The organism is Sphingomonas parapaucimobilis NBRC 15100, assembly GCF_000787715.1.
In the GTDB taxonomy this organism is placed as follows: Bacteria; Pseudomonadota; Alphaproteobacteria; order Sphingomonadales; family Sphingomonadaceae; genus Sphingomonas; species Sphingomonas parapaucimobilis.
Genome location: NZ_BBPI01000087.1, coordinates 1 through 57671, shown reverse-complemented (window position 1 = coordinate 57671; position 57671 = coordinate 1). Strand labels below are relative to the sequence as shown.

Sequence of the window (57671 nt, the reverse complement as noted above, 5' to 3'; positions counted from 1 at the left end):
GTCTGTACGATGTTGCCGCCCGCGCGGTTCATGCAGTTGATATAGGCGGGGGACAGGTTGGGCGATTCCTGCGCGATGGCGGGTGCGCCCGTTCCGATGACCATCACGGCGGTCATGGCGACAATCCACTTCATGATTCCCTCCTTTTGTGCGGCGTGACATTTTCATCGGCCGCAACGTCGCACAACCATTTGTCGTCGCGACGGTTGCAGGATGCATCCGTCGCGGCAGCCTGTCTTTCGTTCCGCTGCTGGTGGGCGCAGAGGGGGGATGGCGAGATCCTATCCGGCCCGCTTGTTCTGCACGATCGCCACGATGATCGCCGTCGCCATGCCCAGCGGAAACCATAGACCAAACTTGCCCGTCAGCAGGCCGATAAAGCCGGACAGGACCAGTATGGCGAAGGGTGACGGCGTTTTCATGATCGCAGTCTGGCGAACGGGGCGGCGCCCGGCAAGCTTGCCCCGCCAGCCTCCGCTTGGCACAACATTCCCAAACATAAGGGGAATGCCCGTCATGCGTCGTCTGGTCCTGTTGCCCCTCCTCCTGTCCGGCATTGCCGTCGCGCAGGACAAGCCCGCCATCTCGGTCGACACGCTGAAGACGGTCACGCAGACCCTGTCCTCCGACGCCTATGAAGGCCGCGCGCCGACCACCCCGGCGGAGGACAAGACGGTCGCGTACATCATCGAGCGCTTTCAGAAGGCGGGGCTGAAGCCCGGCAACAAGGGCCGCTGGACCCAGGACGTGCCGATGGTCGAGATCACCGCCACCGACGTCCAGCCCTTCACCGTCACGGGCAAGGGAGCGCCCATTCCGCTCGCCTATCGCACCGATATGGTCGTCGGCACCTATCGCGTGACCCCGCGCATCGACGTGAAGGACAGCGAGCTGGTATTCGTCGGCTATGGCATCACCGCGCCCGAAAAGGGCTGGGACGATTATGCCGGGGTCGATGTGCGCGGCAAGACGGTGGTGATCCTGATCAACGATGCCGACTGGCAGACCATGGGGCGCGAAGGACCGTTCGAGGGCCGTGCGATGACCTGGTATGGTCGCTGGCCCTATAAGTTCGAGAATGCCGCCAGGCACGGTGCTGCCGCCGCGCTGATCGTCCACCAGACCGAACCCGCCGCCTATCCCTGGGCGGTGGTGCAATCCTCCTGGACCGGGCCGCAGCTGGAACTGGACGAGCCGGGCGACCATCAGGACCAGAGCCAGGTCATCGGCTGGATTCAGGAGGCGGTGGCGAAGAATATCCTGAAGGCGGCGGGCAGGGACTTGTCCACGCTGACCAGGGCAGCGCAGCAAAAGGGGTTCAAGGCGGTGCCCCTTGGCCTGACCCTGTCGGGCGGCTTTACCAACACGATCCGGCGTCAGGCGTCGAAGAATGTCATCGGCGTCCTGCCGGGCACCACCGCGCCGGGCGATTACGTCCTCTATTCGGCGCATTGGGACCATCTGGGCCGCTGCGACGCGGTGGACGGTGACGATATCTGCAACGGCGCGCTCGACAATGCGACCGGCGTGGCGGGGCTGGTGGCGCTGGCCGAGGCGCAAGCGAAGGCGGGGCCGGCCAAACGCTCCATCGCCTTCCTGGCGGTGACGGCGGAGGAAAGCGGGCTGCTCGGCTCGGGCTATTATGCGCAGCATCCCGTCTTCCCGCTCGCCCGCACCGTGGGCGGCGTGAACATGGACGGGCTGAACGTCACCGGCCGGTCGAAGGACTTCGTGCTGGTCGGCAAGGGCAAGTCCGAGATCGAGGATATCGCCGCGAAGCTGGTCACCGCGCAGGGGCGCTATATCGGCGAGGAGGCCAATCCCGAACGTGGCGGCTATTACCGCTCCGACCATTTTTCCTTCGCCAAGCTGGGCGTGCCGATGCTCGACGGCGGATCGGGACAGGACAAGGTGACGGGCGGCGTCGCGGCGGGCAAGGCCGCGGCGGAGGACTATGTGGCCAACCGCTATCACAAGCCCGCCGACGAATATGATCCCCGCTGGGATTGGTCGGGCGCGGTCGAGGATTTGACGGTCTATTACCAATTGGGCAGGACGCTCGCCGACCGGCCGGGCCTGTGGCCCAACTGGTATCCCACCGCCGAATTTCGCACCATTCGCGATCAAAGCAGGAAGAACGTCCAGTGACCACGCCAACCGTGACCACGCCTCCGCCGCCCGAATGGGCCACGCATGATGCCGTATGGATCGGCTTTCCCAGCCATCCGGAGCTGTGGGAAGAGGATCTCGACCCTGCGCGCGAGGAGGTGCTGGCCTTTGCCCGCGCCGTCCATGCCGATGGTCGGGGCGAGCGGGTGATCCTGGTCGCCGCCGATGGAGAAGCGGCGAATGCCGCGCGCGCGATGGCGGGCGACATGGCGGACGTGGTCATCCAGCCCTTCGGCGACATCTGGCTGCGCGATACCGGCCCGATCATCACCGGCGACGGTTCGGCACGGCTGTTCCAGTTCAATGGCTGGGGCGGCAAATACGACCTGCCCGGCGACGACACGGTCGGCGCGCGGCTGGCCGAGGATCGCGGATTTTCCGCCACCCGCTGCGAATGGGTGCTGGAGGGCGGCGCGATCGACGGGGACGGTACCGGGCTGGTCGTGACGACGCGCCAGTGCCTGCTCAACCCCAACCGCAATCCCGACCTGACCGAAAGCGAGATCGCCGACCGACTGGCCAGCGACCTGGGGCTGACCCGGATCGTGTGGCTGGGCAATGGCTTGCTCAACGACCATACCGATGGCCATGTCGACAATCTGGCGCGCTTCGTCGGCCCCAACCGCGTCGCCATTCCCGAAGCTGCCGAGAACGACCCCAACTGGCAGGTCTATGCCGCCGCCAAGCGCGACGCGCTGGCCGCCGGTCTGGAGGTGGTCGGCATCCCGTCGCCGGGCCGTGTGCTGCGCGACGACGAGATCGTGCCCGCCAGCTATATGAACTTCTATATCGGCAATGCGTCGGTCGTGGTGCCGCTTTACGGCAGCGAGAATGACGATGCCGGGGTCGCCGCGATCCAGGCGATCTTTCCCGACCGCCAGGTCGTGGGCCTGCGCGCCGATGCCATCCTGACCGGCGGCGGCAGCTTCCACTGTATTTCGCAGCAGATTCCGGCATAATCGCTGAACGAGCCCGTGCCGTCATCCCAGGGCGCGGGCTCTTTTCCTCCGGGGTCGGGAGGCGAAGTGCGCAGGTCAGGTCGCGATACCCACTCGGATAGCGGCCTCCCGCTATCTGCCCTCCGCAAGCGACAGTCGGGGTTGGGCGATCGAGGCGAAGGGCGTGGTGATCGCCATTCGTCCGCGCTGACTCGCCCTGGTTCGATCATGGGTCACATCCGGCGCGTGTAGCGGGATGAGGCGATTATCACCGGTCTGGCCGCGGTGGGGGTGCTGTTCGGCCCGCTAGGGCTGCTTCACCGATAGGCCAGGTCGCCCGGGAATCCCTTGGCCTTCGACTTCGCTCAGGCTGCACGGCGTGCAGGATGCACCTGAGCGTTAAGGCATGATGGCATCAGCGTGATCCACCCCTCCCCTTCAGGGGAGGGGCAGGGGGTGGGGCGTTTCCGCAAACGCGGGGCCTGTGGCGATGCCCCACCCCAACCCCTCCCCTGAAGGGGAGGGGCTAGGCTCGGTTCGATCCCATGTCATCATGCTCTGAACTCCAAGGGGGGCGGGGACGCGATGTGCCCGGCAATGACGCGATCGGCACTCGTTTCCCCGTCTGCGCTGCCCGGTCGGCGCGCAGAATTTTTCCAGCCATTCTTGTCCTTTACCAGCCATAAAGGGAACAGCGCTATACGGAACGATCACCTGTCCGGGATCGGAGCCTACGCGTTGCAAGCCACGATCAATCTGCTCCGTGCCCAACATGAGGACATCATGCGCGCCGTCGGCGACCTCATGGCCCTGTTCGAGCTGCACTATGCCGAGGCCGCGCCGAGGGTGGGCCTGGCCCGCACGCGGATCGCGCAGGCCATCACCAAGCATCTGAAGACCGAGGACGAACTGCTGCTGACCCCGCTGCGCGAACGGCGGCTGTTGGCCACCATCCCCGGATGCGAGGCGATCATGGTCGAGACGCGCGAACTGCGCCTGACCTATTCCAAACATATCGGCACCTGGACCGCCCGCACCATCGAGGAACGGTGGAACGAATATGTCGGGGTGACGCGTGCGCTCAACCAGCGGCTGATGGCGCTGTGCGATCTGAAGATCAACAGCTTCTATCCCATAGTCCTGCGCTACATCCTGGCCGATCCCGACCCGGCATCCCGCATGACCGCGTGACGCGCGGGGCGGCAGGGTCTAGCATCGCGGCACCACCGATCAGGGGAGTCGCCATGACCGCCGTCCGATCCGCCAACGGGTTCGCTCGTCCGATTCTCCCCGCGATTGCGCCTGTCCTGGCCATCGTCGGTGCGGCGGCCTTGCTCCGTTTGCCGATAGCGCAGGCTTATCCCCGCGGCGCGGCGCTGCTGTTCCTCTGGATCGCCTCGGACGCGATGATGCTGGGGTTGTTGAGCCGAACGCGGCGGCCGGGCTGGCGGGCGGGAATCGCCGCGATGGCGTCCGCGGGCATGGCGGTTTTCAGCCTGTCGCCGCCGCCGATCCGGGCGGCGCTGTTCGCCATGCCCTGGGCGATGATCGTCCCGGCCGCCGCGATCGCTCTGCATGGCGGATGGGGCCTTTGGCGGGTGGCGGTGCGGCTTCGTGCGTGGAACCGAACCGAGCCGGATCGCTGGTCCGCACTGCTGGAGGAAATCCTGCCCCGGCCGCTGGTGCGACTGGCGCGGGCGGAGGTTCGGCTGCTGCATCTGGCGTTGTTCCGCTGGGGCGCGGCGCCGGAGATACCGGCGGGGGCGCAGGGTTTTGCCTATCATCGCCATCTGCAGCCGATGATGATCGCGCTGCTGGTCATTTCCTGCATCGAGATCACCGTCACCCATCTGCTGGTCGCGCATTGGAGCCGGACCGCAGCGCTGGTGATGTTCGTCATCAGCGATGTGTCGCTGCTCTACCTGATCGGCCTTATCAGGTCGCTGCGCCTGTCGCCGGTCCTGCTCACCGAAACGGGGGTAAGGCTGCGCGCCGGGCTGTTGGTCGACCGGACCATTCCCTATGCGGCGATCGCGGCGGTGACGGCCAATCCCGATGGCGAGACGGTGCGCGCGCCCGATAGCTGGAACATCGCGCTGCTGGCCTGGCCCAATATGCTGATCCGCCTGTCCGAACCCTTGCCGCCGCGCTCGCGGTGGCGGCGTGATCCGGTGCGGGCGGTGGCGTTGCGGCTGGACGAGCCGGGGCCGTTTCTCGATGCCTTGCGCAGGAAGCTGGATGCGGAAGCGGGGTGACGCCCGCGTGCGGAGCCATTAAAGGGCAGGGCCATGACCCAGATCACCGTCGCCGCGCTGCAACTGGCCTTTACCGCCGATATCGACCGCAACATCGCCGAGGTGTCGCGCCTCGTTCGCGAGGCGGCGTCCCAGGGTGCGCAGGTGATCCTGCCGCCCGAGCTGTTCGAAGGCGAATATTTCTGCCGCGTCGAGGACGAGGGGCTTTTCACCAACGCCAAGCCGACCGCCGAGCACCAGGCGGTGCGCGCGATGCAGGAGCTGGCGGCCGAGCTGAAGGTCCATATCCCGACCAGCTTCTTCGAGGCGGACGGGCCGCATCACTACAACTCGCTGGCGATGATCGACCCGGACGGCAAGGTCGCGGGCGTCTATCGCAAGAGCCATATCCCGGACGGTCCGGGTTATGAAGAGAAATTCTATTTCCGCCCCGGCAATACCGGGTTCAAGGTGTGGGACGGCCCCGCGACCAAGCTGGGCGTCGGCATCTGCTGGGACCAATGGTATCCCGAGACGGCGCGCGCGATGATGCTGATGGGGGCGGAGATCCTGTTCTACCCGACCGCGATCGGCAGCGAGCCGCATGACGACGGCCTTGACACCGCGCGGTTGTGGCGTCGCGCGATGGTCGGCCATGCCGTGTCCAACGTCGTGCCGATCGTCGCCGCCAACCGCGTCGGGTGCGAACATGGCCAGACCTTCTACGGCACCAGCTTCATCTGCGACGAGCGCGGCGACATCCTGGCCGAGCTGGACCGCGAGCAAGAGGGCGTGATCGTCGCCACGCTCGACATCGACCGGGTGAAGCGCCACCGCGCCGCCTTCGGTTTCTTCCGCGACCGGCGGCCGGAGCTGTACGGGCGGCTGGTCCAGGATATCTGAACTCAAATTCCTCCCCTTGCAGGGGAGGGGGACCAGCGAAGCTGGTGGAGGGGTGTCACCCCTCTCGAGAGCGCGACACCCCTCCGTCAGGGCTTCGCCCTGCCACCTCCCCTTGCAGGGGAGGAATAATGTTAGCCCCGCAATTCCATCGCCCGCGCGAACACGCCCTCGAACATCTCGGGCGTCAGGCGGCCAGTATTCTGGTTGTAGCGCGAGCAGTGATAGCTATCGAGGATCACCGGGCCGCCGCCGGGCAGGCGATGTTCGGCCAGATGCGCGAATCGCGCCTTGGGGAGGCGCCCGCCCAGCGCCTTGATGACCGAACGGTGCGCGATCTCGCCCAGTGCGATGACCACCGACAGCCGGGGCAGAGCCGCCAGTTCCTGTTCGAGGAAGGTCCGACAGGTACGGATCTCGTCCGGCGTCGGCTTGTTCTCCGGCGGCAGGCATTTGACCGCGTTCAGGATCACCGCGCCTTTCAGCGTCAGGCCGTCATCGACCTTGGCGGCGAACGCGCCTTCGGCCAGACCGAATTTGGCGAGCGTGCCATAGAGCAGCGGTCCTGCGCCATCGCCGGTAAAGGGGCGGCCGGTGCGGTGCGCGCCATGCTTGCCGGGGGCGAGGCCGACGACCGCCAGCCAGGCCTCGCCATCGCCGAATGGCGGCACGGGGGCGTTCCACCAGCCGGGATATTCGGTGGCGACCGTCTGGCGAACCTCGACCAGGCGGGGGCAGAGGGGGCAGTCGCGCGGTGGCTGGATCGGGGCCAGGGGCGCCGGGATCACGGGAAAGGATGCGTCAGGCATCACGCTCGGGTAGTCGCAGGACATGATGACGACAAGCTATGCCATTGCGCTGGGTTCCAACCGTCCGGGGCGGCATGGCAGCCCGCGTGACGAGATTCGCGCGGCGCTGGCGGCGTTGCCGGGTGTCTATGCCGTGTCGCCGATCCTGACCACGGCGCCCATCGGCCCCTCGATCCGCGCCTTCGCCAATGCCGCCGCGCTGGTCGAGAGTCCGCTGGATCCGCCCGCCATGCTTGGCATACTGAAAACCATCGAGCGCGATTTCGGGCGGCGGCGCGGGCAGCGCTGGGGGGCGCGGGTGATTGATCTGGACATCATATTGTGGTCGGGGGGGCAGTGGCGCTCGCCGGGGCTGGCCGTGCCGCATCTGGCCTATACCACCCGCGATTTCGTGCTGCACCCGCTGGCGACGATCGCGGCGGACTGGCGCGACCCGCGCGACGGCCGGTTTGTGCGCCATATGCGACATGGTGTTGACCGCAGGCGTCCGCGCCCCTAGGTCGCTTCCACCCCGATGGAGGGTCCGTAGCTCAGTCGGTAGAGCAAGCGACTTTTAATCGAGAGGTCCCGGGTTCGAGCCCCGGCGGACCCACCACCGGGATGATACAGGCGCGCGGACAGATTTGCCCCGACCCGGGCACGGCCATGAAATGCCCCATATCGGCCAAGCCATACCCGCACGCAGATCGAAGATTGCGCTTGTTTTGACCCGGCCTGACGGGCTGATGCTATGGATGTCGGCCAAACCGGATGCCCGGGGCAAGACGGAGACGGGAGATGGACGGTAGACGCCCGCCGTCGGTCGACCATCATGCCGCCACGTCTTGCCGGACATTGCCAATGGCTTAATTCCCGAAGCCGCCACCCAGCGCCTGATATAGCGTGAGCTGGTTCTGGAGCCGGATGAACTGATTGGCGGATAGGGCGAGTTCGGCAATGCGCTGGCGTTCCTGCGCATCGAGCCAGACGCGAAGCGCCACGGCCCCCGCGCGGTAGCGGACTTCGTACAGGCGCTGGGCGTCCACCGCAGCGTCATGGGCGCGACGCAGGGCGAGACCCTGGATCGCCAGTTTGCTCCGGGCGGAGAGCGTGGTTTCCACCTCCGCCAGGGCGGTGTACAGCGACTTGCGGAACAGGATTACCGCTTCCTCGTAGCGGGTGCGGGCAATCTGCGTCTCGAAGCGCATGCCGCGCAGGTTGAGGAACGGCAGCGTGAGGCCCGCGCCCAGGGTCGCAACGGGATTGGCCATCAGGTTGAGCAGGCCGCTGCTGGATGTCCCCAGGCTGCCGGTCAGGGTAAGCGCCGGATAGAAGCTGGCCCTGGTCGCATCGGCGCTTGCAAGCACTCTTCTGAGGCGCAATTCGGCGGCGCGCAGGTCGGGGCGGCGCCCGAGCAGATCGGCTGGCAGGCCAGCCGCGACGACCGGCAGCGGCACCATCTTCAGGGCCTGCGGTTCAGCGGCGGGCGCGGGCAGGCCGTCGAGCAGCACCATCAACGCCTCGCGGGTGCGGACGCGGGCCTGGCGAACCTCGGTCAGTGCGGCTTCCTGTGCAGTGACGCTTTGCTCGACCTCTCGGCGCTCGAGCGTCGAGACCGCTCCGGCCCGGAACCGAGCTTCCACCAGCGCTTGTGTCCGGCGGGCATAGGCAAGGCTCTGCTCGCCCAGCGCGATCCGCTCGTTCGCCAGCGCGATCTGCCAGTAGAGCGACGCGGTCGTGCCGACCAGCGTCAGGAACACGCCGTCGCGATCCTCGGCGGTCGCTTCCGCCTCCAGCCGCGCCGCGTCCCGGCGCGCGCCGAGGCGACCGAACAGATCGGCTTCCCAGGCGAGGCCCGCCGAACCGGCGGCGATTTCGCTTGTCCGGCGCCCCCCGCCGGAGAGGGGGCGGGACAGGCCGGTGCTGAGCGAGCCGCTCGGGATCGGTGTCAGCGCATTTCCGGCGAGCCGCGATTCGAGCTGAGCGCGCCGTACCCGTATCGCGGCCGCGGCGAGGTCCGGATTGCGCGCGACCGCAAGCTCGACCAGCGTATCCAGTGAAGGGTCGCCGAAGCTCTGCCACCATGTGTCGGTGCGCAGGTTTTGCTGTGGGGCCGGGGACTGGTGGAGGAATGCGCCGGGCAGGGGAGCGGCGGGACGGACATAGGGGGTGCGGGTGGCGCAGCCGGCCAGAAGCGTGCTGGTGACGATCAGGGTGAGAACGGGTTTCATCATCAATCTCGTGCCAGGGCCTCGACAGGATCGAGCCGGGCCGCGTTACGCGCGGGAAGGAAGCCGAACAGGATGCCGATCGCCGTGGAGCAGGCGAAGGCGAGGAGGATCGACGAGGGCGAGAACACCATTGCGAAGCCGCTGCCGCTAAGGCTGACGAGGAGGCCGAGCAGCAGGGCGAGCAATATGCCCGCCGCGCCGCCGATCAGGCAGACCAGCACCGCTTCGATCAGGAATTGCTGAAGGATGTCGCTCTGTCGCGCGCCGACGGCCATGCGCACCCCGATCTCCCGGGTCCGCTCGGTGACCGAGACGAGCATGATGTTCATCACGCCGATCCCGCCGACGACCAGCGCGATGACGGCGATCGACGAGATGAGGACGGTCATCGTCTTGCTGGTCTGGGTAATCGCCTTGCGGATCTGATCGGAGTTGAAGATGAAGAAGTCCTTGGTACCGTGCCGCCGGGTGAGCAGGGTCGTCACGGCCTGCTGGGCGGCGTTGCTCGTCACCTGGTCGACAATGCGCACGGTGATGCTCTCCAGCTTCGTCCGCCCCGTCATCCGCGCCGCGGCCGTGCTATAGGGGATGTAGACATTGGCGCTCGATCCGCCGCCGCCGGCCTGTGACGGGCGCAGCACGCCGATCACGCGCATCGGCACCTGGCCGAGCAGCACCGTCGCGCCGATCGGATCGGCGCCGTGCGGGAACAGGGTCGTGCGCGCCTTGCTGTCGATCACCGCCACCTGTGCGGCATGCGTCACGTCCGCCTGCTTGAAGACCGTGCCCTGGGTCACCTTGAAGCCGCGAACGCGAAAATAACCGGCGCCGACGCCGTTGATCTGCGCGGTGGCGGCGATGTTCCTGCGCCGCGCGGTAACGCTGGTGGAGATGTTGGGCGACACGCTGTCGACATAGCTCTGGCTGCCCAGAACACGGGCGTCGCTTTCGCTCAGCGTCTGGATCGAGGCGGCACGCAGGTCGCCGAAATCCTTGCCGGGGAAGATTTCGATGGTGTTCGTGCCGAGATCGCTGATCTGCGCCATCACCTTCGATTGCGCGCCATTGCCCAGCGCCACGACCGACACGACCGAGGCGATGCCGATGATGATGCCCAGCATGGTCAGGAAGGTGCGCACCCGGTGCGCGGCCATGGCCAGAAGCGCCATGCGGAACGCCTCGCTGAACCGGCTGGCGGCTGCCCGCCACCGCCCCGCCGACGATTGCGCCGCCGGGGCGAGGGCTTGCCGCTGGACGGGGTCGCGCGTGTGGCGGTCAGCGACGATCGCGCCGTCGCTGAGTTCGATGACGCGATCGGCATGGGCGGCGACCGCCATGTCGTGCGTCACGAGGATGATGGTATGCCCCTCCTGGTTCAGTTTCTTGAGGATGCGTATCACTTCCTCGCCGCTCGCCTTGTCGAGCGCGCCGGTGGGTTCGTCCGCGAGTATGATCGCGCCGCCGTTCATCAGCGCGCGGGCGATCGAGACGCGCTGCTGCTGGCCGCCGGACAACTGGCTGGGCAGATGGCGGGTGCGCTCGCCCAGGCCGAGGCGGGTCAGCAAGGCGGTCGCCCGCGCGCGTCGTGCGCCGGGTTCATAGCCGGCATAGACCGACGGCACCTCGACATTGCCGACGGCGGACAGGTCCGAGAGCAGGTGATAGCGTTGGAAGATGAAGCCGAAATGTTCGCGGCGCAGCGCGGCAAGCTCGTCGGGGGTCAGCGTGCCGGTATCGCGACCCTGCACGCGATAGGTTCCGGCGGTGGGGCGATCGAGGCAGCCCAGGATGTTCATCAGGGTCGACTTGCCCGATCCCGACGCGCCGACGATCGCCACCATTTCCCCGGCATGGATCACCAGGTCGACGTCCTTCAGGACGGTGATGGTGCCTTCGCCCGCCGGGAATTCCCGGCGCAGACCCATGGTTTCGATGATCGGGGGCGTGGTCATCAGAACCCGATGCCCAGGCCGCCATCGGCCGAAGGCTCGCGGCTTTCCTGCGCGATGACGACCTTCTCCCTGGGCTTGAGGCCGGAGAGCACGACGGCATTGCTGTCATTGGCGATGCCGGTGCGGACCTGGCGCGTTTCGATCCCACCCTTGGCGTCGACGACGCGGACCTGGTAGCGGCCATCGGTGCCCCGCTCGCCCAGCGCGGCCAACGGGACCAGCACCGCGCGACGGACACCGGCAAGCAGGACGGAGACCTGCGCGGTCATCGACGGGCGCAGTCGGCCTTCGGGATTGGGCACGTCGAACAGGGCATTGTAGTAGATGGCCGTGGTGGCGGCCGTGGTCCCGCTCGCGGCTGTCGCGCTGGTCGTGCCTTCGGTCGCGATCGATTCCGGCGCCGGCTCGATCCGGTCGATCCGGGCATGATAGCGGCGATCGGGTGCGCCCAGCGTCGTGAACCGCACCGTCTGGCCCACCTTGACCTTCTGCACATCGGCTTCCGAAATCTCCGTCCGCACGGTCATCACGTCGAGCCGGGCGAGCATGACGATGGTCGGCGCCGACTGGAACGAATTCACCGTCTGCCCCTGCTTCGTGACGATGGAGACGATGGTGCCGTCCATCGGCGCCACGATGCGGGTGAAGCCGAGGTTCAGGCGCGCGGTCTCGACCTGGGTGCGCGCCTGGACGATCTGGGCATCGAGCGAGCGGAGTTCGCCGCGCAGGGCGGTGAGCGACGCCCTGGCGGCCTCATAGTCGGCGCGCGCGGTCGCCTCGGCCGCCAGCATGGTCTCCTGGCGGCGATAGGCGAGCTCCGCCTGCACCAGCGCGCCCTGCCGGGATGCCTTCTGGGCGATCAGCGATCCGACCGCCGCCTCGGTATTGCGCAGCGCCAGTCGCTGCGGGGCGGCATCGATGTCCGCAATCGGATCTCCGGCGCGGACGCGCTGGCCAAGCCGCACGTACAGCTTCTTGACCTGACCCGAGACCTGGGCGCCGACGCTCACCAGTTCCTTCGGGCGCAGCTTGCCCGTCGCCAGCACATTCTGTTCGATGTCGCCCAGGGTCACCTCGGCGGTCGTAAGCCCTTCCATGGGCGACGGGCGCATCGCCAGCCACCAGGCGAGCGCGGCGAAGGCAAGCATGACGGGGAGGCCGACGAAGAGAAGGATACGGCGTTTCGACATGCCGGGCCTTATGCCAAGCGCCGACGAGCCCGAGGGTAAGACCATCGCAAGCGAAGCGAAAAGATTGCGTAAAGAAGGGCTGACATCGCGCGCCCGACGTCCCAGCATCCTTGGCAACAAAGGACGAGCCGTGACCAACCTGCTGCTGATCGACGACGATGCCGAGCTGAGCGCCATGCTGCGAGAATATCTGGCCGAAGAGGGCTTTGCCCTCACGGTTGCCGGCAATGGCGAGGACGGCGTGCGACAGGCGCTGACCGGCCGGTTCGAGGCCGTCATCCTCGATATCATGCTGCCGCGCATGAACGGAATCGAGGTGCTGGGCCGCATCCGCCAGAGCAGCAAGGTGCCGTTGCTGATGCTCACGGCGCGGGGCGACGATGTCGATCGGGTGATCGGCCTCGAACTCGGCGCCGACGACTATATCGGCAAGCCCTATAATCCGCGCGAACTGCTGGCGCGGCTGCGTGCGGTGCTCCGGCGGACCGGCGGCGCCGGGGCGGCCGGTCCATTGTCGATCGAGCGGTTGACGCTCCACCCTGCGCGACGCGACGCACGCTGGGACGGCGACGCGATCGAACTCACCGCGACGGAATTCAGTCTGCTGGAAGCGCTGATGAGCGCGGGCGATATCGTCTCGACCAAGGACGATCTGTCCCTGGCAGCGCTGCGGCGCCAGCGGCAGCGTTATGACCGCAGCATCGACGTTCATGTCAGCAATTTGCGCCAGAAGCTGCGCCAGGCGAGCGCGGACGCGGTGGAGATCGAGACGATCCGCGGCGTCGGCTATCGCCTCAGGGTAACGCCGTGAAGCGACGCCTGTTCTGGAAGATATGGCTGGGCTTCTGGATAGCCTATCTGGTGCTGGCGACGGGCCTGTGGTTCTATTGGTCGCTCCAGCCTGCCCCCTCCCGCCCGGACTGGGACCCACCCTATGCGACCGGCACGATGTTGGTCGAGACGGCGGCGACGGCACTGGAGCGTGGCGGCCCGACTGGCCTGGCGCAGCAGATCGCCAACTGGCCCGCAGAGCAGCGCAGCCGCCTGACGCTTGCGGCTCTGGCACGAGATCCCTGCGCGCGGCCGGCGGCCTCCCGGGCGATCGCACGCACGGCGGTCGGCTACTGCCTGCGCTATGCCACGCCGTCGCTGTCCCATGCCGGGGAGGACTGGGTGTCCACCGTCATCCCGCCCGACGAGCTGATTGCCATCGCGCTGGCCGGTCTTGCGTTCAGCGCCATGCTGGCCGCCTATCTCGCCTCGCCGATCCATCGCCTGCAACTGGGCTTCGGCCGACTGGCGCAGGGTGATCTGAGCGTGCGGCTCGGCCCGACCATGGGGCGGCGCAAGGATGAGGTCGCCGATCTCGCCCGCGATTTCGACGCCATGGCCGAACGGCTCCAGGAACTGGTCGCGGCCCGCGACCGACTGCTCCACGACGTTTCGCACGAGCTGCGGTCGCCGCTGGCGCGGATGCGGCTGGCGGCCGATCTGCTGCGCCGCGACCCCGCCCGGCTCGAGGCCTCGCTCGACCTGATCGATCGCGAGGCGGGCAATCTCGACGCGCTGGTCGGCGAGTTGCTGACGCTCGCCCGGCTCGAGAGCGATGCCGGTTCGAGCGATGATTATTTCGATCTGCTCGAGGTGCTGCAACTCGTCGCCGTCAATGCGCGCTTCGAAGCCGAGGCGCAGGGCGTAAGCCTGCGCGTCGACCTGCCGATCGACGGCGCCGATGACGACTGGGTGGTCGTCGGCAGCGGCCAGCTGGTCCACCGCGCGTTCGAGAACATCCTTCGTAACGCCCTGCGCTTTTCACCCCAGGGGGCGGTCGTCCGGCTGGCGCTGGCGCGTGACGGCGTGGAACGCTGTATGATCACCATCGAGGACGAGGGGCCTGGCATTGCCGAGGGCGAGGCGACGCGGCTTCTCGATCCCTTTGTGCAGGGCACAAACCGAAGCGGCGCCGGCTTTGGGCTCGGCCTTGGCATCGCGCGCCGCGCCATCGCCGCCAGCGGCGGGTCGGTGGCGTTGGCGAACCGGCCGACGGGCGGGCTCTGCGTCACCGTCATGCTGCCGCTGGCGCATGGCAGCTGGAGCCAGATGAGCGCGAACCCCCCGCCCCCCGGCGGCATCCCCGATGCGCATGGGCAAGCCCCATCGTATCATTTGAAAGCGTGAAAGCATGGCGCAAGGCGATCCCAGGACCGAGAAGGAAGACGAGGAAGACCAAGGTGCGCAGGTTTCGCTGCGGCGCGTGCTGGGCCTCTTCGGACACTATCGCGGCCGTGTCGCGCTGGTGGCGCTGCTGATCGTCCTGGGCGCGGCGGTGGGGCTCACCACGCCATTCCTCTTGCGCGCGATTATCGACCAGGCGCTGCCCAAGCGCGACATGGGCCTGCTGGCGCTGCTGGTCGGGGCGTTGATCGGTGCCGGTGCGGCGGCGTCCGCGATCAACGCCGCCCATGCCATCCTGTCCGCGCGGATCGGCCAGTCGATCCTGCACGACCTGCGGGTCCGCGTGTACGGCCATCTCCAGTCGCTTTCGCTCGGCTTCTTTACCAAGACGCGAACCGGCGAGATCCAGTCGCGCATCGCCAACGACATTGGCGGGCTGCAATCGCTGGTCACCAACACCGCGCACGAGCTGGCCCGCAATGTCAGCCTCGTCCTGATGACGGCGATCGCGATGCTGCTGCTCGACTGGCGGCTCGCGCTGTTCTCGATGATCATCATCCCGGCGGTCGTGTATCTGAGCGACCACGTCGGAGAAAAGCGCGAGGCCTATACCGATCGCCAGCAGCAGCGCATGGCCGACCTGTCGTCCACCGTGCAGGAAACGCTGTCGATTTCCGGCATCATCCTGGCCCGGACCATGGGGCGCAGTGCCCATCTCGTCCGCCATTTCAGCCGCACCTCGGCCGATGTCGGCGCGCTGGAGGTACGCTCCAGCACCGCGGGCGAATGGCAGTGGCAGCTGATCCATCTGCTGCTCGATGCCCTGCCGGCGCTGACGCTGTTCCTCGGCGGCTGGCTGATCAGCCGGGACGTGTCGATCTCCATCGGTACGCTGGTGGCGATGATCGCGTTGCAGGAGCAACTGCTCTGGCCGCTGCAGGAGCTGCTGCGCACCGGGCTGGAAATACGGACCACCCGTGCCCTGTTCGCCCGCGTCTTCGACTATCTCGACCGCCCGGTGGAGATCGTGGAGCGCCCCGATGCCGTCACCATTGCGCTCGCCGACATGCGCGGCGCCGTCAGCATCGACAAGGTGAGCTTCGCCTATGACAAGGGCGGCGAACCGACGTTGCGCAACGTCTCCATCGACATTCCCGCGGGTGCGCATGTTGCCATCGTGGGGGCGACCGGCTCGGGCAAGACGACCCTCGGCTATCTGCTGGCCCGGCTGTACGATGTCGACGACGGCGCGATCCGCTTTGACGGCGTCGACATCCGTGACCTGACGTTCGCGTCGCTCACCGACATGCTCGGCGTGGTCACGCAGGAACCCTATCTGCTCAATGCCAGCATCGCCGACAATCTCCGCTTCGCACGGCCGGAGGCGACCGATGCCGAACTGGCGGCCGCTGCACGCGCGGCACAGATCGCCGACTATATCGAGGCGCTGCCGAAAGGGTATGAGACCATCGTCGGGGAGCGCGGCTATCGCTTCTCGGGCGGCGAGAAGCAGCGCCTGGCGCTTGCCCGCACCATCCTGCGCGATCCCCCGATCCTGCTGCTCGACGAGGCGACCAGCGCCCTCGATACCCGCACCGAGCAGGCGATGAGCGCGGCCCTGGCGGATCTTTCCGGGAATCGGACGACGATCACCATTGCCCATCGGCTCTCGACCGTGCGTTCGGCGGACCTGATCGTCGTGATGCAGCGCGGCGTCGTGGTGGAATCCGGCACCCATGACGCGCTGATCGCGAAGGACGGCGCCTACGCCGCCTTGCTCCATCCTGATCGGGCATGAGGCTGCCCGTCGAATGACCGGCGATCAGCGCTGCGCGCGCAGCGGGCGGAAGGGCCAGGGTGGCAATCCGCCTCTGGCCGACGTCATTTCGTGTCGACCGAATAGCCTCCGCCGAGCGCCTGGAAGAGCGCGACGGTATCGGACAGTCGCAAGGTGCGCGCGGCGATCAGTTCGGCCTGGGCATCGGCGCTGGCGGCGGCTGCGTTCATGGCCTCCAATGTTCCCGATGCCCCAAGCCGTACCTGCTGCGACACGAGTTGCAGGCTATGCTGGGCCGCTTCGTTGGCGATGGTCGCGGTGCGCACGGCCTCGCCGTCCTGTCGGACCGCGAACAAGGCATCGGAGGTATCGACCAGCGCCGCCAGGACGACACCGCGATATTGCGCCTTGGCGGCGTCGAGCGCAGCCTGTGCATCGTCCTGCTGGCGGCGCAGCGCCCCGCCACGAAAGAGGGGCTGGGTAAGGCCGCCGACGATCGTCCAGAATGGATTGCCGCCAGCGAACATCCGGTCGAATTCGATCGCCCGCCCGCCGACATTGCCGCTGAGCGTGATCGACGGCAGCCGCGCGGCGATGGCGACGCCGACATCGGCACTCGCCGCATGGAGCTGGGCCTGGGCGGCCAGGATATCGGGTCGCTGTCGCACCAGTTCGGCGGGCAGGCTGAGCGGCAGATCGGCGGGGAGGCGTAGCGCATCGAGCGGGATCCGCGGCTGGGCGGCCGCACCCGGCTCCCGCCCCAGCAACGTGTCGAGCAAGGCCCGCTCATGGGCCTCTGCCTTATAGAGCGGAGGCAGCGCGCCCTCCGCGCGTGCGAGTGCGGTCCGCTGCGCCTCGATCTCGGCCAGGCCGATATCCCCCAGTGCATAGCGGCGGCGAAATATGTCGAGCAGCTGGCGGCGAAGCGACGCAGAGCGACGCGCGGCGTCGATACGGTCGCGGATGGAAGCAAGCCGGATGATGCCGAGCGCGGTGTTGGTGGCGACGGTCAATCGCGCCGCCGCCAGTCGATGCGCCTGCACCTCCGCCGCGGCACGCGCGGATTCGCCGCGTCGTCGCAGGCCGCCGAACAGGTCGAGCGGATAGGCGATCGAAAGCTGGGTCGTGCTCAAGGAGTAGAGGTATCGCTTGTCATCGGCCAGGACCCCCGACAGGGACCGCGAGGTGCGGGTCTTCTCGCCCTGGATGCCCAGGTCCGCCGATGGCAGGCGCGCGGCCTGGGCGACGGACATCTGCGCCTGTGCCTGTCGCAGCCTGGCCTCGGCGGTGGCGATGTCGGTATTGGCGCGCAGCGCTTCGTCGACCAGCGCATCGAGGGCGGGGTTGCCGAACAGGGTCCACCAGCGTTGCGGCACGGCGGCCCCCGGCACCAGCTGGGGGGCGGTTGCCGGGCTGCCCGCCGCCTCGGCCACCGGATAGCCCTTGCTCTTGGGCGGGGCGGGGGCGTGGAAGCTTGGGCCGACCGTCGCGCAGGCCGCGAGCGGCAGGATCAGCAGCGATAGGAGCGGGGCGCGGATCATATCAGGGCGACGTCCGACTGGGGGGATGCGGCCGCACGGCGTCCGTGCGGAGAGAAGATGTCGATCAGGACCGGCAGGACGAGCAGGATCAGGATGGGAGCGAGCATCATTCCCCCGACCACGACCAGCGCCAGCGGCTTCTGGACCTGACTGCCGATTCCGGTCGACATGGCGGCAGGCAGCAGGCCGATGGCGGCGACGATGCACGTCATGACCACCGGCCGCAGGCTCGTCTCGCAGGCATGGGCAAGGGCTGTGGCTCGCTCCATGCCTTCATCGACGGCCTGATGAAATGCGGTCAGCACGATGATCCCGTCCATGGCCGAGATACCGAGCAGCGCGACGAAGCCGATCGCCGCCGAGATGCTGAAGGGCGTGCCCGTCACCGCCAGGGTCAGGACTCCGCCGATCAGCGCCATCGGCATGACCGAGGCGGCCAGCAGCATGTCGATCGCCGATCCGAAATTGACGAACAGCAGCAGCAGGATCAGCGCCAGGCTGACCGGCACGACGACTTTCAGCCGGGCGACGGCGCTGTCGAGATTGCCCATCTCGCCCGCCCATTCGACATGATAGCCCGGCGGCAGCGTCACCTCGGCCGCTACCCGGCGCTGCGCCTCGGCGACGGTGCTGCCCAGGTCGCGTCCGCGTACCGCGAACTTGACGGGGATGTAGCGTTCCTGATGCTGGCGATAGATGAAGGACGCGCCGGACGTCAGGCGGATATCCGCCAGTTCGGACAGGGGGACCTGGCGCAGGCCACCGCCCGGCGCGGGCGCGCCGACCGTGATCCGGCGGATGGTCTCCAGCCCATCGCGCTGTTCGGGCTTCAGCCGGACCGTGATGGGGAAGTTACGGTCGGTGGTTTGCTCGTACAGGCGACCGACCTCCTGCCCGCCGACTGCGGCGCGGACGACATCGTTCACATCGTCGGTGTCGAGGCCATAGCGGGCGGCACGATCGCGATCGACGTCGATCCGGACGGTCGGCTGGCCGAGCAGCGGGAAGGCACCCAGATCGGCGACCCCGTCCACCTTGGCCAGCACGTCGCGTACCTGATTGCCCAACCGCTGAAGCGTCGGAAGGTCGGGACCGAACAGCTTGACCGCATTGGCCCCTTTCACCCCGGACGAGGATTCGCTGACATTGTCCTCGATATATTGCGAGAACGAGAACTCGACCCCGGGGAAGCGGTCGGTCAGCGCCTTGCTCATCCGCCGGGTCAGTTCCTCCTTGCTGATCGGCTGGGGCCAGTCGGCGGCGGGCTTCAGCGGCGCGAAATATTCGACGTTGGAAAAGCCCGACGGATCGGTGCCGTCGTCGGGGCGGCCCTGGTGCGACACCACCGTTTCCACCGCGCCGAACCCGTGGATCGTACGGCGGATGTCGTTGACGACATGCTGTCCCTCCGCGATCGAGATCGAGGAGGGCAGGCTGGCGCGGATCCACATATTGCCTTCCTCGAGGTGCGGCAGGAACTCGATGCCCAGCGACCGCACGCCCAGGCCCGCGCCGACGAACAGCAACACCGCCATGCCCAGCGTCAGCAGCCGGTTGGCGAGCGCGAAGCCGACGGCGGGGCGGTAGAGGCGGCGGAGCCACTGCACGACGCGGGTCTCGACCTCGGACAGGCGCTCGGGCAGCAGGATCGCCGCAAGGACCGGCGAGACGGTGAAGGTCGCGATCAGGCCGCCGATGATGGCATAGGCATAGGTCTTGGCCATCGGGCCGAAGATATGCCCCTCGACGCCCGACAGGGTGAAGAGCGGGATGAAGCTGGCGATGATGATGGCGGCTGCGAAGAAGATGCCGCGATTGACCTCGCCCGCCGCGGCCTGGATCGTGGCGAACCGATCGGCTTTGGTCGACACCGTCGAGCCGCCATGCGATCGTTCGGCCAGTCGTCGATAGATATTCTCGACCATGATGACCGTCGCATCGACGATCAGGCCGAAGTCGAGCGCCCCCACGGACAGCAAATTGGCGCTTTCGCCCTGTGCGATCAGGATCAGGACGGCAAAGGACAGCGCAAAGGGGATCGTCACCGCGACGATCACGGCGGAGCGGAGATTGCCGAGGAACAGCCATTGGATCACGAAGATCAGCAGCATCCCCTCGATCATGTTGTGGACCACGGTGCGCGTGGTCAATGCGATCAGGCCGGATCGATCATAGATCCGGTCGAGCGAGACGCCGAGCGGCAGCGCGCCGGAGGCGTTGATCTCCGCCACCTTCGCCTTGACCGCCGTGATCGTCGGCGTCGACTGCGCGCCCCGGTGCATCAGCACGATGCCCTGGACGATGTCGTCATCGGCGTCCTGTCCCGAAATGCCGGTGCGCGGGACATGGCCGACCCGGATGCTGGCAACGTCGCGCACCATCACCGGCACGCCGTTGCGGTCGCCGACCAGCACCGCGCCGACCTGTTCGGGCGTATGGATCAGGCCGATGCCGCGAACGATCGCCGATTGCGGGCCGAAGTCGATCGTCTGCGCCCCGACATTGGCGTTGCTCTTGCCCAGCGCGGCCAGCACCTGCTGCACCGTCATGCCGTTGGCGACCAGCCGGTTATTGTCGATCACCACCTCGTAGGTGCGGGTCTTGCCGCCCCAGCTGATGACGTCGATCACGCCGGGCACCGACTTCATCCGCCGCTCGACCACCCAGTCCTGCAGCGTCTTCAGGTCCATCACCGAATAGCCCGGCGGCCCCTTGACGCGGTAGCGGAAGACGTCGCCGATCGGCGAGGTGGGCGAGATGACGGGCTTGGCCCCATAGGGCAGGGCCGACATCTGCGACAGGCGGTTGATGATCCGCTGCTGCGCCTCGTCATAGCTGAAGTCGTAGCTGAACTGGACGCGGATGTCGGACAGGCCGAACAGCGTCGAGGCGCGGATGGCGGTGACATGCGGAATGCCCGCCAGCTGGACCTCGATCGGGATCGTGATGTTGCGTTCGATCTCCTCGGCCGACAGGCCGGGGCTCTGGGTCACGATCTCGACCATCGGCGGCACGGGATCGGGATAGGCCTCGATATTCAGCCTGCCGAACGCGACGCCGCCTGCGCCGAGCAGCGCGATCAGCAGGATGACGATGAGGGTGCGCTGGTGCAGCGCGAAGGCGACGATGCGGTTCATGCGGCTTTCGCTGACAGGAGGACGACGCGAAACGAGGGTGGGAAGGGCAGGGCGTTCAGCCCTGCGTCCCGGCTTCGTTGACGAACAGGGCGCCGCCGGTGACGATGCGCTCGCCCAGGCGCAGCCCGGCCGTGACCCGGACCTTGCCGTTCGACCGCTGGCCGGTCGCGACCCGGCGCGGAACGAGCGTGCCGTCGGGCCGGGCGACCCACACCCGCGCGTCGTCGCCTTCGCGGATCACCGCGCTGGCGGGGATCAGCATGGCGGTGGCCTGGGTGGCCTCTCCGGCCGGGGCGCGGGGCAGGATGGTGAAGCTGGCGAACATGTCGGGCTTCAGCGCGCCATCGGCGTTCGCGATCGTCGCGCGGACCGGCAGGCGGTGCGAGGCGGGGTCCAGGCCCGCCCCCACCTGCGCCACCTTCGCGGTGAAGCGGCGACCGGGCCAGGCCGGGGTCGTCACCGTCACCGCATCGCCGACGCGGACATGCGCGGCGTCCTGTTCGGCGATCTGCGCGATCAGCCAGACGGCGGACGGGTCGGTGATGACGATGACCGCCGACCCCTTGCCGTCGATATACTGGCCCGCCGCCACGTCGCGCCGCGCGATGACGCCCGCTATGGGCGCGCGGACGATGGTTTCGGCGGCACCGGCGCCCTGGCGGCTCTCCAGCGCCCGCATGGCGGAGGCCGTCATGCCATAGACCGCCAGCTTCCCGCGCGCGCCGGACACGTTCGCGGCGGCGGCCTGTACCGCGCCCTCGGCGGTGGCGACCGCGCTCAATGCCTGCTGATAATCCTTCAGCGCGCCGCCCGCCGTCCGGTAGATCTCGCCATAACGATCGGCATTCTGCCGTGCGAGTCGCCATTGCGACACGACCGCGCGGTGCTGCGCGCTCGCCGCGACCAGCGCGTCGCGGGCCTCGACATATTCGACCGACTTGACCGTCATCAGCGGCTGACCCCGGGCGACATGCTGTCCGGGTTCGACCAGCAGCCGGGTGACCATGCCCCCGAAGGGCGGGGAGACGGGCGTGCTGCGATTGCCGTCGACGGCGATCGTGCCGGTCGCCTCGATCGTGGCGGCGGGCGTCGGGGTGCTGCCGACCGTCTCGATCGTCAGCGACTGGCGCTGCTGCGGCGTCGGTCGAAAGCCCGGCGGGCGGGGGACGGCGGGAGCCGTCGCCTTGTCGGTGAGCCTGTTCGATACGGCAAAGACCCCCGTTCCGGTCGCCAGCAGACCGGCGGCGATGGCGAGGACGGTGGCCTGGGCACGCCGGGACAGCCGCCGGGTGGCCACGCTATGGGTATCGGGCATGAAGCGAACGTCCGATCTGACAGGAACGGGGCGGCCGACAGGGCACGGTACGCCCCGGGACAGGCCGTGGGGCGCCGTGATCGGCGGGGGAGGGCGTCGTGGGGAGGAGGGCTGGCGGACGGCAGGGAGTGCCCGCCCGCCAGCCACACCGTCAGAAGCGCTGGCGCAGTCCGACGGTGATCGCGGTAGCCGTGAGTTTCGGCTTGTAGCTGGTGGCGGCGGTCCCGCCATTGGCGAGCGGCATCCGCCCTGCGAACTGGAGTCCGGTGGTCTGCGCGTAGCGACCCGCGAGTTCGACCGTCGTGCTGTCGCTCAGTGCATAGCCGACACCCGCATCGGCATGCCACCGAAAGCCCCAGTCCCGCCCGTTCATGGTGCTGCCCTGGCCGCCGGTCCGCGTCGTGCGCGACAGGCGTTCGGTCACGCGGACGATATCGATGCCACCACCGACAAAGGGGCGGAGCGGGCCTTCCACCGGCACGTCGACATAGCCCGCCAGACCCAGGCTGAGTGTCTTGGACCGACCATCGGATACCAGCGACGCGGTATCGAGGCGCTTGGCATTGGCGCGAGCCGACGTGTAGCCGACCGTCGCTTCCAGCCGGTAGCCGCCCAGATCATAGCCCAGGCCACCCTCAAGCGACTTGCCGCGCCGGAAGTCGACATTCGCCAGGAAGGTCGAGGGTGGCGCCGTGTCCGGCCCCTTCATCTTCAGATCGGAATCGATCAGCGAACCGATGCGGCCGACGATATATGGTCCGCCGATAGTCACTTGTGCCGATGCCGGCGCGGCCATCGCAGTCATGGCGGTGGCAATGGCAAGGCTCAGGAAGGTGAAGGTCTTGGGCATGTCGGTGAAATCCCGGTGTCGTGATATCTTGTTCGATGGCATCATCCATCGATGCTGTGACGAAATGGTCCAGGCCGCACCTCAATTGCCTGAATAACTTTTTTTGAGATTGATTACCGGCAGCGATCGCGGCGGTGGATGGCGTCGCCCGCGACCCCGCCCGCCAGCGCGCCGAGTGCCGTTCCCATCAACTTGTCGCGGCGTCCCGAGACCAGATGACCCGCCAAGCCACCACCGACCGCACCCAATAGCGCCCCGGCACCGCCCTGCGCACGGCAGGGATTGCCGGCAGGGCGGTCATCGTCCCGGCCATCGGCATAGCCGCGATGATAGCCGTCGCCATGCCCCCGCTCGTAACCGTCGTCATGACCATCCCGATACCCGTCGCCGCCGCCATCGTCATAGCCGTCGCGATAGTCGTGGTATCCGCTGCGATCATATCCGTCCCGGTGCCAGCTCTGCCCGTGTGCGGTGTTCGGGATCAGCGTTGCCGATAGGAGTAGAGAGGCCAGGCATAAGGCAACAAGTCGCATCGTTCGTCCTTCCATCCGGCCGTCTCAAACTGGGCGGTGATGTGCGAGAGACGAAGTCGATGCGGGGACTCCGCAATCGGTTTATCCGAAAAGATGGTGCTTTGACGGTTGCGGTCACTCGTGCTGGTCTCGGCCATGGTGGCAGCCATGGGCGTTCGCTGAGGGATCGATCTGGCCATAGGGCGTTTCCCCCACCATGGTTTCGGCATCGCCCAGCCCCTTCAGCCGCCGCGCCCGCGCCTCCCGCCGATCGAGATAGCGATCCCGCCGTGCGACATAGGGATCGGGCTGTTCGCGCATGGTGCGCAATTCCTCATCCATTTCGGCGCGGCGATCGAGTGTGCGGAAAATATTGCTGGTGATGATATAGGCCCGGTTGCGGAACGGCCCGCCGATGATCAGCGGCGATGCGACTCCGTCCACCGTGCCGCCGACCAGATCGCGCAGCGTCGTCGGCCCGATCAGCGGCACGAACAGGAACGGCCCCGGCTTCACGCCATAAAAGCCCAGCGTGTCCGAAAAGCCGTTCGGGCGGCGGGGAAGGTTGAACGGGCATCGGCGCGCGACGTCGATCACACCCGCCAGGCCGAGCGTCGAATTGATCGCAAAGCGGCCCGCCGTTTCCGCCGCCTTGCCGATTTTCAGTTGCAGCAGGAAATTGGCGAAGGCCACAGGTTCGCGCAGATTGGCGAAGACGTTGCGCAAACCGGTTCGGATCGGCTTTGGTGTCGTCCGTTGGTAAGCATGGGCGACCGGCGCCATGACCGCGTCGTCCACCGTCTCGGTCAGCGCGAAGGACGCCCTATTCACTTCGTGTATAGGATCGTCCGCCCGGTGGCGGCTCGCCGTGACCACGATCTCGTCGCCCGTGTCGGGGCCTGCGTTGGGATCGCCTTGTTTCCTGGGGGGCGGGGCCTGGTCGAAGTCCGCCGGGTCGAACGCATGGACTTCCGCAACGGTGATCGAGACCGTGTCGAAATCCCCGGCCGGAGGAACCGTCCCTTGCAGGGGCGAGGACGTCGTCGCCAGCAATGCCATCAACGGTGCAGCAATCAACCCAGTCCCCCTTCGGCCGATGCCGCAACGGCACGCACCCTCGAATTCCATCTGTCTGACCCAGAGACGACGCGGTCGGGCGATCACCTCAACGACAGCCGTTCGAAAAGTTGAAGCCGGCTTGAGGTGGAGGCGCGCCGTCTCCGTCTATCGCGCATGTCAGGATATGAACCCTGCGACGAGACGGTCGCCTTTGATCCGGATTGGTGGGATGAACCGGTTGCCGGTGCCGGTGCCAGTGCCGCCGCCGCGCGATGGACGATCCTGCTGGCCTTCTACAACGAAGCGGATACGATCGTCGCGACGCTGCAACAGCTTCGCCGCCAGACCCGGCCGTTCAAGCTGGTCCTGATCGACAATGGCTCGACCGATTGCTCGGTCGCCCTTTGCCATGGCGCCCTGGCCGGTCGCGGCGTCGATTATGTCATTCTACGCCAAGGCGAGATCGCCGGGCAGACCGCCGCCTTCACCGCCGGGCTGGCGCAGGTGGAGACGGAGTTCGTCGCGACCTGCGATGCCGATACCTTTTATCCGATCGGCTATCTGGCGCAGGCCGAGCGTCTGCTCGATGACCGCTGCGGGCGGACGGTGGTGGCATCGGCCTGTTTCGTGCCTTCGGACAATCTTGGCGCCCGGGCAGCCGCAATGACGCTGCACCAATGTATCGCGACCCGCCTGTTGCCGCGCCAGGCCCATGTCGGCGCTGCGGGGCATTGCTTTCGCACCGACGCGCTGCGGGCGGCGGGCGGCTATGACATGTCTCGCTGGCCCTATGTCCTGGGAGATCATGAGGTCCTGCACCGCGTCATGAAGCTGGGACGCCAGCGCATGACGCCATCCCATTGGTGTAGTCCGTCCAGACGGCGGCGGGTGCCGATACGATGGACGCTCACGGAGCGGCTGGCCTATCATCTGACGCCCTTCGCGCTGAAGGATCGCTATTTCCGCTGGCTGGGCCGCCGGTTCGCGCAGCGCGGGCTGTTCGCCGCACGCCTGCGCATACGGGACTGGCAGGGGACTCAATAATCCACGCCATCGCGCGTCCGGCACGGATATCGAATGGTTTTGAGGGGGGTCTGTGGAGACTATGTGCAGATGACGTGGCGCTCCATTGGCCGCGCATGTCGGGGGTGATAGCCGCTTGTCCCGATCCTCAAACAACCCGTGCAAAAGCCACCGATGAACGACATCGTGCCGCCCCCGTCGCCGTCCACAGCACTGCTCGACGCTTTTCTGGCGCGCAGGGCGGCGCTGCTCCGTTACTTCGCGGCTCGAGTAGGGCAGGCGGAAGGACAGGACATCGTCCAGGAAATCTATCTGCGCGTCGTTTCGGTACGTTGCTATACCGAAGTGCAGCATCCGGGCGGGTATCTCTATCGGCTGGGCAATAACATCCTGCTCGACCGTCTGCGCCAGGACCGCGCCCGCGCACGGCGGGACAGAGACTGGCGCGAGGCCAATCATAACGTCTCGGTGGGTGGAGAGGACGTCAGCGACGCGGTTCCCCAGGACGAGGCACTGATCGCCCGCGATCAACTGCGTCAGATGCGTATCGCACTCGCCGCCCTGCCCGAGGCGGTGCAGACGAGTTTCCGGTTGCACAAGATCGAGGGGCTGACCCATGCGCAGGTGGCCGAGCGGATGGGCGTGTCGCGAAGCCTGATCGAAAAGCATATGATGTCGGCCCTCCGGCATCTCTCGCAAAGCCTTGATCGATAATCCCGTGCCCGGACACCAGAAGATATTGCGGAGCCCATGGAACGACTTCGTCCATGATGGCGGGGGACCAGCGAAGGACGGGGCGGTAGCGTGATGGCACCAATGACGACCGATGATGCGGAAGAGGCGGCCATCCAGTGGTTCGTTCGCTTGCAGGATTGCGAGGACGAACAACTGTGGGAGGCGCATCTCGCATGGCTTCAGGCCGATCCGGCGCATGTCGCCGCCTATGCCAGGGTCGAAGGCCTGTGGATTGCGGCGGATGATATGCACGATGCGGCACCGCTTGCCGCACAGGGCGAGGGGGCGGCCGTCCACTCCCTCGCCGATGCACGGGCGAAGCGTGACCGGTCGCGGCGATGGGCGCTCCCGGCGCTGGGCATGGCCGCCGCCGCGGCGGCGGCGGTGCTGGCTGGCCCGCAGATCACGCGGATGATCGCCCCCCAGGGCGAAACCTATCGCACCGGCGGTGACGCGACGAAAATCGTGACGCTGGCGGACGGGTCGCGCCTGACCCTGAACCGCAACAGCGCGGTGACGGTCCGGCTGGAGGACGACCGGCGCACCGCGACGCTGGCGACTGGCGAGGTTCTGTTCGACGTGCGCCATGAAGCGGCGCGCCCCTTCACGGTCACGGCGGCGGGGCGTGACGTCCGGGTCCTGGGGACCGAATTCGACGTGCTCGATGAAGGGGGCCGTTTCGCGGTCGCCGTCCGTCGAGGGCTGGTATCCGTATCGCCGGCGGTCGATGGCGGCGTCGTCACGAAGTTGCCGGCAGGAACGGCGCTCAGCCGGGAGCCCGGCGAGCGGACGGATACGGTCGAGCGGGTCGATCCCGATCAGGCGCTGGCGTGGGAACGCGGGCAGCTGGTGTTCACCGACAAGCCGATCGAGGCGGTTGCGAACACCCTGTCCCGCTATATGGGCGCGCCCGTCGCGGTGGACCCGGTGCTGCGCGGCATGAAGGTCACCGCGGTCTTCCAGATCGCCGACCGGTCGCAGCTCCGCCGCCAGATCGAGGCGGCACTGCCCATCCGCGTCAAGGCGATCCATGGTCGTTTGTCGTTCGTCCCGGCGCGCTAGAGCATGACGACATGGGATCGAACCGAGCCTGGCCCTTCCCCTTCAGGGGAGGGGTTGGGGTGGGGCATCGCCACAGGCCCGGCGTTTGCACAAACGCTCCACCCCCTGCCCCTCCCCTGAAGGGCAGGGGTGGATCACGCTGATGGCATCATGCTTTGGAGCAGGGGACGGGCACCCCATGCCGGACGAGCTTCGACGACGGTGAGGGTTTTGCATGCCGTCGGAGTTATGATCCCGATGATCCTGTCTGCGACAGCCGCCGTCGGGCAAGGTCCGGCGAGCGGCGACCTGCGCTGGTTCGATATCGGGGTCGTGCCCTTGTCGCGCGCCCTGGTGACGGTCGGACTGCAAGGCGGCGTCAGCGTGGCGGGCACCGACCCGATCCTGGCGCAGCGCCATTTGCGCGCGGCCATCCGGGGGCGGATGACCGTCGAACAGGCGCTTTCCCGCCTGCTGGCAGGCACTGGCCTGGTCGCGGTGCGGTCCGCGCCCTGTGTCTATCGGATCGAGCGCGCGCGTCGCATCGCCGATCCGGCCCCGCCGCCGCCGCGCCGCGATCCGCCGCCGCCGCCGCCGCCGCCTCCGGTCGTCGGCGCGGAGGTCGTGGTGATGGCCAGCAAGCGGGGCGTCCCGATCGAGGATTATCCCGGCTCCGCCCATATGCTGACCGCCGACGATCTGACGATCGGCCGCGGGGCCAATGCCGACACCCGCGCGCTGGCGAACCTGTTGCCGGTGCTGACGACGACCAGCCTGGGGCCGGGGCGCGAGAAGCTGTTCGTGCGGGGGATCGCGGACAGCAGTTTGGTGGGCGGCAGCCAGGCGACGGTCGGCCAGTATCTGGGTGAGATCCAGCTGAACTACAGCGCGCCCGATCCGAACCTCGCGCTCTACGACATCGCCTCGGTCGAGTTGCTGGAGGGGCCGCAGGGGACGCTCTACGGCACCGGCGCACTGGGCGGGGTGATACGTGTCACACCCAACCCGCCGGTACTGGATCGCTGGTCGGGCGCGGTCGGCCTGGGGGCGACGGGGATCGCGCATGGCGGGACCGGCGGCGATGCCATGGCGGTCCTCAACGCGCCGCTGGGCGATCGCGCCGCGCTGCGCATCCTCGGTTATGGATCGCGGACGCCCGGCTATGTCGACGATACGCTCCGGGGCAAAAGGGGCGTGAACCGCAGTGACGTGGGCGGTGGCCGGGCGACCTTGCGCCTCCGCCCCGGCGATGCCTGGACGATCGATATCGGCGGCGTCTATCAGCGGATCGACAACCGCGACGCCCAATATGTCGATGCCGCCGCCCCGCCCTTGACCCGTGCGGTGCCGGTGGCGGAGCCGTCGTCGAACGACTTCCGGATGGGCTCGATCACCGTCCAGCATCGCAGCGCCGGGGGACAGACGCTGACCGCGGCGCTGTCGCTGGTCCGGAACAATGTCATGGCGCGCTATGACGCGGCGGGGCTGGTGCGCGGTGCCACCGCGCTGGAGACGGCAAGCAGCTCGCAGGTCGTGACCGGGGAACTGCGCCTGGCCCGGCACCGTGACAGCGGCAACGGTTTCCTACTGGGCAGCTATGCCACGATCAGCGACGACCGGCTGATCCATTCGACCGTCGGTCGCGATGGCGGGACGGTGCTGCGCGGTATCGGCAACCGCGTGGTCGACGTGGCGCTGTTCGGCGAAGCGACCCTGGCGCTGGGGAACAGGCTGGCGGCGACCATGGGATTGCGCGCGACCTATCTCGACTTTTTCGGCACCACCATCCTGCCCGGCGGGCGCGAGCAGGGGCTTGCGGTGGAGGTGGCCAATGGCGGTGACGTGACCTTCCTGCCCAGTGCCGCCCTGCGCTGGGACTGGAAGCCCGGCCTCACCGGCCATCTGCGTTATCAGCGCGGGCTGCGCGTCGGCGGCTATGGCCTGGACACCGAGGTGTCGGTCGATCCGGATGACATATCGCCGGACGAGGGCTATGTCGTGTTCGGACCCGACACGCTGGACACCATCGAAGCGGGCCTGCGGTTCGGCGATCCCGCATCGCGTTTCCACGGCCAAACGGCGCTATCCTTCGCCAATTGGCGCAGCATCCAGGCGGACCTTTACGGGGCGACGGGGCCGCATACCGCCAATATCGGCGATGGACAGATCTGGTCGCTGGAGACGACGGTGCAGTGGCGCCCCGCACGGGCCGTCCGGCTGGCCGGGGCGATCGTCCTGACCCGCAGCATGCTGACCGCTCCTGCCCCGCCGTTCGCCCTTGCGCGGGAACAGGCGCTACCCAATACGCCGGCCGTCTCGCTGCGGGTGGCACTCGATCGGCGGTGGTCGCTGGCGAACGGCGACGACCTGTTGCTGCGCGGCTCGGTCCGCTATGCCGGACGCTCCTGGGTCGGGGTCGGGCCGCTCCATCTCGTGCAGGGCGATTATGCGCAGGCGGACATGGGGCTGGCCTGGACGCACCGGCCGGTGACGCTGACCCTCGATATCTCCAACCTATTCGACGGCGCGGGCAACCGCTTCGCCCTGGGCAATCCGCTGGCCTATATGCGGCGGACGCAGTGGACGCCCCTGCAACCGCGAACCATCAGGATCGGTGCCGCATGGTCCTTCTAGCTTTCCTCCGCCCTGCGTAGTTCGCCGGACAGGAATGCCAGCAGGCTGACCAGCGTTCCAAGGGCGCCGGTCAGGACGAACAGCCAGCGCACGCCGATCAACGCCCCGAGCGGCGCGGCGATCAGAAGGCCGATCGGTGCCGCCAGACCCATCAGCGTGGCGAGCAGACCGAGCACGCGTCCCTGCAGCTGATTGGGAACGGTCGCCTGGATCAAGGCGGTGAAGGGCGCATCGCCCAGGATGAACAGCAGGCCGCTCAACGCCCAGAAGATCGCCGCCAGCCAGAACAGGCCCGACGGCATCAGCGCGGTCAGCGCCAGCGTCGCGCAGGACAAGCTGAAGCCCCACAAGATCCATGACACCAGCCGCCGGGGGACGATGATCGCCACGATCGCACCGCCGGCGATCATGCCCGCGCCGCCCAGGCTTTCGAGCATCGCGACCTGCTGCGCCCCGCCGCCGAAATGCTGCTTCACCAGCAGCGGCAGCAGCGTGAAGGTCGGCATGATGACCAGCACCACGGCGGTCAGCAGCGCATAGATGCGTCGCAAGCGGGCATCTTGCCAGACGACCCCGATGCCTTCGCGAAATTCGGTCCAGATGCCGGTCCCGCTTCTCGATAGGCGATGTTGCGGGATCGCGAAGGCCAGGAGCGGGGCGATGCCAAGCAGCGCGGTGCCGACATCGATCCACAACGCCTTGCCGACCGGCATCGCCGCGATCGCCAGCCCCCCCAGCGGCGCGGCGGCGACCGTCACGAGGCCCATCAGCGTCTGGTTCAGTCCGGCGACGCGGGGGAGGAAATGCCGGGGCACCAGCATCGCCTCGCTGGCCGATGCGGCGGGCATCTGGAAGGCGGTGGCCGCACTGCGCACGAACATCGCCGTGTAGATGTGCCACAGCGCGATCCGGCCGCTCAGGAACAGCGCGATCACGACCACGATGCAGAAGGCTGAGAGGAGGTCGGAGACGATCATCAGCATCCGGCGGTTGTAGCGGTCGGCGAAGGTGCCCCCGAGCGGTCCCAGCAGCGCTTGCGGCAACAGCGCGACCAGGCCAGCCATCGCCAAGGCGCCCAGGTCGCCGGTCGTGTCGGTGATCCACCAAATCAGCACGAATTGCGTGATGGCCGACCCCGTCAGCGACAGCGCCTGTCCCGCAAAGATCGACCAGAAACGCCATTTCCAGCCCGGACCGGGATCCATGCCCGCCGGGTCATACGCGCCCGAAACAGGCTGGGTCATAGCATCCGGCGCAGCACGTCGGTGTCACGCCCGCGGTCCAGGAACCGATGCTTCAGCACGCCCATGACATGCAGGACGACCAGCGCCAGCAGCGTATAGGCCGATATCCGGTGCGCGAGGGCGAAGAGCGCGAAGGCGTGGTCGTCCTTGGGCAGGAGTTCGGGCAGTCCGATGCCGAAAAAGGGTACGCCGTCGCTCTGGGTGAACGAACTGGACATGGCATAGCCCATCAGCGGTACGATGATCGCCAGCGCCAGCATCATATATTGCACCATGGAGGACAGCATGGTCTCCCATGATGCCAGCCCGGCGGGATGACGGGGCAGGGCGGAGCGGCGGCGCAGGATCAGCGCGATGGTGCCGGTCAGAAAGGCCAGCACGCCGAATTCCTTATGGACGGGATACATCCATGCGAACTTGGCCGTCATGCTGTCGGGCAGCGAGGTCATCGTCCAGCCCAGCGCGATCAGGCCGGGGATCAGGGCGGCGCGGGTCCAGTGCAGCATTCGCATCGGCAGGGTGTAACGGTCGCGGCGGTTCATTCGGGCGTTCCTTCGGCGGCGGTGTCGCCACCCAGCGCCCGGTAGAGCGCGGCGGCGGCGGTCAGCTGGTCGCGCCGGACGATCAGCGCGCTTTGCCGGGCGGCATAGGTGGCGCGCTGCGCGTCCAGCAGGTCGAGGCGGCTGGTCTGACCTGCCCGATAGGCCAGCCCGGTCAGCGTGGCGCGGCGCTCGGCCTGGGTGGCGACCCCGCGCTGCTCGGCCAGCTGCGCGCCATAGGTCGCCTGGGCGGCCAATCCGTCCGCCACCTCGCGAAAGCCGGTCTGGATCGCCTTTTCATAGGTGGCGACGGCCGAGGATGTCCGCAGGCGGGCGAGGTCGAGATTGCCCCGCAGCGCGCCGCCGCGAAAGATCGGCAGGCTGATCGCGGGCGCATAGGACCAGGTGCGGTTCGCCCCCTGGAACAGGCTCTCGAGCGCGAGACTGGCGAAACCGAAGGCGGCGGTCAGCGAGACGCGCGGGAAAAAGGCCGCGCGTGCCGCGCCGATATCCGCATTGGCGGCGCGCAGCGCCTGCTCGGCCTGCGCGATATCGGGGCGCCGGGTCAACAGGTCGGAGGGGGTTCCGGCCGCCAGCGCGGTGCGGATCGGCTGATCCATCAGCGGGGTGGGGGGCGGCAGGTCGCGCGGCAGCGGCGCGCCGACTGCCAGCACCAGCGCGTTGGTCGCCTGCACCCATTCGCGCTCGCGCTGGGCCAGATCGGCCTGGGCCTGTCGCACCAGTCCCTCGCCCTGCGCCAGGTCGGCACCGCTCGCCTGTCCGGCGTCCTTTCGGAGCCGGGTGATCTCCAGCGACGCGCGCCAGTCGGCCAGCGTCGAACGGGTCAGTGCCCGTTGCTCGTCGGCCAGCCGTTCGTTCCAATAGGCATCGGCGACCGCCCCGATCACGGTCAGGCGGACGGTGCGCCGCGCTTCGACCGAGGCGAGCCAGCGGTGGAACGCGGCCTCGTTCAACGCACGCAGGCGGCCGAACAGGTCGAGTTCGAACCCGGTCAGCGCCGTCTGCACGCTGAACTGTCCGAACTCGAAGCCGGTCGGGCCGTTGCCCGGCGTCAGGCCGATGCCCGCGCCAGCCACGCTGGCGGGCTGGCGCTGACGGGTATAGCCCGCGTCGACATGGACGCCGGGCCGCGCCTGGGCGCGCTGCACGCGCAGCTGGGCGCGCGCGGCTTCGGCATCGAGCGCGGCGATGCGCAGATCGCGATTGGCGTCGAGCGACAGCGCGATCAGGCTTTGCAGCCGGGCATCGCCGAACATGTCGCGCCATGCGGGCAGCGCCTCGGAGCCGCCCGCCAGAGGGTACGCGTCGGCGACCGGCGGGGTGGGCAGGGGCAGCCTGGGCGTCATCGAACAGGCGGTGGTCGCCAACAGCAGGGCAAGGGGCAGGGATCGCATCGTCATGCCGCCTTCTCCCGGCGCGCGCGCCAGCGTTCGGCGAGGCCCACCACCACCACGAAGAAGGTCGGCACGAAGATCAGCGCCAGCACGGTGCCGGTGATCATGCCGCCGAACACGCCGGTCCCGATCGCATGCTGCGTCTCCGCGCTCGCCCCGCCCGCCAGCATCAGCGGGACGACACCCAGCGTGAAGGCCAGGCTGGTCATCACGATCGGGCGCAGGCGTACCCGCGCGGCGGCGATGGCGGCGTCGATCAGGCTGTATCCGGCCTCGCGATACTGCTTGGCGAACTCGACGATCAGGATCGCGTTCTTGGCGCTCAGGCCGATGATGGTGATCAGGCCGACCTTGAAGAAGACGTCGTTCGACAGGCCGCGCAGCATCACCGCCGATACCGCGCCGATCAGTCCCAGGGGCACGACCAGCATCACCGCCATCGGGATCGACCAGCTCTCATAGAGCGCCGCCAGCACCAGGAAGACGACCAGCATCGACAGGGCGAGCAACATCGGCGCCTGCGCCCCGGCCTCACGCTCCTGCCGCGACTGGCCGGTCCATTCGATCCCGAAGCCGTGGGGCAATTCGGCCGCCAGCCGCTCCATCTCGCGCATGGCATCGCCGCTGGAAACCCCGGGCGCGGCGGTGCCGGTGATGCTGACGGACGGGTAGCCATTATAGGTGGAGAGCTGGAGCGGGCCGTTGCTCCATACCGGCGTGACCAGCTCGGCCAGCGCCACCGTGCCCCCGGCCGCGTTCTTGACGCGCAATCCCATCACATCGTCCAGGTTCATGCGGTGCGCAGGCTCGGCCTGTACGATCACCTGCTGCAACCGCCCCTTGTTGGGGAAGTCGTTGACATAGCTGCTGCCCAGCGCCGTGCCGATCATGTCGCTGATCGCGCTGAACGGGACGCCGAGCGCTTGGGCCTTCGCGCGGTCGATGTCGAGCCGCACGCTGGTCCCGGACGGCAGCCCCTCGGCGTAAACGCCGGTCAGCTTGGGGCTGCGCTGCGCATAGGCGACCAGCATGTCGCGTGCGGTGAACAGCGCATGGCGGCCCTTGCCCGCCCGGTCCTCCAAGCGCAGCGCGAAGCCCGAGGAGGTGCCGAGTTCGTCGATCGCGGGCGGCATGACGATCATGACCAGTCCTTCATGGACGTCCCTGGCCATCGCGGCGTCGGCGGCGGCGACCTCCTTGCCGACATTCGTGCCGCCCCGGTCCTTCCAGTCCTTCAGTATCGTATAGACCATGGCGGCGTTGGGACCGGAGCCGGAGAAGCCGAAGCCCAGGATCGCCTCGGTCGTCTCGACGCCGGGGCGCGTCGCCATGTGCTTTTCCAGCGCCTTGACCGCTGCCAGCGTGCGGCTGGCGGTGGCATCGGCGGGCAGCTGGAAACTGGTCATGAAATAGCCCTGATCCTCCTCCGGCATGAACGAGGACGGCAGGTTGACGAAGGCGATGGCCAGCATCCCGACGATCGCGACGAAGACCAGCATCATCCGCCCGCTGGCCTTCAGCAGACGCGCGACCCAGCTCTGATAGCCGCGGGTGGCGCGGTCGAACTGACGATCGAACCAGGCGAAGAAGCGGTTCTTGGCGCGCTCCTCGTCCAGCGGCTTGAGCAGCGTCGCGCACAGCGCCGGGGTAAGGGTGAGCGCGAGGAAGGCGGAGAACAGGATCGACACCGCCATCGCCATCGAGAACTGGCGATAGATGGTGCCGACCGACCCGGCGGCCAGCGCCATGGGGATGAACTCCGCCGACAGGACCAGCGTGATGCCGATGATGGCGGGCGTGATTTCGCCCATCGCCTTGCGCGTGGCATCGGCGGGCGAGAGTTTCTCCTCGTGCATCAGCCGTTCGACATTCTCGACGACGACGATGGCGTCATCGACGATGATGCCGATCGCCAGCACCATGCCGAACATGGTCAGCACGTTGATCGAATAGCCCGTCGCCAGCATGACCGCGATCGTGCCGAGCAGCGCGATGGGCGCGACGATGGCGGGGATCAGCGTGTAGCGGACCTTTTGCAGGAACAGGTACATGACGAGGAAGACCAGCAGCATCGCCTCGGCCAGCGTATGAAGTACCTTTTCGATCGAGATGCGGACGAACGGCGCGGTGTCGAACGGCGCGGACCAGCTCATGCCCGGCGGCAGTGAGCGGGCGAGCTCGGTCATCCGCGCGCGCACGGCTTTGGAGGCGGCGACGGCATTGGCGCCGGGTGTCAGCTGAATGCCCACCGAGGCGGCGAACTTGCCATTTTCCCGTGTATCGTTGCCGAAGCTTTGCCGCCCCAGTTCGATCCGGGCGACCTTGTTCAGCGTCACCGACGAGCCGTCCGTATTGGCCTTCAGGATGACGCCCGCGAAATCCTCCGGCGTCTTGAGCTGCCCGTCGGCGGTCAGCGGCACCAGCACGCGCTGTCCGTTGGCGGTCGGTTCGGCCCCCAGCTTGCCGGGGGCGATCTGCACATTCTGTTCGGCGATCGCCGCCGTCACATCCGTGGCGGTCAGGCCGTATCCGGCGAGCCTGGCGGGGTCGATCCAGATGCGCATGGCGCGCTCCGCCGAGAAATTCTGGACGCGCCCGACGCCTGGGATGCGCTTCAGCTCATCCACGATGTTGCGTGCCATGTAATCGGACAGCTCCACCTCGTCCTGCTGTCCATTGGACAACAGGCTGACGATCATCAGGAAGCCCGACGAGGCGGACTCGACCGTGACGCCGGTCTGGCGCACCACCTGCGGCAGGCGCGGCTCGATCGTCTTCAGCCGGTTCTGCACATCGACCTGCGCCATTTCGGGGTTGGTGCCAGGGCGGAAGGTCGCGGTGATCGTCGCCAAGCCCGAGGTATCGGCCGAGCTTTCGAAATAGAGCAGGTTCTTGACGCTCGACAGTTCGCGCTGGACCAGGGAGACGACGCTGTCGTTCAGCGTCTGTGTCGTGGCACCGGGATAGCTGGCGAAGATGCTGACCGTCGGCGGCGCGACGCTGGGGAAGCGGGCAACCGGCATTTTCGGGATGGCGATGACGCCCATCAGCACGATCGCGATCGCGATGACCCAGGCAAAGACCGGGCGATCGATGAAGAATTTCGCCATGACTCAGCCCGCCGCCCCGTCGCGCCATGCCCGCTGCTTGACCGGGGTGCCGGGCTGAACGCGGTTCTGCCCCTCGACGATCACCACCTCCCCGGCGCGCAGACCCGACCGAATGACATAGCGGCCATGGACCAGCGGGCCGAGCGTGACGCGGCGGAGATGCACCCGGTCCTGCCCGCCGACTACGCTGACCTGCGGCGTGCCGTCGCCCGCGCGGGTTACGGCCTGTTGCGGCACGGACAGCGCACCCGGCATGGTCGCACGGGGCAGGCGGGCGCGAACGAACATGCCGGGCAACAGCCGTTCGCCCGGGTTCGGCACCTCGACCCGGACCAGGGCGTCGCCGCTATTGGGATCGACCGCGACGCCCGAAAACAGGATGCGCCCCCGTACCGGATGGCTTCGGCCGGATGCCGTCAGGATCTCGACCAACCCGGTCCCGGCCCTCTGGTCGCGCAGTTCGGCATAGCGTTCGGCGGGTTGCCGGACATCGACATAGACGCGGTCGATCTGCTGGATGGTGGCGAGGGGATTTGCATCCGCCGCCGTGACCAGCGCGCCCTCGGTCACATTGGCCGCCCCGATCCGCCCTGAAATCGGGGCGGTAACCCGCGCGAAGCCGAGGTCGATCCGGCGGCGGCGCAGGGTGGCACGGGCTTCGGCCAGTTCCGCGGCAGCCTGCGCGCGGGCCGCGACCGCATCGTCATAGCTCTGGCGGCTGATCGCATCGGCGGCGACCAGCGGCTTCAGCCGATCCGCCTGCGCGTTGGCGCGGGCATAGGCGGCGCTGGCCTTCTGCACGGTCGCCCGCGCGGTGTCGGCATCGGCCTGGAAGGGGGCGGGGCTGATCTGGAATAGCAACTGCCCGGCGCGCACCGCCGCACCCTGTTCGAACAGGCGGCGCTGGACGATCCCGCCGACCTGCGGCCGGATCTCGGCCGTGCGGAACGCCACCACGCGCCCCGGCAATTCGTCGATCGCCGTCACCGTGGACGGTACGACACGCAGGGTCGTTACCTCTACCGCATCGACTTGCGCGGTTGGGGCATCGGCAGAACAGCCGCTCAGCGACGCCGCCACCGTCAGAGCGATCGGCAGGGCACACCGCGTGCCGGATGCAAAAGAATGGACCTTCATGCCGGCGCTTATCCATCCAGACCATTGGGGCAGCGTCGAGATTGTGTGGAGAATGCGTGGGGGCGGGCTGGCAGCCTGTCGAGTGCGACTGATATGACGGAGTGAAGAGGAACGGAAACGTCACATGAACCCGCTTGTACTGATCGCCGAAGATGAACGTGACATCGCCGATATCCTCTGCGCCTATCTGGAGCGCGAAGGATTCCGGACGGTTCATGCCGGCGACGGGCGTACCGCGCTGGACCTGCATCTGGCGCTGAAGCCCGACATCCTGCTGCTCGACATCTCGATGCCGCTGGTCGATGGCTGGGGCGTGCTGTCCGAAGTGCGGCGGCGGGGCAATACGCCCGTGGTCGTCACCACCGCGCTGGATCAGGATATCGACAAGTTGCAGGCGCTGCGGATCGGGGCGGACGATTATGTGGTCAAGCCGTTCAATCCGGTCGAGGTCGTGGCGCGGGTCAAGGCGGTGCTGCGCCGGTCGGGCGGGGAAGGCGCCAACGGTGTGCTTCGCGTTGGCCCGGTCGAGATCGACACGACCGCGCACATGGTCCGCACCCAGAATGGCGAGGTCGCGCTCACCCTGACCGAGTTCCGCCTGCTCGCCCATATGGCGCGTACGCCGAGCCGGGTGTTCAGCCGTGGTGAGCTGCTCGACGCCTGCCTGCCGGGATCGGACGCACTTGACCGGACGGTCGACAGCCATGTCAGCAAGCTGCGCCGCAAGCTCGATCAGGCGGGGGCGCCCGACATGCCCGAGGGGGTGCGCGGCGTCGGATACCGGCTGTGGTCGCGGGGATGAGGAACCGGAACAGCCTGACCCGGCAATTGTCGATCGCGTTGGCGGCGCTCGCCTTCGTCGCCGTCGCGGTCAGCACGGCGGCCTTCTATATCGTCTATGCCGTGCTGGAGCGGTGGCGGATCGTGGCCCCCCTGCCGCCGGGGGTGGCGGACACCACCGGGCTTGATGTCGGCATCACGCTGGCGGCCTGCGTCATCGGGGTGGTGCTGGCGCTTGCGGTCGCGGTGCGGCTGGCTCGGCGGATAGTACAGCCACTGGGGGCGGTGGGAGAAGCCGCGCGTCGGATTGCCGAGGGCGATCTGGCAACCCGGATAGCGCCGGTCCGCGGCGCGCATGGCGAGGCGGCCGTGTTGATCGCCGACTTCAACGCGATGGCCGACCGGTTGCAGCGCATGTCGGACGATATGAAGGTCTGGAACGCGCAGATCGCGCATGAACTGCGGACGCCGCTGACGATCCTGCGTGGGCGGCTTCAGGGCGCCAAAGATGGCGTTTTCGCGCTCGATGCGGAGCTGGTGGTCGGGTTGATGAAACAGCTCGACGGACTGACCCGGCTGGTCGAGGACCTGCGCAGCGTCAGCCTGGCAGAAAGCGGTCGGTTGGAGCTGGTGCTCGCCGATGTCGACCTCGCTGCCGAATTTCACGAGATGCGGCCGGTGCTGGAAGCGATGCTTGCACCAGCAGGTTTCGAGCTGGAAATGGCATTGGAACCGGGTGTCGTCCGGGTCGATGCGGCACGGGTGCGTCAAGCCGTAATCGCATTGGTCGACAATGCTCGGCGCCATGCGAGTCCCTGCATTGTGTCGATCGCCGTGACATTTTCCGGCAACGCGGCCGTCATTACGGTTTCTGATAAAGGTCCCGGGCTTCCTGTGCATTTTGAGAAGCGGGCTTTTCTTCAATTCTCACGCGGCGTTCAAAATGCGAATGGGTCGGGGCTCGGTCTTTCGGTCATCAAGGCTATCGCGAAGGCGCATGGCGGTGATGCCATATACCAGCGTAACGGTGAAATTTCGCAATTCCGCATCATCATCCCCAGGTGTTCGGTCCCGGCATCTGCTGAATCGGGTCGACGAGGCGCGTTCGAAGCCGGTCGTGGCTTTCGTGATGAAAGCGTTTGACGTTCGCCTGCCTGATGGTCCGGTTCATCCGCTCGACCAGCCCCTCGGTCCATGGCTGGTGAGCCGGCGCTCGATCTCGGTCGCCTCGCGGATCATGTCGAAGCGCGTCTGACGCGACTGGCCGGGGACTGCGAACGTGGCGGGTGGCGGGCGATGCCGTGGCGCTGGAGGCAATGATGAAGCGCCGACCGGGTCAGGTGCGGGATCGACGGCTGCGACGCATGGGTACAGCCATGCAGCGGCGGCGGGGTGTGACGGCGGAACGCCACGACCATCGGCTGCTTGGTTGGTGGTGATGCCGGATGAATAGCCAGGCCGCCTGGGTCCCTGCCAATCAGCGCGCAGCTCATCCCTCGCCATGATCGTCGCGAAGCGCCCGCCCGGCGATCGTGATCTCCCCGACAAAGCACGCCAGCCCCGCCACCGCGCAGATCAGGCCGCCGCCGAAGAAGAAGAACAGCACCCCCGCATGACGCGAGTCGCGCAGCGTCCCCAGGAACAGGGTGATCGCCGCGCAGCACGTCATCGCCCCCGCCGCCGCGGTCAGCATGACGGCGATGTCGAGAATCTTCGAGCGCAGGCGAAGGCGGCGCAGCTCATAGCCGTTCGTCCGGCCGTCCTTCCTCAATCCCTGAATCCGGTCGCTGATCCGCCCCAGCCGGGTCGCAAAGACGTTCAGCAGCGATCCCACGGCGGTCAGCAGAAAGATCGGCGTCAGCGCCAGTTGGATGACGCGGGCGGCGGCGTTCAGGGGTTCGGTCATCATGGCTCGCTTTTCGGAAGATCAACGATCGAACAAAGGACGCCAATGTTCCCGGGAGAAAGATCACCCAAGGGCCAGCGCGCGCCGGAACCCGTATGAAGCGGGAGGACGACTCTCCTGAAATGGGATGGCGCGAAGGACCATGTGCCCCCGAACCTCTTGTGCTAAGAGGTTTTTAGGACGGATATGAAAGAAGACGGGCCGTTTACAGGGGGAGAGGCAGATGGAATTTCCGCTCATCGCGCCGCGACCGCCCCGGATGTCCGAACAGATGGAGGGCCTGAAGCGGATCGAGGCGTCCGGCCAGTTCAGCAATAACGGCCCCGAGGTCCGCGCGTTGGAGGCCGAGATGGTCGCACGGCTGTTCGACGGGCGCGGTGCGGCGCTGGCGGTCGGCAATGCGACGCTGGGCCTGATGATCGCCATCCGGCAGGCGGCGGGGCTGCATCCCCGCCCTGGCACGCTTGCGATGATGCCCGCCATGACCTTTGCTGCGACGGCGCAGGCGGCGATCTGGGCCGGGCTTACCCCCCTGATCGTCGATATCGACCCGCAGGACTGGACCGCCGACGCGGCCGAGGAAGAGCGGATGCTGGCGCAGCATGGCGGCCGGATCGGCGTCATCGTGCCCTATGCGACCTTCGGCACGGTCATCGATCTGGACCGCTATGCCTGGCTGGCACGGCGGTACGAGGTCGGGGTCGTCATCGACGCGGCGGCCTCGCTGGGGACGCAGGACGCGGCGGGGCGGGGCTTCGGCACGGGTGCGCCCTTCACGCTGGTCTATTCGATGCATGCGACCAAGACCTTTTCGGTCGGTGAGGGCGGGCTGGTCTATAGCGGCGATGTCGAGCGGATCGACCAGCTGCGCGCGATGGTGAATTTCGGTTTCGAGAGCGGGCGCCACGCGACTCTGCCGGGCATCAACGCCAAGATGCCCGAGATACTGGGCCTGATGGCGCGCAGCAAGCTGGCCGAACTCGATTCGATCTGCGACGCCCGCGCCGCGCTGGACCGCGAATATCGCGCGGCGCTGCCCGACCTCACCGTTCAGCGCATGACGGCGAAGCGGCAGGCGACGCAGTTCATGCCGGTGCTGCTTCCCCCCGAACTGGCATCGCGCCGGGACACCATCGCCGGAGCCCTGGCGGCGGACGGGGTCGGGACGGGGCAGTATTTCAGCCCGCATCTGGGCGAGCAGGCGCTGTTCCGCGACACGGCGCTGGTCGAGCCGACGCCGGTGGCGGATGCCGTTTCGGCGCGGATGCTCAGTCTGCCGATCACCGATGCGATGCGGCCGGGCGATGCGACGATCGTGGCCGGGCGGCTGATGCGTGCGATCGCGAAGGTCGCGGCCGATGCCGGGTCAGGACCTGGGCAGGCCCATGGTGACGCCGCGCTGGGCTGCGTGATGATCGGCGGCGGACCGGCGGGCACCGCCGTGTTGACCGCCGCGAGCAAGAAGGGATTGCTGGAGCGGCTGGCCGGGGACGGACTGGTCCTGGTCGAACGGTCGCCCCGCATCGGGCCGGGGGCGCTGGGCGGCTATGCGATCCGTTCGGATACCACGGCGGAAACCTTCCTGTCGGCGGTGCGCGGCAATCCCTATCCCGAACTCGCCGCACTGGAGGCGCATCCGGCCGGGCAGATGATGGCGCGGCATTGCGGGGCGCTGGGCGCGCCGCTGGCGGAGACCGCGCCATTGCTGGCGGCGACCGCGCAGCGGCTGCGCGGCATCGTGACGGCGCATGGCGGCGAAATCCGCACCGATACCGAGGCACTGAGCGCCCAGGCCACGGCGGACGGGCTTTGGCGGACCACCATTGTCGGCCGCGAAGGGCAGCGCGTGCTGACATCGCGCCATCTGGTCGTGGCGACCGGCGGCTACCAGACCGACGCGCATGTCGCGGACAAGAGGGTCGCGGGCGCGACCCTGGGCGAGCAGGCGGGGGACCGGCTGATGCGCTCCGACCTGCTGTTGCGGCGTGGCGGGGTAGAGGCGGTGGCGGCACGACTGGCCGACCGGCGCGCGCCGCGCGTGGTGATCGTCGGGGCCTCGACCAGCGCCCTGGCCTCGGCGGTGCAGTTGCTCAAATGCCATGACCTGCCCTGGGGGGCGGGCGCGATCACGCTGATGGTGCGGACCCCGCCCAAGCCCTTCTTCCCGTCGGTCGAGGCGGCGGCGGCGGAAGGTTTTACCGACTATACGCCCGACGATATCTGCCCGGTCAGCGGGTTCGTGCTGCGCCTCGCCGGGCTTCGGCTGGAGTCGCGCGAACTGGTGATGCGGATGCTGGGCTTGGGCGGACGGACACCCGACCCGCGCCTGCGCCTCCACCGGATCGCGGGAGAGGACGATGCCGAGGCGCGTCGGTTCATCGGCGAGGCCGATCTGGTGGTGGGCGCGCTCGGTTATCGCCCGCGCGCGCTGCCGCTGTTCGACGCGAACGGGCAGCCCATCGCACTCGCCCATCGCACGGGGCGGCCGATGGTCGACCGGCATTGCCGTATCCTCGACGACCAGGATCGGCCGGTGCCGGGCGTCTATGGCATCGGCCTTTCCGCCGGTTTCGTACCCTGGGGCGCGCTGGGCGGGGAGAAGAGTTTCCGGGGGCAGGCCAATGGCTTGTGGCTCTGGCAGAATGATGTCGGCCAGATGATCGTCGACCAGCTGCTTGGTAGCGATGCGGCGGCCCGGAGCAGCGTGGCGGCATGAGCGATCCGGTCGCCGATCCTGTCGTCAGCGTCGTCATCCCCGCCTATAACGGCGCATCGCTGATCGGCGAAACGCTGGCGAGCCTGGGCGACCAGACGCTCACCGCCTGGGAGGCGTTGGTCGTCGACGACTGTTCGTCGGACGGCACCCGCGAACTGGTGCGGAACTGGCCCGATCCCCGGGTTCGCCTGATCGAGAATGCCGTCAATGGCGGCCCGGTGAAGACACGCAATCGCGGATTTGCCGAGGCGCGGGGGCGCTATCTGGCGGGGCTGGACCAGGACGATCTGTGTCGCCCCGAACGGCTGGCACGGCAGGTCGCCTTTCTGGAGGCGCGCCCGGATATCGTGCTGGCCGGGACCCAGACCGAGCAGCTGGTCGGGCAGCGCGTGTTGCCCATGGACTATGCGCCGCATACCACGCCCGATCTGGTCGCTTGGTTGAGCTGGATCGAAAATCCGCTGGCATGGTCGACGGTGATGGTCCGCGCCGATGCCGCGCGGCGGCTCGACCCGTTCACCCGGCCCGAAATCCTCTATGCCGAGGATTTCGACCTGTACCACCGCATCGTCGCATTCGGGCGCATCGCGCGGCTGGACGAGCCGCTGCTGATCTATCGCCAGCACGAAGGCGGCGCGTCGAAGCGGTTCACGACGATGATGCGCGCCAGCGCGACGCGCGTCCTGGCCGAGGCGCATGCGCCGCTGTTTGGCGACGATGCGGGCGAGGTGGCGCGCCTCTTGGTCCAGCATAATATGGGGGGCGTGCCGATCCCCGACGGCGCGACCCTGCGCCGCCTGGGGCAGGCGATCGCGCAGCTCCAGGGCGCGTTCGTCGAGCGGTTCGCGCCCGATGCGCAGAGCCTGACGCTGATCCGGTGGGAAACCGCGCGGCGCTGGCGGCAACTGGCACGCGCTGCGCTGCGGGGCGGAAAGGTCACGCTGGGCGATGTGCTGGCATCGCGGCCGCCGCATCTGGGACTGGGCTATGCCGGTGTCGACGATCTGCTGCGATGGCGCGCGATCGGTATGGCGCGCCGTGTCTATCGGACCGGGCAGGGCCATGACCGGGACTGATCCGATCATCGCCGGGCATGCGCCGTTCCCTGTGGCAATCCCCAGCCGCTGAAAGCGCCGGGGATTGCGCCTACCTGTCTTAGATCAGGTGCCTGATCAGCTTCGACGCACCGACGGCGATGCCGCCGACGGCCAGCCAGCTCGATACCGCACCGACGGTCAGGATCATCAGGCGATCGATCGGGGAAATCACGTGCTCTTCCATGGTGGTGCAGTCCTCTCCCGCCAATCATTTTCGTTGGCGCGTCTCATTTATGAGACAGAATGCGTTAACAAACAAACCCATTTTTCGAATGACACTGATTGATCGCGCCGCTTCCGGATTAGTTTCCGGTCATTCAACGGCTTGGCGGCGACGAAATCGGTGTCTGGCCCAGTCTTGAAGCCTGATCCCCTTGCCCTTCAGGGGCATTCGCCACAAAGGCGGGGCATGGTGAGGCAATTTCCATGATCGACCGGACCCGTTTTTCGGGCAGCGATTCGTCGCGCGACGAATCGCATGACTCGCCGCTCGCTGCGCCGTCGCGCCTGTCGGCAATGCCGATGGCACTGCGCGGGGTGGCGGCGGTGGCGATGGCGCTTGCGCTGCTGCTACTCTTCGGGGTGGCGGTGGATCATTGGCCCTTTGCCTGGGACCGCGCGATCCTGACCGGTCTGCGGATCCATGCCTCGTCGGACAAATTGCGCGCCGTGGCGGAGGATTTCACGGCGCTGGGCAGCGTCCCGACGCTGGTCCTGATGGTGGCGGGTGCGGTGATCCTGCTGCTGGCGCGGGGATGGTGGCTGCTGGCGCTGATGACGGCGCTTTCGGGTATCAGCGGCGGCGCGGTCGTGACCTGGGTGAAGCTGATGGTCGCCCGCCCGCGCCCCGATCTGGTGGCGCACTGGGTCGATGTCCACAATGCCAGCTTCCCCAGCGGCCATGCAGCGGGCAGCGCGATGGTCTATCTGACGCTGGCGGCGCTGGCGACGCAGCTGACCGACCATCGCCGGGTGCGTTATGCCATCGTCGCGATCGCTGTGCTGCTGGTCGGGACGATCGGGGGCAGCCGCGTCTATCTGGGCGTACACTGGCCGTCGGACGTGGCGGCGGGCTGGTGCTTCGGAACGCTCTGGGCGTTGGGCTGGTGGTGGGCGACGGCGGCCGCCCGCCGGTCATGGGGCGGCGCGCGCCAATAAAGCATGGGCCGCCTTCAGATGCGGGGCATCGACCATCTTGCCATCCAGCTGCAGCGCGCCCGCGCCCGGATTGGCCAGGAACAGATCGACGATCGCCTGTGCCCGCGCGATATCCTCCGCGGAGGGGGTGAAGGCGGCGTTGATGATGGGCACCTGCGCCGGGTGGATCGCCATCATGCCGGTAAAGCCGTCCCGGTTGCCCCGCGCCGCATAGGCGGCTAGCCCGTCCAGATCGCGAAAGTCGGGATAGACGGTCTCGATCGCGGCGATCCCGGCGGCATGCGCACCGAACAGGGTCAGCGAGCGCGCCAGCTGATAGGGCGCGGTATAGCTGCCGTCCGCCTCGCGCGAGGTGGTCGCCCCGATCGCGGCGGGCAAATCCTCCGCGCCCCAGGTCAGGCCGGTCAGTGGCAGGCTCGACCCCGCATATTCGTGCAGCCGGAACAGCGCCATCGGCGTCTCGGTGACGATCGGCAGGATCGGGATATGCGTCACCCCGCGCGCCGCCAGTGCGTGCAGGCTGACCAGCCCTTCGGCCTTGGGAAGGACGATGCCGTCGGGCCGGGCGGGCAGGATCGCGGCCAGATCGTCGGTCGCCAGCGGGCCGTCGATCGGATTGATCCGCACGAACAGCTGCGCGGCCGTGTCGCGGGGGCGGGAGAGGAACCGCGCCACCTCTCCGCGCGCGCGCGGCTTGGCATCGGGGGCGACCGCATCCTCCAGGTCGAGGATCAGGGCATCCGCGCCCGTCCCCATCGCCTTGGCCATCCGCTCGGGCCGATCGCCGGGTACGAAGAGGAGCGAGCGCAGTCGCATCGGCTTTAGCGGCCCATCTCGGCCAGCTTGCGCTCCCAGGCCAGCGCGTCGCGGACGATGCCTTCCAGATCGTCGCGTTCGGGCCGCCAGGGCAGGGTGGCGAGGATCGCGCCATTGTCCGCGACCAGCTCGGCCGGATCGCCCGCGCGGCGGCCTTCCATCCGGCGCTCGATCGTCCGGTTGGTCACGCGGTCGACCGCGTCCAGCACTTCGAGGACCGAGAAGCCACGGCCATAGCCGCAATTGAGCGTGTGGCTCTCACCCGGCCGCTCGATGAGCAGTTCGAGCGCGGCGACATGCGCGGCGGCAAGGTCCGAGACATGGATATAGTCGCGCACGCCCGTGCCGTCGCGGGTGGCGAAGTCGGTGCCATAGACGCCGACCGCCTCACGCTTGCCGATCGCCGCTTCGACCGCGATCTTGATGAGATGCGTCGCACCGACCGTCGACTGGCCCGAGCGCCCTTGCGGATCGGCGCCCGCGACGTTGAAGTAGCGCAGCGCGCAATAGTTGATCGGATGCGCGGCGGCGACGTCCTTCAGCATGATCTCGGTCATCAGCTTGGACATGCCGTACGGGTTGATCGGCGCCTTGGGATCGCTTTCCTTGATCGGCACCCGCTCGGGCGTGCCATAGGTGGCGGCGGTCGAGGAGAAGATGAAGTGGCCGACGCCCTCGGCCACCGCGCTTTCCATCAGCGAGCGGCTGGCGGCGGTGTTGTTGCGATAATATTTGAGCGGGTCGGTGACCGACTCGGGCACGATGATCGACCCGGCGAAGTGCATGATCGCGCGGACCTTGTGCTCGCGGATCGCGGCGCGCACCGCGTCGTCGTCGGCGACATTGGCGACGACCAGCGAGGCGCGGGGATCGACCGCCCAGTCGAAGCCGGTGACCAGATTGTCGAGCACGACGACCTCATAGCCTGCATCCAGCAGCGCCAGCACGGCATGGCTGCCGATATAACCGGCGCCGCCCGTCACCATCACCTTGCCGTCGATCGTCGCCATCACTTTTGCCTCAAGTCGCTGGATTGCCGTGGCCTAGCCGCTTCCTATCTATGCATACAAGACGACAAGGAGATTCCGAGTGACCGAATATGTAACGCTGGCCGGGGGCTGTTTCTGGTGCACCGAGGCGGTGTTCAAGGACGTGATCGGGGTCGAATCGGTCGAAAGCGGCTATATCGGCGGCACCGTGCCCAACCCGACCTACAAGCAGGTGTGCGGCGGCGATACCGGCCATGCCGAGGCGATCCGCATCGGTTTCGATCCCGAGCAGCTGGCGCTGGGCGATCTGCTCGACATTTATTTCGCGACGCACGACCCGACGCAGCTCAATCGCCAGGGCAACGACGTCGGCACGCAATATCGCTCGGCGATGTTCCCGGCGGATGAGGCGCAGGAGGCCGCGATGAAGGCAGCCCTGGAACGCGCCCAGGCCGGGCTGGACAAGCCTGTCGTGACGACGATCGAGCCGATGGCCGAGTGGTATCCGGCGGAGGATTACCATCAGGATTATTGGGAAACGTCGGGGCGGTCGAACCCCTATTGCATGGCGGTGATCCCGCCCAAGCTGCAGAAGCTGCGCAAGAGCTTCGCCGCCCGGTCGAAGGCGGTGACGGCGTAAAGAATTGGGGCGGGTGGTTCCTAACCTTCCATCCCACCTCCGTTCAGCCTGAGCGTAGTCGAAGGCCACGCGTAGACCTCCGCCCAAAATGCCCTCGGGGTGTCGGTAGCCCCTTGGCCTTCGACTTCGCTCAGGCTGAACGGAGGGCGGGATGTAAGTCCCGGTCGCATTGAGCGAAGTCGAAGCGGCACGCCCCGACCTCTATCGCGTCGCGGCCCGCCGCAGCCGGTCGTTGATCGCTTCGCCGATCCCTTCGTCGGGGATCGGCGCCACCGCTAGCCTCGCGCGGTCCCCCGCATCCGCGCGGTGGAGCGCGTCGAACAGTCGTGCCGCCGCCTCGACCGGATCGCCGCGCTCCGACAGGCTGTCCTGCCCGCGTACGTCGCCGAAGCCGATCAGCCATTCGTCCGCCGCCGCGTGCGTTACGTTCAGGCGCAGGGGCTTGCGAGGCGCATAATGGCTGGCGAGCTGACCCGGCGCGGTGACGATGGCGGGGGCCTGCGGGCCTTGCTCCACATCGCCTAGCACTTGCGCCAGCATCGCGGCCGTCACCGGGCCGGGACGCAGGATGGTGCGGCCCGCGACGATGGTCGATTCCAGCCCCGCCTCGGTCGCGCCGTCGTCGATGACCGGCACGTCCGGCCCCAGGCTGGCGCGGACATGGGGGCTGCGCGTCGGGCTGATCCCGCCGCTGGCATTGGCCGACGGCGCGGCGAGCGGGCGGCCGCTTTCCATCAGCAACGCCTGCATCGCACGGTGGCGCGGCACCCGGATCGCGACGGTATCCAGCCCCGCCGTGACCAGCGAGGCGATGCCCGCCCCGGCCTTGAGCGGGCGCACCAGCGTCAGCGGCCCCGGCCAGAAGGCGCGCGCCAGCGCCAATGCGTCGTCATCGAATTCCGCCAGCGTCTGCGCCGTCGCCAGATCGGGGACATGCACGATCAGCGGGTTGAACGAAGGCCGCCCCTTGGCCGCATAGATGCGCGCCACGCCTTTCGCGTCGGTCGCATCGGCGGCCAGTCCATAGACCGTCTCGGTCGGCACCGCGACGATGCCGCCATTCCGGATCACGGACGCGGCGGCGCGGATCGCATCGAGGCCGAAGGGCAGGGTCGGGTCTTCAGGGGGAAAGGTCATGATCGCCCCGGCCTATATCCCTTCGCGCATGGCGACAGAAGGGGGCGGGAGACGCGTCCGGCCCCCTTCGACAATTCGGGTCCGGACCCTTAAAGGACGCACGCATGTTCGATCTCGATTCCTATCTTGCCCGTATCGCCCTGCCTTCGCGCGTGACCGTCGATGCCGAAGGGCTGGGGCGGCTGCAATGGGCGCATCGCCAGGCGATCCCGTTCGAGAATATCGATGTCCGGCTGGGCCGGCCCATCGCCATCGACAGTACGGGCGTCTTCGCCAAGCTGGTGACCGCCAAGCGCGGCGGCTATTGCTTCGAGCAGAACCGGCTGTTCCTCGACGCGCTGGCGGCGCACGGCTTCCATGCACGGCCGCTGCTCGCGCGGGTATGGCTGGCGGCGACGGACGTTCCGCCGACCACCCACACGCTCAGCCTGGTCCATATCGAGGGGCAGGACTGGATCGCCGATGCGGGCTTCGGGGGCAGTTATCTGCCGCCCATGCCGCTGGTCGAAGGGGCGGAGGCGACCGCACCCGACGGCGCGCTCTTCCGGCTGGACCGCGATCCGCAGCATGGCTGGATGCTGCTGCGCAACGGCCATCCCGGCCTGACCGATGGCCGCGCGACGGGTGAGGGGTGGCAGCCGCAATACAGCTTCACCACCGACCATGTGTGGGACGCCGACCTGGCGCTGGCCAATCACTGGACCTCGACCGCGCCGGAGAGCCGTTTCCGTCAGGCGACGATCGTCAGCATCGCCCTGCCGCGTGGCTTCGCGGCGCTGACCGACCGGCATTATCGCCGCCGCGTCGGGGAGGATGAAACCGCCGCGACGATCACCGACCCGCGTGTCTATCGGATGCGGTTGAGCCTGATGTTCGGCATCGACCTGGGCAGCGAAGACGCAGGCACGCTGTTCGGCGAATAGCCGATTCGTTTTTGAGGCCGTCGTGATTTGGCGCCCGGACGGGGTGGTCGAGTCACCGCCCGCCCAGGTGGTGGCTGCCCTCGGGATTCCGGGAATATGCAGGGCGTTGCCGGTGGCGCACGGGCTCTGCGCGGCCATTCGCCATTTTCATCGCACGTCTTGTATATTTAAGTCGGATTTTACCATTGCGCGATATACCCCTGAATGAACTTGGGGGACATAAGAGATGATCGGGGGCGGAGAGTACCGGCTGGAACCACGGGGTTTTGGCCGCACCGCTCCACGCCACGCCAATCGGAGACCGGGACGTTGACGGCCCGGTCCGCGTTGATGGGTATTTCGTGAACTATTGATGGGGCCGCAGGGTGATCCTGCGTGTCCGCACCTTTGACCTGAAGGAAAGATCATGTCGATCACCATGGTGATGGCAAGCGAGGACGTGTGCCTGCCGACCATCGGCGCTTTGGCCGAAGATTTGAAGACCGCGATCGCGCCTGGCGCGACCGTCCGGCTGGACCTGTCCGGCGCCGCGTCACCGGACCTCAGCGTCATCCAGCTGGTCCAGGCGGCGCGAGTCAGCGCGGCGGCGACAGGCTGCGATTTCGCGCTGTCGGCCCCCGCCGACGCGACCCTGCACGCCTTGCTGACCCGCGCGGCCTTCCTGCCCGCTTCGGCCGACGACACCCAATTCTGGCTTCATGGAGACATCGCCCAATGACCGCTTCCATCCTGACCGTCGACGACAGCGCGAGCCTGCGCATGGCGATCCGCATCGCCCTGACCGGCGCGGGCTATACGGTGACGGAGGCCGCCGATGGCGCCGAGGGGCTGGCCAAGGCGACCGAGACCCGGTTCGACCTGATCGTCACCGACCTCAACATGCCCAATATGGACGGGCTGGAGATGATCCGCGCACTGCGCCAGCAGCCTGCGCAGGCGGGCGTGCCGATCATCTTCCTGACCACCGAGTCGGATGATTCGATGAAGGCGCAGGCCAAGGCGGCGGGCGCGACCGGCTGGCTGGTGAAGCCCTTCCAGCCCGAACAGCTGATCCGCGTCGCCCAGAAGGTCCTGACCCGGTGAGCGCGGCCGAGGATCCGACAGCCGCCTTCCGGATCGAGGCGGGCGAGCTTCTGGAGCAGGTCGAACAGGGCCTGCTCGACCTGGGGCACCGGCTGGACGACATGAACCTCGTCAACGCCGTGTTCCGGGGCCTTCACACGCTGAAGGGGTCGGGCGCGATGTTCGGCTTCGATGCGCTGGCGGCCTTCACCCATCATTGCGAAAGCGCGTTCGACCGCGTGCGCAAGGGCGATGTCCGTGCGACGCCGGAACTGGTGTCGGTGATCCTGTCGGCGGCGGACCATATGCGTACGCTGGTCGATGGTGACGCGCCCGCCGCCCATGGCCAGGCGATCCTGGACCGGCTGGCGGCGGCGGTCGATGCGGCGGCCGGTATCTCGGCCCCCATGGCCGCGCCTGCCCCGCGCAAGCAGGGCTGGACCCTGTCCTTCCGCCTGCCCCCCGACGCGATGGCCAATGGCACGAGCCCGCTGGCGCTTCTCGACGAACTGCGCGAGCTGGGTGAGGCGACGATCGTCGCGACCTTCGACAAGATGCCCGCGCTGGACGATCTCAACCCCGGCCATTGCCTCGTCGGCTGGGACTGCACGCTGATCGGCGACATTTCGCGCGAGGCGATCGAGGACGTGTTCCTGTTCGTCATGGACGACATGGACATCACCATCACCCCGCTGGCGGTCGAGGATGCCGGGGCGGAAGCGGTGGACGAAGAGGCGCAGGCGATTCCGGTCGCCGTGGACGCACCCGTCGCCGCCAATGACGCCAGCCCGCGCGGCGCCGCCGCCAACCGCTCGCAGGGCGAGCATGTCCGCGTGCCCGCCGAGCGGCTCGACGAGCTGATGGACCGGGTCGGCGAACTGGTCATCGCCCAGAGCCGTCTGTCGCAGCTGGCGGGGCATGGCCAGGACCTCAGCCTGCGTTCCGTTTCGGAAGAGATCGAGCGGCTGGCGGGCGAGATGCGCGACACGATGATGATCCTGCGCATGGTGCCGGTGTCGACGCTGTTCGGCCGTTTCCGCCGCCTGATCCACGATCTGGCCAACGAGACCGGCAAGGCGATCGAGCTGGTGACTGAAGGCGAGACGACCGAGGTCGACAAGACCGTGATCGAGCGCCTGTTCGACCCGCTCGTCCATATCATCCGCAACAGCTGCGACCATGGCCTGGAAAAGGCCGAGGACCGTATCGCGGCGGGCAAGGCGCCCAGCGGCGTGATCCGGCTGAGCGCGCATCAGGCGGGTGGCGAAGTCCTCATCACCATCACCGATGACGGGCGCGGCATCGATGTCGAGCGGGTCCGTGCCAAGGCGGAGGCCAATGGCCTGATCCAGCCCGGCCAGGTGGTCAGCGAGGACGAGCTGCTGGGCCTGATCTTCCATCCCGGCTTCTCGACGGCGGCGCAGGTCACGAACCTGTCGGGCCGGGGCGTCGGCATGGACGTGGTCAAGCGCACCATCGAAAGCCTGCGCGGCTCGATCGTCGTAAAGAGCGTGTCGGGCCAGGGTTCGACCATCACGCTGCGCATCCCGCTGACGCTGGCGATCATCGAGGGGCTGCTGGTCCGCGTGGGCGAGGGACGCTATGTCATCCCGCTCGCGGCGGTCGAGGAATGCCTGGAGCTGTCGCTGGAGGAGGATCTGCGCTCGCGCGGGCGCAGCATCATCACGCTGCGCGAACGGCTGGTGCCCTTCCTGCGGCTGCGCGACCTGTTCGCCACCGGGACCAAGCCCGACACCTATCAGAAGATCGTCGTGGTCGGCACGGGGTCGGAGCGGGTCGGCCTGGTCGTCGACCAGATCATCGGCAACCACCAGACGGTCATCAAGGCCATGTCGCCGCTCCACCGCAACGTCGCGGCCTTTGCGGGCGCGACCATATTGGGCGACGGTTCGGTCGCCCTGATCCTCGACATCGCCCAGCTCATCGCGCTGAGCCAGCCCAGGGAGGAGCGGCGTCTGGCCGCTGGATAAGCCCATGCCCTATCACAAAGTACCCAATTGGACGCCCGAGAACGGCCTGGAGGTCCTGACCTTCGGCCTGGGCGGCGAGACCTTCGCGCTGGAGGCGGGCATCGTCCGCGAAATCCTGGACATGATGCCGGTGACGATGGTGCCGGGCGCCGATCCGCTCGCCGCCTCGGTCATCAACTTTCGCGGCCGCATCGTGCCGTTGGCCGATCTGCGCGGCGCGTTCGGGATGGAGGCGCAGGCCAACACCGCCGACAGCCGCATCATCGTGATCGAGCTGGACGTGAATGGAGACCCCTTCCTGATCGGCCTGACCGCCGACCGTGTGAACGAGGTCACCGTGCTGCACGCGGGGGATTCCGAGGAGGTGCCGGTGATCGGCATGCGCTGGCCGCGCGAGAATGTCCGCTGCCTGGTGCGGCGAGGGGGCGATGTGGTGGTCCTGCCGGACCTGACCGCGCTGTTCTCGCGCCTGACCGACGCCGCCGCCGAGACCACGACCATCCACTGACCGGGCGCACGGTCTGCGCCAGCGCCTTTGCGGCCGTCACCATGCGACACAAGGGCGTATCGACGCCCCGGCGCCCGGCTCGTCCGTTGCCCGCAGCGCGACGGTCCAGGTTTATCCGTTCGATGCCAAAGTCATGTTCGGCCTGACGGCAATTCAACAAACGCCCGATTTGCGCCGATATTTCTATCAATCCAAACCCATAATGGGGGGGTCATGCGAGCTACCATCAAAATGAAACTGGGTGCGACCTTTGCGGTCCTGACCCTTCTTCTTGCCATCGTTATCGGTGTCGGCATCGTCAAGATGGGTGTGTTGAACAGCGCCATCAGCGACGTGATCGCTGGCCCGGCACGCCGACTGTCGATCGCACAATCGATCGATACGATCCAGAGCCAGTCCCTCGCCGATCAGCAGTCATTGGCCCTCAATACCGATCAGGCCACGATGAAGATCTATTATGACAGGGTCATCACGGGCGAGAGCGAACTCAGCAAGACCATCGACCAGGGCTTGGCCATCGCATCGCCCGACGGCAAGGCCCTGTGGGAGAAAGTGCGTTCCGACTGGAATGAACTGAAGCCCACGTTCGACCGCATCCGCGACCTCGGCTATGCAAATCGTAACGAGGAAGCCGCCACTTTGTCCAACACGGTTCAAACCCCGATCATGAACCGATTGGCGGACAATATCGCGAAGCTGAGTGCCTTCCAGCGATCGCAGATGACGGAAGCCGATGAGCAGACGAACGTTCTGTACACCGAAAGCCGCAACGTCCTGCTGATGTGTGGTGTGCTCGCCTTGCTTGTCGCGATCAGTGGCGCCGTTTGGATTTCCTTGATCGTCTCGCGTGGCCTGAAGATTGCGTCGGTGGCGATCGAGGCAGTCGGCATCGGCGACCTGGAGCAGGACGTGCATGTCAAGAGCAATGACGAGATCAAGGATCTGGTCGATTCGGTGAACCGCATGACCGTCAACTTGCGCAAGACCGCGCAACTGGCCGATACGATCGCGGGCGGCGACCTGACCGTCAATCACCAGCCGCTGTCGGACAAGGACATGCTGGGCCATGCGCTGGTATCGATGGTCGAGCGTCTGCGCGGCGTCGTCGGCGATGCCACCCAGGCGGCGCAGAATGTCGCGTCGGGCAGCCAGCAGCTGTCGTCCTCGTCGGAACAGGTGAGCCAGGGCGCGACCGAACAGGCCGCCGCCGCCGAGGAAGCCTCGGCTTCGATGGAGCAGATGGCCGCCAACATCAAACAGAATGCCGACAACGCGACCCAGACCGAGAAGATCGCCCGCCAGTCGTCGCTGGATGCCGAACAGAGCGGCACGGCGGTACAGAAGGCGGTCGTCGCGATGCGCACCATCGCGGAGAAGATCGGCATCGTGCAGGAAATCGCCCGCCAGACCGACCTGCTGGCGCTGAACGCGGCAGTCGAGGCGGCCCGAGCTGGCGAACATGGTCGCGGCTTCGCGGTCGTGGCGGCCGAAGTCCGCAAGCTCGCCGAGCGCAGCCAGACGGCGGCGGCCGAGATCAGCGGCATGTCCTCGGACACCGTGGGCGCCGCGACCCAGGCGGGCGAGATGCTGACCAAGCTGGTGCCTGACATCCGCCGCACGGCCGAACTGGTCGCCGAGATCAGCGCGGCGTGCCGCGAGCAGGATATCGGCGCGGTCCAGATCAACGAGGCGATCCAGCAGCTCGACAAGGTGACGCAGCAGAACGCCAGCGCCTCCGAGCAGATCTCTTCCACCTCCGAAGAACTCGCCAGCCAGGCCGAGGAGCTTCAGGAAAGCATCGCCTATTTCCGCGTCGATGCCGCTGGCCATCGTGGCCGCGCCAAGCCCGCCGTACGCAAGCCGGTGGCCCGTCCGGTGGCCAAGCCTGCCCGGTCGGCGTCGGGCGCGCGCTCCGGCTCGGTCGCCGATCAGCAGGCCCGCCTGCGCGGCTTCGCGCTGGACCTGACCAATGGTGGTCCGGACGGCGAGGACGTCGAATTCGGGCACGCTGCCTGAACCAGGATGGTCAGGGGGCGGGCGCTGCCCCGCCCCCCGACAGCCGGGATGTTCGCGCGCATCCCGGCGCTTCGTAATCCCCAGGCACGCGAACCGCATGATGCGCTGGTCGACCCTTGAGGACAAGAACATGCCGGGTTCCTTCAATCACCTGTCGATGTTGAAAAAGCTTATCTTCTGCCTCGACGCCACCCGTGCGGCTGCGGTCGCCGCCTGATCTGCTTTTCAACTCAAAACAGGAGAGGGGACCATCATGCGTTTCCATGCTTCGCTGAAACACACCTCGCATGTCGACGTCGCCACGACGGAGATCGGACGGTTGCAGCGCGCCTTCGCCCAGGGGCGGATCGGCGAGCGCGCCGACCTGTCGGGCGCGACCGGCAAGGCGCGCGAAATGCTCGTCGCGGTGAACGAACTGCTCGAGACCGCCGCCATGCCGGCCGCCACGTTCAACCGGCGGCTGGCGCAAGTCGCGGCCGAGCATGAGCGTGGCGACATCGACGCGGTGCTGCCGGTCGAGGAATTGTCCGGCGACCTGGCCATTGCGGCGCGGACCGTCAACGAACTGGTCGCCAGCCATATCGCGGTCAAGAAACAGGCCATGGCCTGTGTGGCCGCGCTGGCGCAGGGCGATTTCGAGGCGCCCCTGGCGGCGCTACCGGGCAAGAAGGCCTTTATCAACGAGACGATCGAGCAGCTTCGCGGCAATCTGAAGGGCCTGATCGCCGAGATGAACACCATGTCGGCCGAACATGATCGCGGCGACATCGACGTGTTCGTGCCGGTCGACAAGTTTCAGGGCGATTTCGGCGTCATGGCCCGCCGCCTGAACGAGATGGTCGCCAACCACATCGCCGCCAAGAAGATGGCGATGGCCTGTATCAAGCAGTTCGGCGAGGGCAATTTCGATGCGCCGATGCAGCAGCTGCCCGGCAAGAAGGCGTTCATCAACGACACGATCGAATTGCTGCGCGCCAATTTCCAGGCGATCATCGGCGAGATCCAGCGCCTGATCACGGCCTCGACCGCCGGAAAGCTGAGCGAGCGCGGCGATGCGACGCGTTTCCCCGGCGACTTTGCCGGGCTGGTCAGCGGGATCAACGGGATGCTCGACGCGATCCTGCTGCCGATCGGTGAGGGCAATCGCGTGCTGAACCTGGTCAGCACTGGCTCGCTGCTCGAACGCGTGGAGATCGAGTGCGAGGGCGATCACCGCCGGATGAAGGATGCGATCAACAATCTGGTCGACAACCTCACCCATTTCGCGAGCAATGTCGCGGGGGCGGCCGATCAGGTCGCCAGCGGCAGCCAGCAGCTGTCGTCTTCTTCCGAACAGGTGTCGGAAGGCGCGACCGAACAGGCCGCCGCCGCCGAGGAGGCCTCTGCCTCGATGGAGCAGATGGCCGCCAACATCAAACAGAATGCCGACAACGCGACCCAGACCGAGAAGATCGCACGCCAGTCGTCGCAGGATGCCGAACAGAGCGGTCAGGCGGTGCAGAAGGCCGTGATCGCGATGCGCACCATCGCCGAGAAGATCGGCATCGTGCAGGAAATCGCCCGCCAGACCGACCTGCTGGCGCTGAACGCGGCGGTCGAGGCGGCACGGGCCGGGGAACATGGCCGTGGCTTCGCGGTCGTGGCGGCCGAAGTCCGCAAGCTGGCCGAGCGCAGCCAGTCGGCGGCGGCCGAGATCAGCGGCATGTCGTCGGACACGGTTCTCGCCGCGACTCAGGCGGGCGAGATGCTGACCAGGCTGGTGCCCGACATCCGCCGTACCGCCGAACTGGTCGCCGAGATCAGTGCGGCGTGCCGCGAACAGGATATCGGCGCGTCGCAGATCAACGAGGCGATCCAGCAGCTGGACAAGGTCACGCAGCAGAACGCCTCGGCCTCCGACCAGATTTCCTCGACCTCGGGGCAACTTGCCGGCCAGGCCGAGGAGCTTCAGGAAAGCATCGCCTTCTTCCAGGTCGCCGAAGACGCAAGGCCGGCGGTGCGCAAGCCTGTCGCCCGCCAGTCCGTCACCACGACGCGCAAGGCTGCGCCGCGGCCCGGTTCGGTCGGGCATCAGCAGGCGCGTGCGCGGGGTTTCGCCCTCGACCTGAGCGGGGGCGGCCCGGACGGCGAAGATGCCGAGTTCGGCCACGCGGCGTGACCGGTGCGTGGGGCGTGCGAATTGCCGGGGGGGGCTTCGCACGCGCCACGGTCATGACGCCGATATCATGGTCCTGAACCAATAATTCATCAATTTCTGCCTATGATAGGCCCAGTTTCGACGGGTGG

47 protein-coding genes, 1 tRNA gene and 2 pseudogenes (1 of these 50 running past the window's edge) are annotated in these 57671 nt (G+C 67.6%); 27 read left to right on the top strand and 23 right to left on the bottom strand.

From position 1 onward, the window contains the following. Positions 1-134, bottom strand: the 5' portion of a protein-coding gene (locus SP5_RS15580) for a lysozyme inhibitor LprI family protein (RefSeq protein ID WP_052811592.1). The gene continues 244 nt to the left of window position 1, outside the view; only the first 134 of its 378 coding nucleotides appear in the window; the start codon lies at positions 132-134; its stop codon lies off the left edge, out of view. 147 nt (positions 135-281) lie between these two features. Then, positions 282-422, bottom strand: a complete 141-nt coding sequence (locus tag SP5_RS19560) for a hypothetical protein (protein ID WP_042490483.1) — start codon at positions 420-422, stop codon at positions 282-284. 94 nt (positions 423-516) lie between these two features. On the opposite strand from SP5_RS19560, the gene SP5_RS15570 reads away from it, so the two are divergent. The 5 genes from SP5_RS15570 (at position 517) to aguB (ending at position 6244) form a co-directional block, all read left to right on the top strand. Next, positions 517-2148 carry a M28 family peptidase gene (locus SP5_RS15570; RefSeq protein WP_042490550.1) on the top strand — a complete coding sequence of 544 codons (1632 nt, stop codon included), beginning with the start codon at positions 517-519 and terminating at the stop codon, positions 2146-2148. 11 nt (positions 2149-2159) lie between these two features. Continuing rightward, positions 2160-3128 carry an agmatine deiminase family protein gene (locus SP5_RS15565; protein ID WP_042490549.1) on the top strand — a complete coding sequence of 323 codons (969 nt, stop codon included), beginning with the start codon at positions 2160-2162 and terminating at the stop codon, positions 3126-3128. Between the two features lie 717 nt (positions 3129-3845). After that, positions 3846-4298 carry a hypothetical protein gene (locus SP5_RS15560; protein WP_042490482.1) on the top strand — a complete coding sequence of 151 codons (453 nt, stop codon included), beginning with the start codon at positions 3846-3848 and terminating at the stop codon, positions 4296-4298. A 53-nt stretch (positions 4299-4351) separates the two neighbouring features. Continuing rightward, complete coding sequence (locus tag SP5_RS15555) at positions 4352-5362, top strand: hypothetical protein (RefSeq protein WP_042490480.1); 1011 nt, start codon at positions 4352-4354, stop codon at positions 5360-5362. 33 nt (positions 5363-5395) lie between these two features. After that, on the top strand, positions 5396-6244 hold the full coding sequence (gene aguB / locus SP5_RS15550) for an N-carbamoylputrescine amidase (RefSeq protein WP_042490478.1): 849 nt from the start codon (positions 5396-5398) through the stop codon (positions 6242-6244). Between the two features lie 131 nt (positions 6245-6375). On the opposite strand, the gene SP5_RS15545 is transcribed toward aguB, so the two are convergent. Further along, positions 6376-7050: a uracil-DNA glycosylase gene (locus SP5_RS15545; protein WP_042490548.1), complete on the bottom strand. Its 675-nt coding sequence runs from the start codon at positions 7048-7050 to the stop codon at positions 6376-6378. A gap of 22 nt (positions 7051-7072) precedes the next feature. On the opposite strand from SP5_RS15545, the gene folK reads away from it, so the two are divergent. Together folK and SP5_RS15535 are read left to right on the top strand one after the other, a co-directional pair. Further along, complete coding sequence (gene folK, locus SP5_RS15540; RefSeq protein ID WP_042490477.1) at positions 7073-7549, top strand: 2-amino-4-hydroxy-6-hydroxymethyldihydropteridine diphosphokinase; 477 nt, start codon at positions 7073-7075, stop codon at positions 7547-7549. 20 nt (positions 7550-7569) lie between these two features. Next, positions 7570-7645 (top strand) — tRNA-Lys (locus SP5_RS15535). A 250-nt stretch (positions 7646-7895) separates the two neighbouring features. Here SP5_RS15535 and SP5_RS15530 read toward each other — a convergent pair. The 3 genes from SP5_RS15530 to SP5_RS15520 are packed head-to-tail and all read right to left on the bottom strand — an operon-like array spanning position 7896 to position 12402. After that, positions 7896-9263, bottom strand: coding sequence for an efflux transporter outer membrane subunit (locus SP5_RS15530; RefSeq protein ID WP_217995707.1), 1368 nt, complete (start codon positions 9261-9263; stop codon positions 7896-7898). Beyond that, positions 9263-11212, bottom strand: a complete 1950-nt coding sequence (locus SP5_RS15525) for a MacB family efflux pump subunit (RefSeq protein ID WP_042490473.1) — start codon at positions 11210-11212, stop codon at positions 9263-9265. Before SP5_RS15525 ends, SP5_RS15530 begins: the two co-directional genes overlap by 1 nt. Beyond that, positions 11212-12402 carry an efflux RND transporter periplasmic adaptor subunit gene (locus SP5_RS15520; protein ID WP_042490472.1) on the bottom strand — a complete coding sequence of 397 codons (1191 nt, stop codon included), beginning with the start codon at positions 12400-12402 and terminating at the stop codon, positions 11212-11214. The genes SP5_RS15525 and SP5_RS15520 overlap by 1 nt, the downstream gene beginning before the upstream one ends. 130 nt (positions 12403-12532) lie before the next feature. On the opposite strand from SP5_RS15520, the gene SP5_RS15515 reads away from it, so the two are divergent. From SP5_RS15515 to SP5_RS15505, 3 genes are read left to right on the top strand one after another with little or no spacing between them, the layout of a single operon-like run. Next, complete coding sequence (locus tag SP5_RS15515) at positions 12533-13213, top strand: response regulator transcription factor (protein ID WP_245613517.1); 681 nt, start codon at positions 12533-12535, stop codon at positions 13211-13213. After that, positions 13210-14580, top strand: coding sequence for a HAMP domain-containing sensor histidine kinase (locus SP5_RS15510; RefSeq protein ID WP_052811591.1), 1371 nt, complete (start codon positions 13210-13212; stop codon positions 14578-14580). Before SP5_RS15515 ends, SP5_RS15510 begins: the two co-directional genes overlap by 4 nt. Positions 14581-14584: 4 nt before the next feature. Then, positions 14585-16375 carry an ABC transporter ATP-binding protein gene (locus tag SP5_RS15505; RefSeq protein ID WP_042490471.1) on the top strand — a complete coding sequence of 597 codons (1791 nt, stop codon included), beginning with the start codon at positions 14585-14587 and terminating at the stop codon, positions 16373-16375. An 83-nt stretch (positions 16376-16458) separates the two neighbouring features. Here the strand turns inward: SP5_RS15505 and SP5_RS15500 are convergent, their stop codons facing one another. From SP5_RS15500 to SP5_RS15475, 6 genes are all read right to left on the bottom strand, one after another. After that, the gene (locus SP5_RS15500; protein WP_042490469.1) at positions 16459-17895 is read right to left on the bottom strand and encodes an efflux transporter outer membrane subunit; all 1437 of its coding nucleotides are present in this window, start codon (positions 17893-17895) and stop codon (positions 16459-16461) included. Further along, positions 17892-21032 (bottom strand): efflux RND transporter permease subunit, encoded by a 3141-nt coding sequence (locus tag SP5_RS15495; protein ID WP_042490468.1) that lies wholly within the window; start codon positions 21030-21032, stop codon positions 17892-17894. Before SP5_RS15495 ends, SP5_RS15500 begins: the two co-directional genes overlap by 4 nt. Before the next feature lie 55 nt (positions 21033-21087). Continuing rightward, entirely contained in the window at positions 21088-22347 is a 1260-nt protein-coding gene (locus SP5_RS15490; RefSeq protein WP_042490466.1) for an efflux RND transporter periplasmic adaptor subunit, read from the bottom strand. Between the two features lie 151 nt (positions 22348-22498). Further along, complete coding sequence (locus tag SP5_RS15485) at positions 22499-23197, bottom strand: outer membrane protein (protein ID WP_042490465.1); 699 nt, start codon at positions 23195-23197, stop codon at positions 22499-22501. A gap of 113 nt (positions 23198-23310) precedes the next feature. Then, complete coding sequence (locus SP5_RS15480) at positions 23311-23730, bottom strand: glycine zipper 2TM domain-containing protein (protein WP_052811590.1); 420 nt, start codon at positions 23728-23730, stop codon at positions 23311-23313. 114 nt (positions 23731-23844) lie between these two features. Next, positions 23845-24768 carry an MlaA family lipoprotein gene (locus SP5_RS15475; RefSeq protein ID WP_052811589.1) on the bottom strand — a complete coding sequence of 308 codons (924 nt, stop codon included), beginning with the start codon at positions 24766-24768 and terminating at the stop codon, positions 23845-23847. Positions 24769-24942: 174 nt separating this feature from the next. On the opposite strand from SP5_RS15475, the gene SP5_RS15470 reads away from it, so the two are divergent. From SP5_RS15470 to SP5_RS15455, 4 genes are all read left to right on the top strand, one after another. After that, positions 24943-25812, top strand: a complete 870-nt coding sequence (locus SP5_RS15470) for a glycosyltransferase (protein WP_052811588.1) — start codon at positions 24943-24945, stop codon at positions 25810-25812. 153 nt (positions 25813-25965) lie between these two features. Continuing rightward, positions 25966-26505, top strand: coding sequence for a sigma-70 family RNA polymerase sigma factor (locus SP5_RS15465; protein ID WP_042490463.1), 540 nt, complete (start codon positions 25966-25968; stop codon positions 26503-26505). 102 nt (positions 26506-26607) lie between these two features. Next, positions 26608-27588, top strand: a complete 981-nt coding sequence (locus tag SP5_RS15460) for a FecR family protein (protein ID WP_052811587.1) — start codon at positions 26608-26610, stop codon at positions 27586-27588. 237 nt (positions 27589-27825) lie between these two features. Next, positions 27826-30201 (top strand): TonB-dependent receptor, encoded by a 2376-nt coding sequence (locus tag SP5_RS15455; RefSeq protein WP_157013766.1) that lies wholly within the window; start codon positions 27826-27828, stop codon positions 30199-30201. Here SP5_RS15455 and SP5_RS15450 read toward each other — a convergent pair. From SP5_RS15450 to SP5_RS15430, 5 genes are read right to left on the bottom strand one after another with little or no spacing between them, the layout of a single operon-like run. Next, positions 30198-31445 (bottom strand): MFS transporter, encoded by a 1248-nt coding sequence (locus tag SP5_RS15450; RefSeq protein ID WP_042490462.1) that lies wholly within the window; start codon positions 31443-31445, stop codon positions 30198-30200. The genes SP5_RS15455 and SP5_RS15450 overlap by 4 nt on opposite strands. Beyond that, positions 31442-31987: a cytochrome b gene (locus tag SP5_RS15445; protein ID WP_042490461.1), complete on the bottom strand. Its 546-nt coding sequence runs from the start codon at positions 31985-31987 to the stop codon at positions 31442-31444. Before SP5_RS15445 ends, SP5_RS15450 begins: the two co-directional genes overlap by 4 nt. Next, a complete protein-coding gene (locus SP5_RS15440) occupies positions 31984-33405 on the bottom strand; it encodes an efflux transporter outer membrane subunit (protein WP_157013765.1) in 1422 nt (473 codons plus the stop codon). The genes SP5_RS15445 and SP5_RS15440 overlap by 4 nt, the downstream gene beginning before the upstream one ends. Further along, positions 33402-36509, bottom strand: coding sequence for a multidrug efflux RND transporter permease subunit (locus tag SP5_RS15435; protein ID WP_042490459.1), 3108 nt, complete (start codon positions 36507-36509; stop codon positions 33402-33404). The genes SP5_RS15440 and SP5_RS15435 overlap by 4 nt, the downstream gene beginning before the upstream one ends. A gap of 3 nt (positions 36510-36512) precedes the next feature. After that, positions 36513-37646, bottom strand: coding sequence for an efflux RND transporter periplasmic adaptor subunit (locus SP5_RS15430; RefSeq protein WP_042490458.1), 1134 nt, complete (start codon positions 37644-37646; stop codon positions 36513-36515). Between the two features lie 124 nt (positions 37647-37770). Here SP5_RS15430 and SP5_RS15425 point away from each other — a divergent pair, with 124 nt between their 5' ends. Together SP5_RS15425 and SP5_RS15420 are read left to right on the top strand one after the other, a co-directional pair. Beyond that, positions 37771-38448 carry a response regulator gene (locus SP5_RS15425; RefSeq protein ID WP_042490457.1) on the top strand — a complete coding sequence of 226 codons (678 nt, stop codon included), beginning with the start codon at positions 37771-37773 and terminating at the stop codon, positions 38446-38448. Then, positions 38445-39569: an ATP-binding protein gene (locus tag SP5_RS15420; RefSeq protein WP_042490539.1), complete on the top strand. Its 1125-nt coding sequence runs from the start codon at positions 38445-38447 to the stop codon at positions 39567-39569. Before SP5_RS15425 ends, SP5_RS15420 begins: the two co-directional genes overlap by 4 nt. Here SP5_RS15420 and SP5_RS20065 read toward each other — a convergent pair. From SP5_RS20065 to SP5_RS15415, 3 genes and pseudogenes are all read right to left on the bottom strand, one after another. Then, positions 39523-39627 (bottom strand): annotated as a pseudogene (locus tag SP5_RS20065) (IS481 family transposase); the annotation flags it as partial. The gene SP5_RS15420 and the pseudogene SP5_RS20065 sit on opposite strands and share 47 nt — an antisense overlap. A gap of 88 nt (positions 39628-39715) precedes the next feature. Continuing rightward, a pseudogene (locus SP5_RS20060) lies at positions 39716-39853 on the bottom strand (IS481 family transposase); the annotation flags it as partial. Between the two features lie 62 nt (positions 39854-39915). Continuing rightward, positions 39916-40335, bottom strand: a complete 420-nt coding sequence (locus tag SP5_RS15415; RefSeq protein WP_245613516.1) for a DUF2721 domain-containing protein — start codon at positions 40333-40335, stop codon at positions 39916-39918. Between the two features lie 220 nt (positions 40336-40555). Here SP5_RS15415 and SP5_RS15410 point away from each other — a divergent pair, with 220 nt between their 5' ends. The 3 genes from SP5_RS15410 to SP5_RS15400 all read left to right on the top strand — a co-directional run bounded on the left by SP5_RS15410 (position 40556) and on the right by SP5_RS15400 (position 45303). Further along, positions 40556-43048 carry a DegT/DnrJ/EryC1/StrS family aminotransferase gene (locus SP5_RS15410; RefSeq protein WP_042490456.1) on the top strand — a complete coding sequence of 831 codons (2493 nt, stop codon included), beginning with the start codon at positions 40556-40558 and terminating at the stop codon, positions 43046-43048. Then, the gene (locus tag SP5_RS15405; RefSeq protein ID WP_042490455.1) at positions 43045-44124 is read left to right on the top strand and encodes a glycosyltransferase family 2 protein; all 1080 of its coding nucleotides are present in this window, start codon (positions 43045-43047) and stop codon (positions 44122-44124) included. Before SP5_RS15410 ends, SP5_RS15405 begins: the two co-directional genes overlap by 4 nt. A gap of 447 nt (positions 44125-44571) precedes the next feature. Further along, positions 44572-45303 (top strand): phosphatase PAP2 family protein, encoded by a 732-nt coding sequence (locus SP5_RS15400; protein WP_245613515.1) that lies wholly within the window; start codon positions 44572-44574, stop codon positions 45301-45303. Here SP5_RS15400 and SP5_RS15395 read toward each other — a convergent pair. Together SP5_RS15395 and galE are read right to left on the bottom strand one after the other, a co-directional pair. Beyond that, the gene (locus tag SP5_RS15395) at positions 45280-46119 is read right to left on the bottom strand and encodes an HpcH/HpaI aldolase/citrate lyase family protein (protein WP_042490454.1); all 840 of its coding nucleotides are present in this window, start codon (positions 46117-46119) and stop codon (positions 45280-45282) included. The two genes, SP5_RS15400 and SP5_RS15395, sit on opposite strands and share 24 nt — an antisense overlap. 5 nt (positions 46120-46124) lie before the next feature. Continuing rightward, a complete protein-coding gene (galE, locus tag SP5_RS15390; RefSeq protein WP_042490452.1) occupies positions 46125-47129 on the bottom strand; it encodes a UDP-glucose 4-epimerase GalE in 1005 nt (334 codons plus the stop codon). Positions 47130-47208: 79 nt separating this feature from the next. Here galE and msrA point away from each other — a divergent pair, with 79 nt between their 5' ends. Further along, positions 47209-47748, top strand: a complete 540-nt coding sequence (msrA, locus tag SP5_RS15385; RefSeq protein ID WP_042490451.1) for a peptide-methionine (S)-S-oxide reductase MsrA — start codon at positions 47209-47211, stop codon at positions 47746-47748. Between the two features lie 201 nt (positions 47749-47949). Here msrA and SP5_RS15380 read toward each other — a convergent pair whose 3' ends face one another. Next, positions 47950-48885, bottom strand: coding sequence for an L-threonylcarbamoyladenylate synthase (locus SP5_RS15380; protein ID WP_042490448.1), 936 nt, complete (start codon positions 48883-48885; stop codon positions 47950-47952). Between the two features lie 104 nt (positions 48886-48989). On the opposite strand from SP5_RS15380, the gene SP5_RS15375 reads away from it, so the two are divergent. From SP5_RS15375 to SP5_RS15345, 7 genes are all read left to right on the top strand, one after another. Next, the gene (locus SP5_RS15375; RefSeq protein ID WP_042490446.1) at positions 48990-49808 is read left to right on the top strand and encodes an arylamine N-acetyltransferase family protein; all 819 of its coding nucleotides are present in this window, start codon (positions 48990-48992) and stop codon (positions 49806-49808) included. 406 nt (positions 49809-50214) lie between these two features. Continuing rightward, a complete protein-coding gene (locus SP5_RS15370) occupies positions 50215-50526 on the top strand; it encodes an STAS domain-containing protein (RefSeq protein WP_052811584.1) in 312 nt (103 codons plus the stop codon). Further along, positions 50523-50891, top strand: coding sequence for a response regulator (locus tag SP5_RS15365; protein WP_042490444.1), 369 nt, complete (start codon positions 50523-50525; stop codon positions 50889-50891). Before SP5_RS15370 ends, SP5_RS15365 begins: the two co-directional genes overlap by 4 nt. Further along, complete coding sequence (locus SP5_RS15360; RefSeq protein WP_042490443.1) at positions 50888-52861, top strand: chemotaxis protein CheA; 1974 nt, start codon at positions 50888-50890, stop codon at positions 52859-52861. The genes SP5_RS15365 and SP5_RS15360 overlap by 4 nt, the downstream gene beginning before the upstream one ends. A gap of 4 nt (positions 52862-52865) precedes the next feature. After that, complete coding sequence (locus SP5_RS15355) at positions 52866-53369, top strand: chemotaxis protein CheW (protein WP_042490442.1); 504 nt, start codon at positions 52866-52868, stop codon at positions 53367-53369. A 213-nt stretch (positions 53370-53582) separates the two neighbouring features. Continuing rightward, positions 53583-55385 (top strand): methyl-accepting chemotaxis protein, encoded by a 1803-nt coding sequence (locus SP5_RS15350; RefSeq protein ID WP_042490439.1) that lies wholly within the window; start codon positions 53583-53585, stop codon positions 55383-55385. Positions 55386-55638: 253 nt separating this feature from the next. Next, on the top strand, positions 55639-57543 hold the full coding sequence (locus tag SP5_RS15345; protein WP_042490437.1) for a methyl-accepting chemotaxis protein: 1905 nt from the start codon (positions 55639-55641) through the stop codon (positions 57541-57543). The last annotated feature ends 128 nt before the right edge of the window (positions 57544-57671 follow it).

What these genes read in the sequence shown, in the direction of transcription:
- SP5_RS15475 (WP_052811589.1), bottom strand. Translation starts at nt 24,768, where the DNA reads ATGGCATTGCTGGCGACGACGTCCTCGCCCCTGCAAGGGACGGTTCCT.
- SP5_RS15370 (WP_052811584.1), top strand. Translation starts at nt 50,215, where the DNA reads ATGTCGATCACCATGGTGATGGCAAGCGAGGACGTGTGCCTGCCGACC.
- SP5_RS15465 (WP_042490463.1), top strand. Translation starts at nt 25,966, where the DNA reads ATGAACGACATCGTGCCGCCCCCGTCGCCGTCCACAGCACTGCTCGAC.
- SP5_RS15435 (WP_042490459.1), bottom strand. Translation starts at nt 36,509, where the DNA reads ATGGCGAAATTCTTCATCGATCGCCCGGTCTTTGCCTGGGTCATCGCG.
- SP5_RS15405 (WP_042490455.1), top strand. Translation starts at nt 43,045, where the DNA reads ATGAGCGATCCGGTCGCCGATCCTGTCGTCAGCGTCGTCATCCCCGCC.
- SP5_RS15570 (WP_042490550.1), top strand. Translation starts at nt 517, where the DNA reads ATGCGTCGTCTGGTCCTGTTGCCCCTCCTCCTGTCCGGCATTGCCGTC.
- SP5_RS15525 (WP_042490473.1), bottom strand. Translation starts at nt 11,212, where the DNA reads ATGACCACGCCCCCGATCATCGAAACCATGGGTCTGCGCCGGGAATTC.
- SP5_RS15545 (WP_042490548.1), bottom strand. Translation starts at nt 7,050, where the DNA reads ATGCCTGACGCATCCTTTCCCGTGATCCCGGCGCCCCTGGCCCCGATC.
- galE (WP_042490452.1), bottom strand. Translation starts at nt 47,129, where the DNA reads ATGGCGACGATCGACGGCAAGGTGATGGTGACGGGCGGCGCCGGTTAT.
- SP5_RS15415 (WP_245613516.1), bottom strand. Translation starts at nt 40,335, where the DNA reads ATGATGACCGAACCCCTGAACGCCGCCGCCCGCGTCATCCAACTGGCG.
- SP5_RS15460 (WP_052811587.1), top strand. Translation starts at nt 26,608, where the DNA reads ATGACGACCGATGATGCGGAAGAGGCGGCCATCCAGTGGTTCGTTCGC.
- SP5_RS15500 (WP_042490469.1), bottom strand. Translation starts at nt 17,895, where the DNA reads ATGATCCGCGCCCCGCTCCTATCGCTGCTGATCCTGCCGCTCGCGGCC.
- SP5_RS15440 (WP_157013765.1), bottom strand. Translation starts at nt 33,405, where the DNA reads ATGACGATGCGATCCCTGCCCCTTGCCCTGCTGTTGGCGACCACCGCC.
- SP5_RS15505 (WP_042490471.1), top strand. Translation starts at nt 14,585, where the DNA reads ATGGCGCAAGGCGATCCCAGGACCGAGAAGGAAGACGAGGAAGACCAA.
- SP5_RS15480 (WP_052811590.1), bottom strand. Translation starts at nt 23,730, where the DNA reads ATGCGACTTGTTGCCTTATGCCTGGCCTCTCTACTCCTATCGGCAACG.
- SP5_RS15375 (WP_042490446.1), top strand. Translation starts at nt 48,990, where the DNA reads ATGTTCGATCTCGATTCCTATCTTGCCCGTATCGCCCTGCCTTCGCGC.
- SP5_RS15485 (WP_042490465.1), bottom strand. Translation starts at nt 23,197, where the DNA reads ATGCCCAAGACCTTCACCTTCCTGAGCCTTGCCATTGCCACCGCCATG.
- SP5_RS15400 (WP_245613515.1), top strand. Translation starts at nt 44,572, where the DNA reads ATGATCGACCGGACCCGTTTTTCGGGCAGCGATTCGTCGCGCGACGAA.
- SP5_RS15450 (WP_042490462.1), bottom strand. Translation starts at nt 31,445, where the DNA reads ATGACCCAGCCTGTTTCGGGCGCGTATGACCCGGCGGGCATGGATCCC.
- SP5_RS15555 (WP_042490480.1), top strand. Translation starts at nt 4,352, where the DNA reads ATGACCGCCGTCCGATCCGCCAACGGGTTCGCTCGTCCGATTCTCCCC.
- SP5_RS15425 (WP_042490457.1), top strand. Translation starts at nt 37,771, where the DNA reads ATGAACCCGCTTGTACTGATCGCCGAAGATGAACGTGACATCGCCGAT.
- SP5_RS15365 (WP_042490444.1), top strand. Translation starts at nt 50,523, where the DNA reads ATGACCGCTTCCATCCTGACCGTCGACGACAGCGCGAGCCTGCGCATG.
- SP5_RS15520 (WP_042490472.1), bottom strand. Translation starts at nt 12,402, where the DNA reads ATGTCGAAACGCCGTATCCTTCTCTTCGTCGGCCTCCCCGTCATGCTT.
- SP5_RS15530 (WP_217995707.1), bottom strand. Translation starts at nt 9,263, where the DNA reads ATGATGAAACCCGTTCTCACCCTGATCGTCACCAGCACGCTTCTGGCC.
- SP5_RS15445 (WP_042490461.1), bottom strand. Translation starts at nt 31,987, where the DNA reads ATGAACCGCCGCGACCGTTACACCCTGCCGATGCGAATGCTGCACTGG.
- SP5_RS15345 (WP_042490437.1), top strand. Translation starts at nt 55,639, where the DNA reads ATGCGTTTCCATGCTTCGCTGAAACACACCTCGCATGTCGACGTCGCC.
- folK (WP_042490477.1), top strand. Translation starts at nt 7,073, where the DNA reads ATGATGACGACAAGCTATGCCATTGCGCTGGGTTCCAACCGTCCGGGG.
- SP5_RS15430 (WP_042490458.1), bottom strand. Translation starts at nt 37,646, where the DNA reads ATGAAGGTCCATTCTTTTGCATCCGGCACGCGGTGTGCCCTGCCGATC.
- SP5_RS15350 (WP_042490439.1), top strand. Translation starts at nt 53,583, where the DNA reads ATGCGAGCTACCATCAAAATGAAACTGGGTGCGACCTTTGCGGTCCTG.
- SP5_RS19560 (WP_042490483.1), bottom strand. Translation starts at nt 422, where the DNA reads ATGAAAACGCCGTCACCCTTCGCCATACTGGTCCTGTCCGGCTTTATC.
- SP5_RS15470 (WP_052811588.1), top strand. Translation starts at nt 24,943, where the DNA reads ATGTCAGGATATGAACCCTGCGACGAGACGGTCGCCTTTGATCCGGAT.
- SP5_RS15380 (WP_042490448.1), bottom strand. Translation starts at nt 48,885, where the DNA reads ATGACCTTTCCCCCTGAAGACCCGACCCTGCCCTTCGGCCTCGATGCG.
- SP5_RS15495 (WP_042490468.1), bottom strand. Translation starts at nt 21,032, where the DNA reads ATGAACCGCATCGTCGCCTTCGCGCTGCACCAGCGCACCCTCATCGTC.
- aguB (WP_042490478.1), top strand. Translation starts at nt 5,396, where the DNA reads ATGACCCAGATCACCGTCGCCGCGCTGCAACTGGCCTTTACCGCCGAT.
- SP5_RS15355 (WP_042490442.1), top strand. Translation starts at nt 52,866, where the DNA reads ATGCCCTATCACAAAGTACCCAATTGGACGCCCGAGAACGGCCTGGAG.
- SP5_RS15395 (WP_042490454.1), bottom strand. Translation starts at nt 46,119, where the DNA reads ATGCGACTGCGCTCGCTCCTCTTCGTACCCGGCGATCGGCCCGAGCGG.
- SP5_RS15410 (WP_042490456.1), top strand. Translation starts at nt 40,556, where the DNA reads ATGGAATTTCCGCTCATCGCGCCGCGACCGCCCCGGATGTCCGAACAG.
- SP5_RS15455 (WP_157013766.1), top strand. Translation starts at nt 27,826, where the DNA reads ATGATCCTGTCTGCGACAGCCGCCGTCGGGCAAGGTCCGGCGAGCGGC.
- SP5_RS15420 (WP_042490539.1), top strand. Translation starts at nt 38,445, where the DNA reads ATGAGGAACCGGAACAGCCTGACCCGGCAATTGTCGATCGCGTTGGCG.
- SP5_RS15490 (WP_042490466.1), bottom strand. Translation starts at nt 22,347, where the DNA reads ATGCCCGATACCCATAGCGTGGCCACCCGGCGGCTGTCCCGGCGTGCC.